We start from the raw sequence: 57,671 nt of genomic DNA, 5'->3' as shown, positions 1-57,671 counted from the left end.
GCAGCGCTTAAAATATTGGTTTCAACAGGCTGACGCACAAACGCGAAGTAACTTCTTACAATGGGCGGAGAAACAACCCCCATCGTGACATTTATGTTCGTATACGCATTTTTTTTGTCTTTCTCTTGCAGCGTCAAGTGCTTCCAGTACTCTGTAACAAGGTTAACTTGGGAGCTGTACTATGGAATTAACGACTCGCACATTGCCAGCGCAGAAACATATTGCGTTGGTCGCACACGATCACTGCAAAAAGATGTTGATGAGCTGGGTTGAACGCCACCAGCCATTACTGGAAAAACACGTTCTGTATGCAACAGGAACAACAGGAAACTTAATTCAACGCGCGACAGGAATGGACGTCAACGCCATGCTGAGCGGCCCGATGGGGGGGGACCAGCAGGTGGGTGCGCTGATTTCAGAAGGGAAAATTGATGTGCTGATTTTCTTCTGGGATCCGCTCAACGCCGTTCCCCACGATCCTGATGTCAAAGCCCTGCTACGCCTGGCCACGGTCTGGAACATTCCAGTCGCCACCAACGTGTCAACGGCTGATTTTATTATCCAGTCGCCAAACTTCAACGACGCAACAGATATCTTGATCCCGGATTACGCCCGTTATCTGGCAGAACGCCTCAAATAAACGCTAAGCAGGCGGTAATTGCCGCCTGCTTTTCAGGGTTTCCTGGTCACCGGAACGTCTAATTGCTTAAGCTCATCAACAAAGCATGATGGCGCGTCTTTGCTAAACAGTAGCCATACCCGATGCCGCGCACGCGTTAGCGCCACATACAGCAACCGTCTCTCTTCCGCATCAGGAAAATCTTCAACAGCCGGGAGTAACGCCTCTTCCATAATCGACTCGCGAGCCGGAGCCGGGAAACCGTCATTCCCTTCATGAAGCCCCATAACAATGACATAATCCGCCTGCTGCCCTTTGCTGGCATGAATAGTCATAAAATCCAGCTGCAGCTTGGGCCAGCGGGTGGCCGCTTTGTCCAGGCTGGCAGGTTTGAGATGATGGTATCGCGCCAGCACCAGAATTCTCTCTTCGGCTTTTACAAAACCCGACAGCTTATCCAGCAACAGATCTAACTGGCTTTCGTCGAGCAACGTGACGGCTTTTTTATCACCGGTCGTCAGACTGTTCAGCGGTTTTGTGAGCTGGTGTGGGTTTTGCTGGATAAACTGGTTTGCGACTTCGCCGATACGGCTATTAAAACGGTAAGTCATATCCAGATTACAGCGATCGCCCTCACCAAAATTTTGCTGAAATGCGGTTGTCAGAGAAAGCTGTGCTCCGCTGAACCGGTAAATGGCCTGCCAGTCATCACCCACGGCAAACAGCGTAGTCTGCGAGTTTTGCTTACGCAAGGCGGCTAACAGGGCGGCGCGCTGAGGAGAAATATCCTGAAATTCATCGACCAGAATATGTTTCCACGGACTGATAAACCGCCCCTTCTCCAGAATGACAATAGCCTGATGGATCAACCCGGAGAAATCGACGGCATTCTCATCCTTCAGGGCACTCTTCCAGGCCTTGAGCAGCGGCGCCATTAGCTTTATGCGTTTACTGAACAGATCACGGATCTCCTCCGGAGCATTAGCAATCATCTCCGCCTGTGCTCCGCCATGCATTCGCATCAAACTAACCCAGCGATCCAACCGGGAGGCCAGACGGCGCTGTAATTTTTCGTCATCCCAGAAATTACCTTCGGGTACAGACCACTGCATTTCTTCTTCTAACCATTGTCGCCAGCCTTTAGCCTGAGCCTTTTTCTCACTGCACTGCTGACGCCAGGTTGTTATAAAGAGTTTGTTGCGCGCGATAGCATCATTTTCAAGCTTGCTTACCGTTGGGACTTTTTTGCTGCCTTGCGAAATAATGTGCAACGCGAGTGAATGGAACGTCCGTGCGGTGACCTCATCCGTATGCAGACGCTCACGGATGCGGTCATCCATCTCCTGGGCGGCTTTGCGTCCAAACGCCAGCAACAGGATCTGTTCTGGTGCGGCTTCTCCTCGTGCAAGCAACCAACCAGCCCGGGCAACCAACACAGATGTTTTACCGCTTCCAGCACCTGCAAGTACCAACAATGATTGCTCACCGTTCACCACCGCGCGCGCCTGAGCAGGGTTCAACGGCGAAGATTCAATATGCTGGAAAAACTCGGCATACTCTTCCAGCATTGCATCGGTGTACGCCTGATTGTGCTGTAAGCGACAGGCTTCAATGTCTTTCAACCATGCCTGGCATTGACGTAACGCCTCCCGGCAATTTTCAAATTTCTCCAGCCGATTAACCGGGAGCGGTAACGCGGCAAAGGCACGGCGAATCTGCTGCTGCAGCCCTGACGTTTGTTCGCGCGTCAGCCATTTACTTTCACTAGTACGCGCCTCTATCGCATCCAACTGCTGCTGTAAAACCCCCGCAGCAACGTCACTCATTTCCTGGCTCCACTGTTGCCAGAGCGCATTCAAATGATGATGGAAGCGCTGGGTTTCCGCCCACTCTGTACCGTGAAGACGAACCACCTTCTCATCCGGGAGTACAAACTCCAGCTCGCCCCATACCAGGCCGCGTTTGCAATGAATAGCCAGTAACTGATTGAAGGGAATAAGATACTCGTGACGATCGCCGGAAACTTTAATCCCGGCATTGAGAATAACGGCCCGATCGTAAGGGTGTTGTGCCAGACGTTTTCCAAGAGAAGTTGCTTTCAGTTCCATAAGACTCAAGCGGATCCACACGAAGAGGTTTGCTTATCAGTGTAACCGCCAGAGAAAACGTGCTCCAGCCCAAAAAAACGTTACAATTGCCGAATTCACAGAAAACCAGAGTTAACCGAGGGTTTATGCGTACTGTTCTGAATATTTTAAATTTTGTGCTTGGGGGGTTCGCCACCACCCTGGCCTGGTTGCTGGCAACGCTGGTCAGTGTCGTGCTTATTTTTACTTTACCCTTGACCCGTTCATGCTGGGAGATAACCCGACTTTCGCTGTTTCCCTATGGTAACGAAGCGATTCATGTCGATGAACTGAATCCGGCCGGTAAAAGCGTCCTGTTAAATACCGGCGGCACCGTGCTCAATATTTTCTGGCTGATTTTCTTCGGCTGGTGGTTGTGCCTGATGCACATTATCTCTGGTATTGCTCAGTGCATTACGATTATTGGTATTCCGGTTGGCATTGCAAACTTTAAAATCGCTGCCATTGCGCTCTGGCCGGTGGGTCGCCGGGTGGTTTCAGTAGAAGTTGCCCGTGCAGCGCGTGAAGCCAATGCACGTCGTCGTTTTGAATAATCAGGACCGATGGCCTTTATGTTAAGTCCTCTGCTCAAACGCTATACCTGGAACAGCACATGGCTGTACTACGTGCGGATTTTTATCGCGCTATGCGGCACAACGGCGCTACCCTGGTGGCTGGATGACGTCAAGCTGACTATCCCACTCACGCTGGGTATGGTCGCTGCCGCACTTACCGATCTGGACGATCGTCTCGCGGGCCGATTGCGCAATTTAATCATCACACTGGTGTGCTTTTTTATTGCCTCAGCCTCCGTTGAACTGCTCTTCCCATGGCCCTGGCTGTTTGCTATTGGTTTAACGCTTTCCACCAGCGGCTTTATTCTGCTGGGGGGATTAGGCCAGCGCTATGCAACTATTGCTTTTGGCGCATTGCTGATTGCCATTTACACGATGCTGGGCACCTCGCTTTACGACCAGTGGTATCAACAACCCATCCTGCTGCTCGCTGGCGCTATCTGGTATAACCTGCTGACGCTCACCGGACATCTTCTGTTCCCCATCCGCCCCTTACAGGACAATCTGGCACGCAGCTACGAACAGTTAGCGCACTACCTGGAACTGAAATCGCGTCTTTTTGACCCCGACATAGAAGATGAAAGCCAGGCACCGTTGTATGATTTAGCTCTCGCGAATGGCCAACTGATGGCAACGCTGAATCAGACTAAAGTGTCGCTGCTGACCCGCCTGCGCGGTGACCGTGGACAACGGGGAACACGTCGCACGCTACATTACTATTTTGTGGCGCAGGATATTCATGAACGCGCAAGCTCTTCACATATTCAGTATCAAACGCTACGCGATCATTTCCGTCACAGCGATGTGATGTTCCGTTTCCAGCGGTTGATGTCGATGCAAGGGCAAGCCTGTTCACAATTATCTCGCTGTATTTTATTGCGCACACCTTACCAGCACGATCCGCACTTTGAGCGCGCCTTCACCCATATAGATGCCGCACTTGAGCGCATGCGTGCCAGTGGTGAACCTGCCGACCTGCTCAATACGCTGGGTTTTTTACTGTCAAACCTACGGGCAATCGACGCGCAGCTTGCTACCATAGAGTCTGAACAGGCTCAGGTACTCTCGCGCAATGAGTCTGAAAATCAGCTTGCCGATGACAGTCCCCATGGATTCAGTGATATCTGGTTACGTCTGAGCCGTAATTTCACCCCTGAGTCTGCTCTGTTTCGCCATGCCGTTCGCATGTCGTTAGTGCTCTGTGTTGGTTACGCCATTATCCAGATAACCGGCATGAATCACGGATACTGGATCTTGCTGACCAGCCTGTTTGTCTGTCAGCCAAACTACAACGCCACCCGACATCGCCTGGCGCTCAGGATTATCGGCACGTTGGTTGGGATTGCCATTGGTTTACCGATCCTGTGGTTTGTGCCCTCTCTCGAAGGGCAACTGATACTCCTGGTGATCACTGGTGTACTGTTTTTTGCCTTTCGCAACGTCCAGTATGCACACGCCACCATGTTTATCACGCTGCTGGTGTTACTGTGCTTTAACCTGCTCGGCGAAGGCTTTGAGGTTGCACTGCCGCGTGTCATCGATACGCTAATTGGCTGTGCTATCGCCTGGGCTGCTGTCAGTTTCATCTGGCCAGACTGGCGTTTTCGTAACCTACCACGGGTAATTGAACGGGCGACTGACGCTAACTGCCGCTACCTTGATGCTATTCTCGAGCAATATCATCAGGGTCGTGATAATCGTCTGCCCTACCGTATCGCTCGCCGTGATGCGCATAATCGTGATGCTGAACTCGCCTCCGTGGTATCAAACATGTCGAGCGAGCCGGATGTCACGGCCCAAACCCGCGAAACGGCGTTCCGTTTACTGTGTCTCAACCATACGTTTACCAGCTATATTTCTGCGCTGGGCGCACATCGCGAACAGCTGACCAATCCAGACGTTTTGGCATTGCTGGATGACGCTGTTTGCTATGTTGATGATGCCCTTCACCATCAACCCGCTGACGAGCAGCGTGTATATCAGGCGTTAGAAGGGCTGAAGCAGCGAATTCAGCACCTGGAACCACGCCCGGACAGTAAAGAGCCGCTGGTCGTTCAGCAAGTTGGGCTATTGATCGCCCTGCTCCCAGAGATCCGGCGATTACAGCAGCAAATTGACGTGCTGCCGTCTAATACCCCGGCTCCGGCGTAAGAGAACTTACCCACTCAACCAGCTCCTGGCGACGCGTCGCCGGGAGCGCGGCTTCATGTATCCCCCCTACCGCGCCTTCAAGGGCATAGAGTACTTTTACCGTCAGAGCCGGGTTATTTTGCCGAAGTTTCAGCCAGCACATTTGTGCTCCCAACGATCGCATGGTCCCCTCATCTTTAATTCCAGCTTCATTCAACAGAGTCTCCAGATGAAACGTCATATTCGGCAATTCCCGCAGACGATGCTGGGCAAAGCGACTCTGTTTTTCCTTAACCGCTGCATCCAACGAATATCGCGATAGCGACACCAACTGCTGCTGGTTTTGCCACAGGGCATCGTTCACCTGGTAATAATTAAGTACAAGAGGACGTCCGCGCTTAATAAATGTCAGCCAGACAGGAGAATTTTGTACACAATACTGGGCGCTCTGCTCACAGGCGCGAAGATACAGCTCACCATTAGCGACCATGGCAAAGACCGTATCGCCAACCGTCAGACTGTAGCCACCAAACAGTGAGCGATAGTGAATTGTCCCCAGAGAAGCCAGATATTCCTGCGATTTATAGATCCTTGCATAAGAAAGCTCTTTCATAAAAATCCTTTTTAAATCATAACGTAAGCAAATGATTTTCAGTAGCGGATCCGTTAATGACGAAAATAGGCAACTTATGCGTATGGGGCAAGATGAATTTTATTTTTCCCGTGACGACGACTAAAAATTGCGAACCTGTTTCCGAAAATAAGGTTGATCTTTGTTGATTGCAGGGTTACTGTATATCCATACAGTAACTCACAGGGCTGGATTGATTATGTACACTTCAGGCTATGCAAATCGTTCATCGTCGTTCTCTTCCACATCAAGCAACATTGCGCGCGTTTCATCAGAGAACGCAACCGCTGGGCTTATCAGTGAAGTTGTCTATCGCGAGGACCAGCCCATGATGACACAACTGCTGCTGCTTCCCCTGCTGCAACAGTTAGGGCAACAATCACGCTGGCAGCTGTGGCTGACGCCTCAGCAAAAATTAAGTCGGGAGTGGGTGCAGTCAGCTGGACTTCCATTGACGAAAGTCATGCAAATTAGTCAGCTATCCCCCTGCAATACGCTGGAATCGATGATTCGTGCGCTACGCACGGGTAATTACAGTGTTGTCATTGGCTGGCTGGCGGAAGAATTAACGGAAGATGAACATGCCGAACTGGTCAAAGCGGCTGATGAAGGTAATGCGATGGGTTTTATCATGCGTCCGGTTCGCGCCCAGACACTTGCGGGCAGACAGCATTCCGGGCTAAAAATTCACTCGAATTTGTATCATTGAGTAAAATTAGGATTTATCCTGGAATTTTTTTTCATCTCTCAATTTGTCTTTGAGCTGTAATGTGTTTTTCGTCTGAACGCTTGTCTGAAGCGGTTTTCAGGATATCCTCAGTACATTTATTCAGCTATAAATGTTAAATATTGTGTATACAAGCCTTTTTTTTTCATATGCCTGACGGACTTCACACTTGTAAGTTTTCAACTACGTTGTAGACTTTACATCGCCAGGGGTGCTCGGCGTAAGCCGCAGATATCGGTAGAGTAACTATTGAACTGGTCCCCGGGTGAAGGATTTAACCGTGTTATCTCTCTTCGGAGATATTCATGGCGAATTTTGGATGATAACGAGGCGCAAAAAATGAAAAAGACAGCTATCGCAATTGCAGTGGCACTGGCTGGTTTCGCTACCGTGGCGCAGGCCGCTCCGAAAGATAACACCTGGTATACTGGTGCTAAACTGGGCTGGTCTCAGTTCCATGATATTGGCAACAACCGTATCGACAACAACGGTCCGACCCACGAAAGCCAACTGGGTGCCGGTGCGTTCGGTGGTTATCAGGTTAACCCGTACGTTGGTTTCGAAATGGGTTACGACTGGTTAGGCCGTATGCCATACAAAGGCAGCGAGCAGAATGGCGCTTTCAAAGCTCAGGGCGTTCAACTGACCGCTAAACTGGGTTACCCAATCACTGACGATCTGGACGTTTATACCCGTCTGGGTGGTATGGTTTGGCGTGCAGACGCTAAAAACAACGATGGCTTCAAAGACCACGACACTGGTGTATCCCCAGTATTCGCTGGTGGCGTAGAGTATGCAATTACTCCTGAAATCGCTACCCGTCTGGAATACCAGTGGACCAACAACATCGGTGACGCGAACACCGTTGGCGGTCGTCCGGATAACGGCCTGTTGAGCGTTGGTGTTTCTTACCGTTTCGGTCAGCAGGAAGAAGCAGCTCCAGTAGTTGTTGCTCCGGCTCCGGCTCCAGAAGTACAGACCAAGCACTTCACTCTGAAGTCTGACGTTCTGTTCAACTTCAACAAAGCAACTCTGAAACCAGAAGGCCAGCAGGCTCTGGACCAGATGTACAGCCAGCTGAGCAACCTGGATCCGAAAGACGGTTCCGTAGTGGTTCTGGGCTTCACTGACCGCATCGGTTCTGACGCTTACAACCAGGGTCTGTCCGAGAAACGTGCTCAGTCCGTTGTTGATTACCTGATCTCTAAAGGTATTCCTTCTGACAAAATCTCTGCACGTGGTATGGGTGAATCCAACCCAGTTACTGGCAACACCTGTGACAACGTGAAAGCTCGCGCTGCACTGATCGACTGCCTGGCTCCGGATCGTCGTGTTGAGATCGAAGTTAAAGGCATCAAAGACGTTGTAACTCAGCCTCAGGCTTAAGTTATCGTCTTATAAAAAACCCCGCATAGCGGGGTTTTTTTTCATCTGTTTTCATCCAAAGTAAGCCACGCATTCAACCAGCCGACCGCTACTCTTTCCCCAGCAACGCCTGTAAATCCTGTTTCAATGTCGACATTTTGTTCGCGTACTTCTCTTTATGCTCTGCGTCTTCAATCAGCTGCACAATAGTTTCAGAAAGCGTTTTTCCGCGCCGCTGCGCAAGACCTGCCAGACGCTGCCAGACCATAAATTCCAGATCGATGGATTTCTTCCGGGTATGCTGATGCTCAGCATTAAAGTGCCGCTTGCGCCTGGCACGTATGGTTTGTTTCATACGATTAAGCAGCGCAGGATTCATGTGTTCTTCAATCCAGCTATTGACCCGAACCGGTTCATTTTCGAGGGTTAGCAATAAATCAACGGCTTCTTTGGCAGCGCTGGCCTCGACGTAACGGGTGATTAATTCCCCCTCACGATGCTTCTTCACCAGATACTTCCATTTCCAGCCGCTTTCAAGGTTTTCAAGTTGTTGATATTTCATTGCGATCTCAATGTTACCGTGTAACTCTTATCAGAATATCAGCTTTTTCGGCATCTGAAGAAAAGAATATCCAGCCTGTGAACTGTCGCGCGTCATCACAACCGTTTCGCGGTGCTTTCCAGGTGTTTAGTGGTGAGGGTTACGGTATAATCTCGTTTTTTACAACAGACTAAAAAACATCAACTTTGACCATTACGAAACTTGCATGGCGTGATCTGGTTCCTGATACCGACAGTTATCAGGAAGTATTTGCACAGCCGCACGTCACTGACGACACCGACACCTTACTTAGTGATACTCAGCCACGTTTACAATTCGCGCTAGAGCAGCTTCTTCAGCACTGGACAACATCCTCGTTCATGTTGGTAAAAGCACCGGAAGAGCTTGAGTATCTCAACCTTATTGCAAAGGCTGCACGTCCCTTGCACACGGATGCAGGAAGCCTGACTGGCGGTCATTACGACATCTCCGGTCACACTATTCGTTATCGTACAGCTGAGAAAACGGAAGACAATTTTGCGACGTTAACGCAGGTGGTCAGCGCTGACTGGGCCGAAGCCGAACAACTGTTCGGCTGTCTACGTCAGTTCAATGGTGAAATCACGCTACAGCCAGGTCTGGTACATCAGGCCAATGGAGGTGTGCTGGTTATCTCATTGCGCACGCTGTTGGCCCAACCGCTGTTATGGATGCGCCTGAAAGCCATTGTCAGCCACGAGCGTTTTGATTGGGTGGCTTTTGATGAGTCTCGCCCGCTGCCTGTCTCCGTTCCGCCTATGCCGCTTAAACTGAAAGTGATTTTGGTGGGTGAGCGTGAATCGCTGGCGGATTTCCAGGACATGGAACCAGAATTGGCTGAGCAGGCCATTTACAGCGAGTTTGAAGATAATCTGCAGATTGTGGATGCCGAAACCATGACGCAGTGGTGTCAATGGGTCACGCATACTGCCATGCGCAATAATTTGCCTTACCCCGCTCCCGATGCCTGGCAGGTTCTGATCCGTGAAGCCGTTCGCTATACCGGTGAACAGGATACATTGCCGCTTAACCCGCTGTGGATCACCCGACAGTTCAAAGAGGTGGCACCGTTATGCGAGGGCGAAACCTGCAACGCTGAGCAGTTCAGCCTGATGCTGGCTCAGCGCGAATGGCGTGAGGGATTCCTGGCTGAACGCATGCAGGATGAAATTCTGCAAGAGCAAATCCTTATCGAGACAGAAGGCGAGCGTATTGGCCAGATCAACGCCTTGTCGGTGATTGAGTTTCCAGGCCACCCACGCGCATTTGGCGAGCCTTCTCGTATCAGTTGCGTCGTGCATATTGGCGACGGCGAGTTTACGGATATTGAGCGCAAAGCCGAGCTTGGCGGAAATATTCATGCCAAGGGTATGATGATTATGCAGGCGTTCCTGATGTCGGAACTCCAGCTGGAGCAACAGATCCCCTTCTCTGCCTCGCTGACCTTTGAGCAATCTTACAGTGAGGTGGACGGTGACAGCGCGTCCATGGCAGAACTGTGCGCATTGATTAGCGCCCTCGCCGACGTACCTGTTAATCAAAGTATCGCTATTACCGGTTCTGTCGATCAGTTTGGTCGGGCGCAACCTGTCGGTGGTCTGAATGAGAAAATTGAAGGTTTCTTCGCCATCTGCCAGCAGCGCGAGCTGACAGGCACACAGGGCGTTATCATTCCTTCGGCTAACGTCAGACACCTCAGCCTGCAGCCTGCGCTGCTACAGGCCATAGAAGAAGAAAAATTCACTATCTGGGCGGTGGACGACGTGACTGATGCGCTGCCACTGTTGTTAAATCTGGTGTGGGATGGCGAAGGCCAGACAACGCTGATGCAAACCATTCAGGAGCGTATTGCCACGGCAACGCAACAGGAAGGTCGTCACCGTTTTCCATGGCCGCTACGTTGGCTGAACTGGATTATTCCGAACTGATCGGACTTGTTCAGCGTACACGTGTTAGCTATCCTGCGTGCTTCAATAAAATAAGGCTTACAGAGAACATGGTAGATAAACGCGAATCCTATACGAAAGAAGACCTTCTTGCCTCTGGTCGCGGTGAGCTGTTTGGCGCTAAAGGGCCACAACTGCCAGCACCAAGCATGCTGATGATGGACCGTGTCATCAAGATGACCGAAACCGGTGGCAACTTTGACAAAGGTTATGTTGAAGCTGAACTGGATATCAACCCGGACCTGTGGTTCTTCGGTTGTCACTTTATCGGCGATCCGGTGATGCCGGGCTGCCTGGGTCTCGACGCCATGTGGCAACTGGTTGGATTCTATCTCGGCTGGCTGGGCGGCGAAGGTAAAGGCCGTGCGCTGGGCGTAGGCGAAGTTAAATTCACCGGCCAGGTTCTGCCGACCGCGAAGAAAGTCACTTACCGTATTCACTTCAAACGCATCGTTAACCGTCGCCTGATCATGGGCCTGGCAGATGGTGAAGTGCTGGTTGATGGTCGTCTGATCTACACTGCAAACGATCTGAAAGTGGGTCTGTTCCAGGACACTTCCGCGTTCTAATCCAGAACTGCGAAGCAGCCAGACATTAACGTTTCCCCGTTTTATCTGGTGTGCAAAAAGGCGAAACCTCCGCTCTGCGGAGGTTTCTTTTATCTAAAGAGACAGAATCAGGCCATTAAAACCCTATCCCCCATGGCTTCTCGCCAGCCTCCCAGCCAGTATGACCTCTGATTCAGCGTCTGATAGGGACACATTTCTTTTGAGCGTCCGGCAATGCCGGCCTGATATCCACGTTGATGTGCCCGTTCCAGGCGATCTCGTTTTTGTCTCTTCATGCCTCGTTTCCCTCATTTTTGGGTCTGGTGGAAAAGAAAACAGTGATTACTAAGTGTGCAATCACACTAAACGAATACCCCTAAACATCAGGCTCGTCAATGCGCAAAATTCACGCCAGTGTCATATTTGTGAGCTAGCCTCTAAATCATTTGTACAAAAATAGTCAGTCAGAACAGCTATCTTCACGGCTAAAAAAATAAAAAAAACCGCCCCGGGCAATGAACCAGGGGCGGCATAATTTACAATTATTTAAGCTTAAGGGATGCGTTTCAGCTCTTGAGCAATAGCCGTCGCTTCCTGACTCCAGGTATTGGCTAGAACCTTCACCATCTCATCGTAGCCGTCTTTCGTCTGTACAGCTTCGACGTGGAACGGGCGTTTGATCAGTTGTCCCTGATGATTCAGCAACCATTCACCGCTCACAATAACCTTACCATCGTACCGACCGTGGAAGCCAGTTACGGTCACGTTCAGCGTATCCTGAGTGCTTCCCAGCGGTTGTGAAGCGACAACCCAGCCAGGCAACTGCATACTGAGGTTCGCAACCAGTGTATTGCGCAATTGCTGATCTAATGGGCTGGCCCAGAGATTATTATTGGCTATCACATATTGCACATCGCTGGTCTGGTAAACCACCCCATTACCGGCCAGATAATCAGGTACCGCAATCTGTTCAACCCACAGCAGACGGTTTCCCTGATTGGCGGAGCTCTGCACACCGCCTTGTGCGATAGGGAGCTGGTAATAGCTTTTATTTTCTCCGCTGGAGCTACATGACGTCAGCCAGACCGCCATCATCACCACTAGCCATTTTTTCATTGTTTCGCCCTCTTCGGCTCTGGATCTTTTTTGTCCTTCGCTTCAAATACCAGCGCATTACTCTTATCGTTCAACGTTTTCAGTACCGGTTGCAGTTCACGCAGTACCTGATCAAGACGCTGCATATCCGCCACCATCTTGTTGTAGGCCGCGGAACCAGGCTGGAAGCCCTGCATACTACGATTCAGTTCACGTAGCGTGTTCTGCATATCCGCCGGCAGATCCTGCATCGACTGGCTGGACGTGATCTTGTTCATGTTATCCAGCGTGGTTTGCAGATGTTTCATTGTGCGCTGGCTTTCCGACAGCGTATTGGTTGCCTGCTCAATCATCGGGTTCAGCGGCAGATTGTTAATCTTATCCAACGCTTCCATCAGACGCTGTTGGATCTGCGCCAGACCACCGCTCACGGTCGGAATAATTTGATAACCATTGAATTCGCGTACACCGGTAATCGGCGGCTCTTTCGGGTAGAAGTCGAGATCGACATACAGCGCGCCGGTCACCAGGTTCCCGGTTTTGAGCGATCCTCGTAATCCGCGTTTAAGCAGTTGCTCCAAATGAGCGCCAACATCGGTATCTTCTCCCAGCTGTGCCTTCAGACGTTCTGGTTCAATACGCACCAGCACCGGAATACGGTAATCATTGTTAAATACCTGACGCATATTCGGTGAGAAGAAAGGTACTTTACTCACCGTACCCAAGCGGATGCCACGGAATTCCAGCGGTGCACCAGGCTGTAGGCCACGAATCGAATCTTTAAAGAACATCAGGTAATCAATATGATCGGTATACAGGGAATCCTGAATACTTTTTTGATCGTCATAGAGGTTAAATGAGGCCTGCTGCTCAACCGGTTGACCTTGTTCCAGTCCTTCGGGCACATCAAAACTTACACCACCGCCAAACAGCGTGGAGAGCGATCCCATTTCTACGCGCATACCTGCTGAGGTAAGATCTACGGCGATCCCGCTGTCTTTCCAGAAACGTACATTGCTGGTCACCAGACGATCGTTAGGCGCATTGATGAAAAGCTGATAGCTGATCGTACGCTTTTGCGCATCAAACGTGCTGGTTTCAACCGAGCCCACACGATAGCCGCGGAAAAGCACCGGATCGCCTGGGCTCAACTGACCGGCTTTTTTACTGTCCAGAATCACACGGATCCCTTTTGCATCTGGCGGAGCCAGCGGCGGTGAATCCAGCAGTTGGTAATTTTCCAGCTTACTGCCTTTATTGCCGGGCTGCAGTTCAATATAAGCCCCGGACAATAACGTGCCGAGCCCACTGATACCTTCACGTCCAACCTGCGGCTTCACCACCCAAAAGACAGAATCTTTATGCAGCAGCTTTTCCATTCCGGAGTTAAGACGCGCTTTAATCTCCACATGGGTCAAATCATCAGTCAGGGTTGCGCTCTCGACGATACCGACATCCACGCTGCGGCTCTTAATCGTCGTTTTGCCCCCTTCAATACCTTCGGCATTGGTGGTAATCAGCGTGACCTGTGGCCCCTGATGACTGTAGTGATAAAACAGTACCCACGCGCCAATGAGTGCAGTGACGATAGGGAATATCCACACGGGCGACCAGTTTTTTACCTTTTGCACTTTGGCTTCCCCACTTTTAGATTCCATGCTGTCAGGACTCCTCATGGCCTGGTTCTGGTTCACGGTCCCACGACAGACGCGGATCAAATGTCATCGCAGAAAACATTGTCATAATGACGACTAAAGCAAACATCAAAGCACCCATTGCAGGATAAATGTTCATTAACCCTCCCATGCGTACCAGCGCAGAGAGTACCGCAATCACAAAGACGTCGATCATTGACCAGCGACCGACAAATTCCACAACTTCATAAATCAGGTGCATACGTTCGCTGTCGCGTTTGCCGTGCCCTTTGGCATCCCAACATAGCCAGGCAATGGCGATCATTTTCAACGTCGGCACCATAATACTGGCGATAAAAATAACCGCAGCCACCGGATAAGAGCCTTCGCTCCAGATTAAAACCACCCCCTCAAGTATCGTTGATGGCAGCTTTGACCCGAGCAGATCGGTAATCATAATCGGCAAAATATTGGCAGGAAGATAAAGCATGATCGACGTGAACAGTAATGCCAACGTCCATTGCAGACTGTTTTTACGCCGCACATAGCCTTTCGTCTGGCAGCGCGGACACACCCGTTCATCAGCGGGAAGAATCGCGGTGCAGCAAGAGCAGGAACGCAGTCCCTGTCGAATGCCGGGCACGCCTGGTTTTAACTCCTGCTTAATCACTGGCATTGGCGCAATATCATCCCACAGCCAGCGACGGTCAACGCACTGGAATGCGCGCAGTTGCAAAACGCAAAAGAAGCACCACGGAATAAAGCTGCTGCCCACGCCAATATCGCCGTAAGCCATAAGCTTAACAAAGCTGACCAGCACGCCAGCGAGGAAGATTTCCGCCATCCCCCAGCTTTTTAACTGGAACAGGACGCGTGCAAGACCCGCCTTAAGTCTGGCGGGCATCTGCACCCGATTCACCAGCAGCAAGATAGTCAGCAGGCAAAACGCGGGGACCAACTGCACGAATAATAAAAAGAAGGTGCCGAGACTGGCGTAGTCTTCAGAAAAGAGAACGCTGGGGATCTCCAGCAACGTCACTTCGCTGCTCACCCCTGCGACGTTCATATTCACAAAGGGGAAGAGGTTTGACAGAAGCAGCATGAATAATGCTGCTAATACATAGGCGGTAGGACGCTGCCGCGGCGCGTCCCACTCAACCGTTAACGTAGTGCCACATCGTGGACATGCCGCTTTTTGACCATGCTCAAGGCGAGGTAACGCCACCAGCATGTCACACTGCGAGCACAAAATATGCTTCGCGGCATGGTGATGTTCGCACATATGTGCTCCTTTAAATTATGCGCCGTTCTTCAAAGACTCAAGATACTCCCAGCGCTCAAAGGCTTGCTCAAGTTCTTGTTCCGCTTCGTTCAGATTAGCTAATACCTGCTGTGTTTGCTCATGTGGCTGACTGAAAAAAGCGGCGTCAGCAACCTGCGCTTGTAGCCTTTCCAGTTTAGCTTCCAGTTCTTCAAGCTGAGCGGGGAGCTGCTCCAGTTCGCGCTGCAGTTTATAGCTTAGTTTGCTCGTGCCACGTTTGACAATTTCTGCTTTAGGAGCAACAGCTTCCTCTGTTTTTTTCGCGACCGGTTGTTTAAACGCCACATACTGAGATTGCTGGCTGCGCGCGTCATGATAACCACCGACATAACGACCAATTTTACCGCCGCCTTCGAAGATCCAGCATTCAGTTACAGTATTATCCACAAACTGACGGTCGTGGCTTACCAGCAGTACAGTCCCCTGATAGCTATCAATTAGTTCTTCAAGCAGTTCCAGCGTTTCGACGTCAAGATCGTTCGTTGGTTCATCGAGAATCAAAAGATTGCTGGGTTTCAGAAAAAGACGCGCCAACAGCAGGCGATTTCGTTCCCCACCAGAGAGCGCTCGCACTGGCGTCATCGCGCGTTTCGGATGGAACAGGAAGTCCTGCAGATAACCCAGCACATGGCGAGGTTTACCGTTAACCATCACCTCTTGCTTACCTTCAGCCAGGTTGTCCATCACGGTTTTATCTGGATCCAGTTCGGCGCGGTGCTGATCGAAATAGGCCACTTCCAGCTTGGTGCCGACGTGAATGCGTCCACTGTCAGCCTGAAGCTGGCCTAACATCAGCTTCAGCAGCGTTGTTTTGCCGCAGCCGTTCGGTCCGATTAGCGCAATTTTGTCGCTACGTTGTACCTGTGCGGAGAAATCTTTTACCAGCTGCTTTCCATCAACCTGGTAATCCACGTTCTCCATTTCGAAAACAATCTTGCCTGAACGGCTCGCCTCTTCGACCTGCATCTTCGCCGTGCCCATCACTTCGCGGCGTTCGCCACGCTCGCGACGCATGGCTTTCAGTGCGCGCACGCGGCCTTCATTACGGGTACGACGCGCTTTGATCCCCTGACGGATCCAGACCTCTTCCTGCGCCAGCTTGCGGTCAAACTCTGCATTTTGTAACTCTTCTACGCGCAGCGCTTCTTCTTTTTCCAGCAGATACTGATCGTAATTCCCCGGATAAGTCACCAGCTTGCCACGATCGAGGTCGACGATACGCGTCGCCATATTGCGTATAAATGAACGGTCGTGGGAAATGAAGATGATTGTCCCATTGAAAGATTTCAGGAACCCTTCCAGCCAGTCGATAGTTTCAATATCCAGGTGGTTCGTTGGCTCATCCAGCAGCAATACACGCGGATTGCTCACTAACGCGCGGCCCAGCGCCGCTTTACGCAGCCAACCGCCAGAAAGCGAAGAAAGTGCGGCGTTTGGATCCAGCCCCAACTGCTCCAGCACTTCATTAATACGGCTTTCGAGCTGCCACAGATTGTGATGATCGAGCATTTCCTGAACCCGCGCCATCTCATTCAGATTTCTGTCGCTCGGATCAGTCATCACCAGACGCGAAATATCGTGATAACGCTTCAGATACTCGGCCTGCTCTTCGATACCCTCGGCAACGAAATCATACACGCTGCCTTCAACATTACGCGGCGGATCCTGTTGCAGACGCGCCACAACCAGATCCTGCTCATAAATGATACGCCCGTCGTCAAGCCCCTGCTCACGGTTCAGGATCTTCATCAGCGTCGATTTACCTGCGCCGTTACGGCCAACCAGACAGACGCGTTCGTTATCTTCGATATGCAGTTCTGCATTATCAAGAAGCGGCGCATCGCTGAACGACAGCCATGCACCATGCATACTGATCAATGACATTTATTTATCCTTTCAGGCTGCGGTAATCAGCCAGCAATTGTGGATCTGACGGTTACGGGCAAAATCCTGGGAAAGCGTTTTTTGGGTAATTTCTTGTGCTTTCAATCCCAGTTCAGCCAAACCGTCGAGATCCATACGGAACCCACGTTTGTTGTTGGAGAACATGATCGTGCCGTCTTTACGCAGCAGACGTTTCAGATCTTTCATCAGCGCCAGATGATCGCGCTGCACATCAAACGAATCTTCCATACGTTTTGAGTTAGAGAACGTCGGCGGATCGATGAAAATCAGATCAAACTGTTCATTCGCATCGCGCAGCCAGCCCAGGCAATCAGCCTGAATTAAACGGTGAGCGCGACCGCTCAATCCGTTCAGGCGCAGGTTACGTTCCGCCCATTCCAGATAGGTACGCGACATATCGACCGTCGTGGTGCTACGCGCACCGCCCAATCCTGCATGTACGCTGGCGCTACCGGTGTAGGAAAACAGGTTGAGGAAGTCCTTACCTTTACTCATCTGCCCCAACATACGGCGCGCAATACGGTGATCGAGGAATAAACCCGTATCAAGGTAGTCAGTCAGGTTAACCCACAGGCGCGCGTTGTACTCGCTTACCTCAATGAATTCACCCTTCTCATTCATCTTCTGATACTGATTCTTGCCTTTCTGACGCTCACGGGTTTTCAGCACCAGTTTGTTTGGCGCGATTTCCAGTACTGACAGCGTGGCGGCAATGATGTCGAACAGGCGTTGACGTGCTTTTTGCGCATCAACCGTCTTCGGCGGTGCGTATTCCTGAACCACGACCCAATCACCGTAACGATCTACTGCAACGTTGTATTCCGGCAGGTCAGCGTCATACAGGCGATAGCATTCAATGCCTTCCTGACGCGCCCATTTTTCCAGCTTCTTAATATTCTTGCGCAGGCGGTTGGCATAATCTTCCGCTACCGTGGCAGGCTTGCTGTCCGCAGTGGTCTCTGCAACGTGATAATTCTTCTGCACACAATCCAGTGGACCGTTTTTCGCTTTGAACTGCTTGTCGGCACGTAATTGCAGGCTGCTGAGCAGATCCGGCGAGGCGCTGAACAGCGACAAATTCCAGCCGCCAAACTGGTTTTTCATCGTACGGCCCAGCAGGCTGTGCAGGGCAATCAGCGCCGGTTCGCTATCCAGACGTTCGCCGTAAGGCGGGTTACTGATAACTGTCCCATACGGTCCTTTCGGCAGCGGATTGCTCAGTTTGGCGACATCTTTCACGTCAAACGTCATCAGATCGGCGATACCGGCGCGGCGAGCATTACTACGCGCTTTTTCAATCACGCGCGCATCGCTATCGGATCCATAAAAATGCGAGGTATAGTCAGCCAGTCCCTTACGCGCACGCACCTGCGCTTCGGCTTTAACTTCTTGCCAGACAGCTTCGTCGTGTTGCGCCCAACCGCTGAAGCCCCAGTATCCACGGTGCAGACCCGGCGCGCGATCGGTCGCCCACATTGCCGCTTCAATCAGCAGCGTGCCGGAACCACACATCGGATCGAGTAACGGGGTTCCCGGCTGCCAGCCAGAACGCATAACAATTGCCGCGGCCAGCGTCTCTTTAATCGGTGCCTGACCCGCGCGATCGCGATAGCCACGCTGATGCAAACCGTCACCGCTCAGATCGAGCGCAATGCTGGCAGTATCTTTGTTCAACCAGACGTTGATGCGCAGATCCGGAGATTCACGATCCACATTCGGACGCGGCATATTTTTGCGGGTAAAGGCATCGACAATCGCATCCTTGACCTTCAGCGCGCCGTACTGGCTGTTACGAATGGTCTCGTTCAGTCCGCTAAAATGGACGGCAAACGTAGCACCAGGGTTAAATATCTCTGTCCAGTCGATTGCCTGAACGCCGAGGTACAGATCAAGATCGCTGTAGACCTTGCACTCTCCCATCGGCAGGATAATGCGCGAGGCCAGGCGGCTCCACATCAGGCTCTGGTAAACAAGCCGTGTGTCGCCCTTAAAATGGACCCCACCCTGAACGACCTGACACTCCAGCGCGCCGAGGTTTTCCAGTTCAGTTTTTAACAGCTCTTCCAGCCCGCGGGCCGTACTGGCAAACAGAGAATTCATAATGTCACTTTTACTCCGAGAAAATTGCTGCGCATTATAGCTAATATGGGCTGTATGTCATAAAGTTGAAGGCTTATTTTCATTCGAGGGGCTGTACAGTGGTCACGTTAACCCGACTTTTTATTCATCCGGTTAAATCAATGCGCGGCATTGGGCTTACGCATGCCCTGGCAGATATTAGCGGTCTCGCCTTTGATCGCATATTTATGATCACTGAACCTGACGGAACGTTCATAACTGCCCGCCAGTTCCCACAAATGGTCCGTTTTACGCCTTCCCCATTCCACGATGGGCTGCATCTTACAGCGCCAGATGGCAGCAGCGCCCTCGTGCGATTTGCCGACTTCGCTCTCCAGGATGCACCAACAGAAGTATGGGGAAATCATTTTACCGCGCGTATTGCACCAGCGGCTATCAACCAGTGGCTTAGCGGCTTTTTCTCCCGTGGCGTGCAGTTACGCTGGGTCGGCCCGCAGCTGACGCGCCGTGTAAAACGCCATGTTGATGTTCCTTTATCCTTCGCTGATGGTTATCCCTATCTGCTGGCCAACGAAGCATCCCTGCGCGATCTGCAACAGCGCTGTCCGGCAAGCGTCAAAATGGAACAGTTTCGCCCCAATATAGTGGTTTCGGGAGCTGGTGCCTGGGAAGAAGATACCTGGAAAGTGATTCGTATTGGCGACGTCATTTTTGATGTAGCAAAACCCTGTAGCCGCTGTATTTTCACGACAGTTAGCCCGGAAAAAGGCCAGAAACATCCATCCGGTGAACCGCTTGCCACATTGCAAACCTTCCGTACTGCGATAGATAACGGCGATGTCGATTTCGGTCAGAATCTTATCGCGCGTAACAGTGGCGTTATTCGCGTCGGCGATGAGGTAGAAATTTTGGCAACCGGCCCCGCCAGAGCGTACGGCGCGGCTGAATCAGACGAAACTACACCCGAACAACAACCTGATGCCACGGTGCTTATTGACTGGCAGGGACAGACCTTTCGCGGAAATAATCAACAGGTATTGCTTGAGCAGTTGGAAAACCAGGGTATCCGGGTTCCCTATTCATGCCGGGCAGGCATTTGCGGATGCTGTCGAATTCGACTGGTAGAAGGCGAAGTTAGCCCGTTGAAGAAATCAGCGATGGGGGACGACGGAACGATTCTGTGCTGTAGCTGTGTTCCCAAAACGGCAATCAGGCTGGAGAGCTAAACCGCCTGCTCAAGGCTGAAACTGTCAACAACGGCCTGCGGTTTCAGTCTGTCATTCATTATTTTAATCGCATCGCCAAGCTGCATCGTACGCCCGGCGATAACCACGCCAGGTTGCGCAAGCAGGCAAAGCGCGGCGTTTTCACCCGGCTCAACCACTAGCAGGTTTACCTGTTCATCGGTATCGCTTAAATCAACACAGGCTGCGTCACCCACGACCGGCGACCAGTTAATACCGTGTGCGACAAAGTGCCAGCTTTTTGGCATTTGCGGTTTGAGATAACGAATCGCCACCAGCGCATTAAGCACCAGTTCCGCTTTTTGTTCTTTGGCTAAATCCAGGTAGCGACATTTTTCTTCAAAGGAAAAATAAAGCGCGGCGTCATCAACACAAAAACCTGACGGAGAAAATGCATCAGGAGTGAGCATTTTACGAGCAAAACGCGAACGGAATAACATGCCATTGGCTAAATCGAGCATCATACGATCGTGCTCTTCATCATAATACCAGCACCAGTTATCGTCGGGTTTAATTCGCATCAGTTTCTCTCCTTTCCTTAATCATCACCGTTACGACAGTATCCTTTTGCCGCTTCGTTTATTGCCCTAATAATAAAAGCTCAGAATGTTTAAATAAGCAACAGTAAAGGAATATAAAACAACCAGGGCTAGAAATAAAGCCCTGGTTTGTGATTAAGGTAGCATTCAGATATTGCTGACGATTTCTTTTATCAACGGCGGACCTTTAAAAATAAAGCCCGAATAAATCTGTACGAGGGTTGCACCAGCAGCTATTTTCTCACGTGCAGCAATCACCGAGTCGATACCACCAACACCAATAATCGGCAGCTGACCTTTTAATTCCTGAGACAACTGGCGAATAATTTCTGTACTTTTTAATTGCAACGGTCGACCGCTCAGACCACCCATTTGATCGCAATTTTTCATTCCCTGAACAAGAGAACGATCGAGGGTGGTGTTAGTCGCAATTACGCCATCAATATTATGACGAACTAAACTATCGGCGACCTGGATCAGTTCTTCCACAGAAAGATCCGGCGCGATCTTTACTGCCACCGGAACATATTTATGGTGGATCGCTTGCAGATCGTTTTGCTTATTTTTAATTGCCGTCAGGAGATCGTCCAGCGCCTCGCCGTATTGTAGAGTACGTAATCCCGGCGTATTCGGCGAAGAGATATTAATCGCGATATAACCAGCATAAGCATAGACTTTTTCCATACAAATCAGATAGTCATCTTTGCCGTTCTCTACTGGGGTATCTTTGTTCTTACCAATATTAATACCCAGAATACCGTCGAAATGCGATTTTTTAACGTTCTCAACCAGGTTATCAACCCCGTGGTTATTAAACCCCATGCGGTTGATCAAACCTTCTGCATCGACCAGACGGAACAGACGCGGTTTATCGTTACCCGGCTGAGGGCGTGGCGTCACGGTACCAATCTCAATGGAACCAAATCCCATCGCGCCGAGCGCATCAATGCACTCCCCGTCTTTATCCAGTCCGGCAGCAAGCCCGAGCGGATTTTTAAACGTCAACCCCATACAGGTAACCGGTTTTGCCGGTACTTTCTGGCGTACAAGCGCTTCAAGCGGTGTGCCGGTAATGCGACGTAATTGCTGGAATGTCAATTCATGAGCGCGCTCTGGATCGAGCTGAAAAAGGGCTTTACGAACGAAGGGGTAGTACATGAACTCTCCTGGATTCCCGGTGTGCAAACCGGGGGCGTATTATGTGCGATCGCGAGCAAAAAGGGAATTGACCTGCGGCAATAAATAGCAATCGTTTTCCTCGCCTCTGCCTTTTTATTCAATTTCCAACTTTTCTATGCCGTATAAATCATTTCGATAAACAAAATCTCTCTGCCAGACTGCTCAAATTGTTATCAATGTTAACCAAAAGAAAACAATTAGTTATAAGGGGAGAATGAAATTATGCGCGTCATCACTCTGGCGGGGAGCCCTCGCTTTCCCTCTCGATCCAGTGCGTTACTGGAATATGCCCGAGAAAAACTTCACGGTCAGAATGTCGAAATCTTTCACTGGAACCTGCACAATTTTGCCCCGGAAGACCTGATCTATGCTCGTTTCGACAGTCCGGCGCTGAACACATTTATCGAACAATTGCAGGATGCAGACGGGCTGATTGTCGCAACACCAGTCTATAAAGCCGCTTACTCTGGCGCCCTGAAAACCCTGCTCGACCTACTCCCCGAGCGGGCGCTGGAAGGGAAAGTGGTTTTGCCGTTGGCGACCGGCGGCAGCGTGGCGCATTTACTTGCCGTCGATTACGCGCTGAAACCGGTACTGAGCGCATTAAAGGCCCAGGAGATCCTGCACGGTGTGTTTGCCGATGATTCACAGGTGATTGATTATCAGCATAAACCTCAGTTTACGCCCAACCTTCAGCAGCGTCTGGACAGTGCGCTCGATACCTTCTGGCTGGCGTTGCATCGTCGCGATGTCCAACTTCCTCAACTGAACACCCTGCGAGGTGCCGCTCATGCTTGATTTTCTCAGGCGTCACACGTCATGGCTGGCACTGACCGGGTTGTTGTCGCTGTCAACGCTGGGGCATGCCGCAGAATCGGCCCCCGATGCTCTGCGTATTGGTTACCAGAAAGGAAGCGTCAGTATGGTGCTGGCTAAAAGCCATCAGCTACTGGAGAAACGCTACCCTCAGACCAAAATCTCGTGGGTTGAATTCCCGGCTGGGCCGCAAATGCTGGAAGCACTCAATATCGGCAGTATCGATCTCGGCAGTACCGGTGACATTCCGCCGATTTTCGCCCAGGCAGCCGGGGCCGATCTGGTTTACGTGGGCGTCGAGCCGCCCAAACCGAAAGCCGAAGTGATTCTGGTGCCAAAAAATAGTCCGATCCAGAGCGTCGCGCAGCTTAAAGGACATAAAGTCGCCTTCCAGAAAGGCTCCAGCGCCCACAATTTACTGCTCCGGGCGCTGCAACAGGCCGGACTGAAATTTACCGATATTCAACCGACGTATCTGACTCCCGCCGATGCGCGAGCGGCCTTTCAGCAAGGAAACGTGGATGCGTGGGCTATCTGGGATCCCTATTATTCCGCCGCGTTACTGCAAGGTGATGTACGCGTACTGAAGGACGGCTCAGACCTCAAGCAAACCGGTTCGTTTTATCTCGCCGCCCGTCCTTATGCCGAGAAAAATGGCGCTTTTGTACTTGGCGTACTGGATACCTTTAGCCAGGCCGATGCGTTAACGCTCAGTCAGCGCCAGCAAAGCATTACCCTGCTGGCCAAAACCATGGGGCTGCCCGAACCGGTGATTGCGTCTTATCTGGATCACCGTCCGCCAACCACCATTGTGCCAGTCAACGCCTCTGTTGCTGCCCTGCAACAACAAACCGCCGATCTGTTTTATGACAACCGTTTGGTACCGAAAAAAATCGATATTCGCCAGCGTATCTGGCAACCCACTCAGCAGGCAGGAGAAAAATTATGAGTCTGAATATGTTCTGGTTTTTACCCACCCATGGTGACGGTCATTATCTTGGAACGGAAGAAGGTTCGCGCCCGGTCGATCACAGTTATCTGCAACAAATCGCGCAAACGGCCGATCGTCTTGGATTTACCGGCGTCCTGATCCCAACCGGTCGCTCTTGCGAAGATGCCTGGCTGGTCGCCGCTTCGATGATCCCGGTCACTCAGAGATTAAAGTTTCTGGTCGCGCTGCGCCCAAGCGTCACCTCGCCAACGGTTGCCGCACGTCAGGCTGCGACGCTCGACAGACTCTCAAATGGCCGGGCGTTATTTAATCTGGTGACCGGCAGCGATCCGCAGGAGCTGGCAGGCGACGGCGTGTTCCTCGATCACACAGAACGATATGAAGCCTCTGCTGAATTTACTCAGGTCTGGCGGCGACTGCTGCAAGGTGAAACGGTGGATTTCAACGGCAAACATATTCATGTTCGCGGCGCGAAGCTGTTTTTCCCTCCCGTACAACAACCCCAGCCACCGCTTTATTTCGGCGGCTCGTCTGATGTCGCACAAGACCTTGCTGCCGAGCAGGTTGATCTTTATCTGACCTGGGGCGAGCCCCCTGAGCAGGTGAAAGCGAAGATTGAACAGGTGCGAGCCAAAGCGGCGGCGCTCGGGCGCAAGATCCGCTTTGGTATTCGTCTGCATGTGATCGTAAGGGAGACAACCCACGAGGCGTGGCAGGCAGCGGATCGTCTGATAGCCCACCTTGATGACGACACCATTGCCAAAGCCCAGGCCGCCTTCTCAAGAACGGATTCGGTTGGTCAGCAGCGAATGGCTGCACTGCACAATGGTAAACGCGACAAACTGGAAATTAGTCCGAACCTGTGGGCAGGCGTTGGACTGGTACGCGGTGGCGCGGGTACCGCGCTGGTCGGAGATGGTCCGACTGTCGCGGCGCGTATCAACGAGTATGCCGCGCTGGGAATCGACAGCTTTGTGTTGTCCGGATACCCACATCTGGAAGAGGCATACAAGGTTGGCGAGCTGCTGTTCCCGCATCTGGATGTTGCTATACCGGAAATTCCGCAGCCGCAATACCTGCAACAACAAGGTGAAGCGGTGGCAAACGAATTTATCCCGCGCAAAGTCGCGCAAAGTTAAGGAGCGGCTAATGGCAACGCCGAAAAACAGATGGTTATTACGCCTCGCGCCCTGGTTTTTACCGGTAGGTTTGGTGGCGCTCTGGCAGCTCGCATCTTCAATGGGCTGGCTGTCCACTCGCATTCTGCCCTCTCCGGAAGGTGTTATCGAAGCTTTCTGGACGCTTTCCGCCAGCGGCGAGCTTTGGCAGCATCTGGCCATCAGTTCCTGGCGCGCGCTGATCGGATTCTCCATCGGTGGATCGATTGGCCTGACACTGGGACTTATCAGCGGTCTTTCGCGTTGGGGAGAACGCCTGCTGGATACCTCGGTGCAGATGCTGCGTAACGTACCGCATCTGGCGCTGATCCCGCTGGTGATTTTGTGGTTCGGCATTGATGAATCCGCCAAGATCTTTCTCGTGGCGTTGGGCACGCTGTTCCCAATTTACATCAACACCTGGCATGGGATCCGTAGTATCGATCGTGGGCTGGTAGAAATGGCGCGCAGCTATGGATTATCCGGCTTTTCACTGTTTGTTCATGTGATCCTCCCCGGCGCCCTGCCCTCGATTATGGTCGGCGTGCGTTTCGCTCTCGGGCTGATGTGGCTGACGCTGATTGTGGCGGAAACCATTTCTGCCAATGCCGGTATTGGTTACCTGGCGATGAACGCCCGCGAATTTCTGCAAACCGATGTGGTCGTGGTGGCCATTATTCTCTACGCCCTGCTTGGCAAACTTGCCGACATCAGCGCCCAACTGCTGGAGCGAGTCTGGCTACGCTGGCATCCGGCTTACCATGTAAAGGAGGCTACCGTATGAATACCGCTCGCCTGAACCAGGGTACACCGCTGTTGCTGAGCGCCGTGACAAAACAATACGCCGCCAATACAGTGCTCAATCAATTAGATTTGCATATTCCGGCCGGACAGTTTGTTGCCGTGGTTGGCCGCAGCGGCGGCGGTAAAAGTACGTTGCTGCGTCTGCTGGCAGGGCTGGAATCGCCGACCTCAGGCGCATTACTTGCCGGAACCACCCCACTGGCGGAAATTCAGGATGATACGCGTATGATGTTCCAGGATGCGCGTCTGCTGCCATGGAAGACGGTTATCGATAATGTGGGCCTGGGGCTGAAAGGTCAGTGGCGCGATGCGGCCCGAGATGCGCTGGCCGCCGTTGGGCTGGAGAGTCGTGCTCACGAATGGCCGGCTGCGCTGTCCGGTGGACAAAAACAGCGTGTAGCCCTGGCACGGGCATTAATTCATCGCCCCGGTTTGCTGCTGCTGGATGAACCCCTCGGCGCTCTGGATGCCCTAACCCGCCTTGAAATGCAGGATCTGATCGTCTCTTTATGGCAAGAGCACGGCTTTACCGTACTGCTGGTCACTCATGACGTCAGTGAAGCGGTGGCAATGGCCGATCGCGTGTTGCTGATTGAGGACGGAAAAATCGGGTTGGATCTGACGGTGGATATTCAGCGCCCCCGCCGTTTGGGATCGGTACGGTTATCCGATCTGGAAGCGGAAGTGTTGAACCGGGTTATGAAACGCGGCGAGACGGAACAACCGATTCTTCGACATGGATAACCGCTCAGAAAACCAGGCCCGGTAGCGCTTACCGGGCCTTTTGCCGGATGGCGGCGTTACCGCCTTATCCGGCCTACTAAACTACAGGTCAACGTTTCAGGCTAACGCTTTGTCAATCTTCTCGAACAGATCGCCGGAGAGATTCTCCAGACCTTTCAGCTGTTCCAGCGCCGCACGCATTTTCGCCTGACGTTTTGCATCATAACGTTTTAAGCGAATCAGCGGCTCAATCAGACGTGACGCCACCTGCGGGTTACGACTATTAAGCTCAGTCAACATGTCGACCAGGAACTGATATCCACTACCATCTTCCGCATGGAATGCCGCCGGGTTGCTACCTGCAAAGGCACCGATCAGCGAACGGATTCGGTTCGGGTTACTCATACTGAAAGAGCGATGCTTCAGCAGGCCGCGTACCGTTTCCAGCACGTTTTTCGCCGGGCTGGTGGATTGCAGGATAAACCATTTGTCCATCACCAGACCGTCATGGTGCCACTTATCGTCATACTCCTGCATTAGCGCGTCGCGACAAGGTAGCTGCGCCGCCACTGCCGCGGATAGAGCCGCCAGCGCATCGGTCATATTGTTCGCTTCACGATACTGCTTGCTTACCAGCGTGTCAGCCAGATGGGTTTCGCCAAAGGCCAGGAAACGCAGGCAGGCATTGCGCAGCGTACGCTTGCCAATATCGGCATGCTCAACGCGGTACTCATCAAGATGATTAGCGTTATAGATGGCGAGGAATTCATCTGCCAGCTCGGCCGCCAGCGTGCGGGTTAACGCTTCGCGTACTTCGGTTATCGCCACCGGATCGATGATGTCGAACAGTTCGGCTATTTCATTTACTGAAGGCAGCGTCAGGATCTCTGCCGCCAGCGCCGGATCGATTTTCTCATCCAGTAAAATTGCGCGGAATGCATCAGCCACGTGTACCGGCAGCGACAGCGGTTGTCCCTGCTGATGACGGGCAACGTTAAGCTTAATATAGGTCGCCAGCAGGCTTTGCGCCGCGTCCCAACGAGAGAAATCGTTACGCGCATGACGCATCAGGAAGGTCAGTTGCTGATCGCTCCATTTGTATTCCAGTTTTACCGGCGCGGAGAATTCGCACAGCAGCGCCGGAACCGGCTGGAAGTAGACGTTATCGAAGACAAACGTCTGCTCTGCCTGGGTGACGTTGAGTACAGAATTCACCGGGTGCCCGCCTTTTTGTAACGGGATCACTTTCCCTTCGTTGTCATACAACTCGAGGGCGAAAGGTATATGCAGCGGCTGTTTTTCGGCCTGATCCGGCGTGGCCGGCGTGCGCTGGCTGATCGTCAGCGTGTACTGCTCAGTTGACGGATTGTAGTCATCACGCACGGTCAGAATCGGCGTACCGGACTGACTGTACCAGCGGCGGAAATGGGAGAGATCAACGTTAGAAGCATCTTCCATCGCCTGCACGAAATCATCACAGGTTGCAGCACTGCCGTCATGACGCTCAAAGTACAGTTGCATCCCTTTCTGGAAGTTAGCCTCACCGAGCAGGGTGTGGATCATACGAATGACTTCAGCGCCCTTTTCGTACACGGTCAGGGTATAGAAGTTGTTCATTTCAATGACCATATCCGGACGGATAGGATGCGCCATCGGGCTGGCATCTTCAGCAAACTGCAGACCACGCATGGTGCGCACATTGCTGATGCGGTTTACCGCGCGTGAGCCGAGATCGGAACTGAACTCTTGATCGCGGAACACGGTTAAGCCTTCTTTCAGGCTCAACTGGAACCAGTCACGGCAGGTCACACGGTTGCCGGTCCAGTTGTGAAAATACTCATGACCGATAACGCGCTCAATATCGAGGTAGTCTTTGTCGGTGGCGGTATCGGTACGTGCCAGCACATATTTGGAGTTAAAGATGTTCAGACCTTTATTCTCCATCGCGCCCATGTTGAAGAAATCCACAGCGACAATCATATAGATGTCGAGGTCATACTCGAGGCCAAAGCGCTCTTCATCCCATTTCATGGAGTTTTTCAGCGAGGTCATCGCCCACGGCGCGCGGTCAAGGTTGCCGCGATCGACGTACAGTTCCAGCGCCACTTCACGCCCGGAACGGGTGATAAAGGTATCGCGCAGAACGTCGAAATCACCGGCTACCAACGCAAACAGATAGCACGGTTTCGGGAACGGATCTTGCCACTGTACCCAGTGACGACCATTTTCCAGTTCGCCCTGCGCCACACGGTTGCCGTTAGAGAGCAGGAACGGATATTGGGTTTTATCGGCGATAATTTTGGTGGTAAAACGCGCCAGGACATCAGGCCTGTCCAGATACCAGGTAATATGGCGGAACCCTTCCGCTTCACACTGGGTGCACAGCGCTTCGCCAGACTTGTACAGCCCTTCCAGCGCGGTATTGGCCGCTGGGCTAATTTCATTCACGATACGCAGCGTAAAACGTTCCGGCAACTGACTAATGACCAGAGCGCCCTCTTCTTCTTTATACTCTGTCCACGGCTCGTCGTTCACGTGGATCGACACCAGGGTCAGATCTTCGCCATTCAGGCGCAGGGGCACATCGGACGCGCCATGACGGACAGCCTGGCTCACTGCGGTGACCACGGTTTTTTCAGCATCCAGGTCAAAGGTCAAGTCAATATCAGTAATCTGGTAATCCGGCGCACGATAGTCGTGACGGTATTTGGCTTGTGGCTGTTGTGTCATAAAAAAACCTTTAGCATCTTTAATAGAGTCTCGGCTTCAGTCTATTCCTGTTGCGTAAATCGCGCTACGCAGAATGTTCATCTTTTCAGGCACAAACACCCTTTTTGCTACATTTTCATAACACGTGGCACGAATTGCCCTCGACCAGAAAGAGAGCTTATGGTGTGATCGGGGTTCAATAAATCGCTAAACAGGGTATACTCCAGCGGTTTTCTTAGTTGTTTATTGTACTAAACGCTCCCGTGAGAGGATGCTACTGCGCACCTATGACACAATTCGCTTCTCCTGTTCTGCACTCGCTGCTGGATACAGACGCTTATAAGTTGCATATGCAGCAAGCCGTTTTTCACCACTACTATGATGTACAAGTAGCGGCTGAATTTCGTTGCCGTGGCGATGACCTGCTCGGTATTTATGCCGATTCTATTCGTGAGCAGGTGAATGCTATGCAGCACCTGCGACTGCAGGAGGATGAGTACCAGTGGCTCTCCGGCCTGCCTTTCTTTAAAGCTGATTACCTCACCTGGTTACGTGATTTCCGCTATAACCCGGAACAGGTTTGCGTCACCAATGATAACGGTAAGCTAAACATCCGCTTAACCGGACCGTGGCGAGAAGTGATCATGTGGGAAGTCCCGCTGTTAGCGGTGATTAGCGAACTGGTACATCGTTACCGTTCACCTGAATCAGGCGTCCCGCAGGCACTCGATGAGCTGGAAAGCAAACTAGTAGAATTCTCTGCTTTAACGAAAGATGTCGATATGTCCCGCTTCCATTTGATGGATTTCGGTACGCGTCGTCGTTTTTCGCGCGAAGTACAGCAGGCTATCGTTAAACGCCTGCAGCAAGAGCCCTGGTTTGTCGGCACCAGTAACTACGATCTGGCCCGCCGCCTGTCATTAACCCCAATGGGTACGCAGGCGCATGAGTGGTTCCAGGCTCATCAGCAAATCAGTCCAGAACTTGCCACCAGCCAGCGCGTAGCCCTGGCAGCCTGGTTAAATGAATACCCTGATCAACTCGGCATTGCATTGACCGATTGCATCACCATGGACGCATTTTTACGCGACTTTGGCGTTGAGTTCGCTACCCGCTACCAAGGGTTACGCCATGACTCAGGCGATCCGGTGGAATGGGGTGAAAAAGCCATCGCTCATTATGAAAAACTGGGTATTGATCCGCTGAGCAAAACGCTGGTCTTCTCAGATAATCTCGATCTGAAAAAAGCGATTGAACTCTACCGCCACTTCTCTTCCCGCGTACAGTTGAGTTTTGGTATTGGGACACGGCTAACATGCGACATTCCGCAGGTTAAGCCACTCAATATTGTGATCAAGCTGGTGGAATGTAACGGCAAACCGGTGGCGAAGTTATCTGACAGCCCGGGTAAAACCATCTGCCACGATAAAGCATTTGTTCGTGCATTGCGCAAAGCCTTCGATCTTCCGCATATCAAAAAAGCCAGTTAAGCCTTCCAGGGAGCCATTTTGGCTCCCTTTTTCGCGTTTATTTCCGAAATCTTTCACTCCAGCTACGAATTCTGCTTGTCTGATTGCAGATGCCAGGTAACATAGGTATCCCCCCATTACGGGTGGACATGTGTTTATATATCCGACTATTAACAGAGAGAATATTATGAGCGTTGTGCCTGTAGCCGACGTACTCCAGGGCCGCGTAGCCGTTGACAGCGAAGTCACCGTGCGCGGATGGGTGCGTACCCGCCGAGATTCAAAAGCTGGCATCTCCTTCCTCGCCGTTTATGACGGTTCCTGCTTTGATCCTGTACAGGCCGTCATCAATAATTCTCTGCCCAATTACAATCAGGACGTACTGCGCCTGACGACGGGTTGTTCAGTTATCGTAACGGGTAAAGTCGTTGCATCTCCTGGACAAGGACAGAGCTTTGAAATTCAGGCCACTGAGGTTGAAGTAACGGGCTGGGTTGAAGATCCTGACACTTACCCAATGGCAGCCAAGCGTCACAGCATTGAGTATCTGCGTGAAGTGGCGCACATGCGTCCGCGTACCAACATGATTGGTGCGGTAGCGCGTGTACGTCATACGCTGGCGCAAGCTCTGCATCGTTTCTTCCACGAGCAGGGTTTCTTTTGGGTATCGACTCCGTTGATCACCGCTTCCGATACGGAAGGTGCCGGTGAAATGTTCCGTGTTTCTACGCTGGATCTGGAAAACCTGCCGCGTAACGATCAGGGCAAAGTCGATTTCGACAAAGACTTCTTTGGTAAAGAAGCCTTCCTGACCGTTTCCGGTCAGCTGAACGGTGAAACCTACGCCTGCGCCCTGTCTAAAATTTATACTTTTGGCCCGACATTCCGTGCAGAAAACTCTAACACCAGTCGTCACCTGGCAGAGTTCTGGATGCTGGAACCAGAAGTGGCTTTTGCTGACCTGAATGATGTTGCAGGCCTGGCTGAAGCGATGCTGAAGTACGCGTTTAAAGCCGTACTGGCAGAGCGTGCGGATGATATGAAATTCTTCGCTGAACGTGTCGACAAGGACGCGATTTCACGCCTGGAACGTTTCATTGACGCTGACTTCGCGCAGGTGGATTACACCGACGCGGTAAGCATTCTGGAAAAATGCGGTAAACAGTTCGAAAACCCTGTTTACTGGGGTGTGGATCTGTCTTCTGAGCATGAACGTTACCTTGCTGAAGAGCACTTTAAAGCGCCGGTGGTAGTGAAAAACTACCCGAAAGATATCAAAGCGTTTTATATGCGCCTTAACGAAGACGGTAAAACCGTTGCTGCAATGGACGTACTGGCCCCGGGAATCGGTGAAATCATCGGTGGTTCTCAGCGTGAAGAGCGCCTGGACGTGCTGGATGCCCGTATGCTGGAAATGGGTCTGAACAAAGAGGATTACTGGTGGTATCGCGACCTGCGTCGCTACGGTACCGTTCCGCATTCCGGCTTCGGATTGGGCTTCGAACGTCTGATCGCTTACGTCACCGGCGTACAGAACGTCCGTGATGTTATTCCGTTCCCGCGTACTCCACGTAACGCCACCTTCTAAACGTGCGTTATTGTTTCAAAGGCCAGCATTGCTGGCCTTTTTTATACCCTTTTCGTGTTATCTGGATACCCATCTCACGTTAAACACAACCTTTCAATCCCCTCCACCTGTTACGTAATATTTCATCGCAATACATTTGCACAAAAAATAATCAGCAATTTTATTGTGGATTAGCATTTTCTGATTAAATAGTACATTTTTTAGCCTCTCGCACGGCACTCCAGACGTCTAAAAATCGTTACCTGTAAAATCCGAACTTTCCGGCATAACGGAGAAAAAATGACCTTATCAAAATTAAACATAAGAAAATCATATAAATAGAAATAAAAACGAGAATTTTAAGCGCAGGGGCATCCGAAGTTTGACGCTGTTCACAAAGTTGCACAAAAATAACAATTTGTTACACATTTTTTCTTTTTGAAACCAAATCTTTATATTTGTAGCACTTTGACGGTAGCGAAACGGTAGTTTGAATGGAAAGATGCCTGTCAGACACATAAAGACACCAAACTCTCATCAATAGTTCCGTAAATTTTGATTGACGGAATTTATTGGCGGCAGTGGCAGGTGTCATATAAAAACCGATGAGGGTAATAAATAATGATGAAGCGCAATATTCTGGCAGTGGTTATCCCTGCTCTGCTGGTAGCCGGGGCAGCTAACGCTGCAGAAGTTTATAACAAAGATGGCAACAAAGTAGACGTATACGGTAAAGCCGTTGGTCTGCACTATTTTTCCAAGCACAACGGTGAAAATGCCTACGCTGCTAACGGCGATCAGACATACGCCCGTCTTGGTTTCAAAGGGGAAACTCAGATTAACGACCAACTGACCGGTTACGGCCAGTGGGAATACCAGTTCAGCGGCAATAACTCCGAAGGTGGTAGTGACGCTCAGAACGGTAACAAAACTCGTCTGGCATTTGCCGGTCTGAAATTCGGCGACGCGGGCTCCTTCGACTACGGTCGTAACTACGGCGTCGTATACGATGCACTGGGTTACACCGATATGCTGCCAGAATTCGGTGGTGATACCGCTGCTTCTGACCAGTTCTTCTCCCAGCGTAACGGCGGTCTCGCAACCTACCGTAACGCCAACTTCTTCGGTCTGGTTGAAGGCCTGAACTTCGCCGTTCAGTACCTGGGCAAAAACGAGCGTGATGACGTTCGTCGCTCTAACGGCGATGGCGTTGGCGGTTCTATCAGCTACGAATTCGACGGCTTCGGTATCGTAGGTGCTTATGGTGCGGCTGACCGTACCGATGCCCAGCAGAACCCGGCTCTGCGCGGCCATGGCGACAAAGCTGAGCAGTGGGCGACTGGCGTTAAGTACGATGCGAACAACATCTACCTGGCGGCGAACTACAGCGAAACCCGTAACGCTACCCGTATCTCTAACGGTTATGCTAACAAAACTGAAGACGTACTGTTGGTTGCTCAGTACCAGTTCGACTTCGGCCTGCGTCCGTCCCTCGCCTATACCAAATCTAAAGGTAAGGACATTGAAGGTATCGGTGACGTAGATCTGGTGAACTACTTCGAAGTGGGTGCGACTTACTACTTCAACAAAAACATGTCCACCTATGTTGATTACATCATCAACCAGATCGATTCTGACAACAAACTGGGCGTAGGCTCTGACGACACCGTAGCAGTCGGTATCGTTTACCAGTTCTAATAGCAGACCTCTTTGTTAAATGCCTATAAAACAGGACTTCGGTCCTGTTTTTTTATATCTGCTAGCGAATTCTTGCGTCTTAAAAAAACACCTCAGCTTTTCGTCAGTAACGGTTGGCATTTTGTAAATCTACCGTTAACCTGATAGCGGACTTCCCTTCTGTAATCACTATGGAACCTCGTCATGTTTGAGAACATTACCGCCGCTCCTGCCGACCCCATTTTGGGTCTGGCTGATTTGTTTCGTGCCGATGACCGCCCTGGAAAAATAAACCTCGGGATCGGTGTATATAAAGATGAGACAGGCAAAACGCCGGTGCTGACCAGCGTTAAAAAAGCCGAGCAATATATACTGGAAAATGAAACCACCAAAAATTACCTTGGCATTGACGGTATTCCAGAGTTTGGTCGCTGCACTCAGGAATTACTGTTTGGTAAAGAAAGTTCGCTGATCAACGATAAGCGTGCACGTACCGCACAGACCCCTGGCGGCACTGGTGCACTGCGTGTGGCAGCTGATTTCCTGGCAAAAAATACGTCGGCTAAACGCGTATGGGTGAGCAATCCAAGCTGGCCGAACCATAAGAGCGTCTTTAACTCTGCAGGCCTGGAAGTTTGTGAATACAACTATTACGATGCAGCAAACCACTCGTTAGATTTTGATGCGCTGCTGGCAAGCCTCAGCGAAGCGCAGGCTGGCGACGTAGTGCTATTCCACGGCTGCTGCCATAACCCTACCGGCATCGATCCTACGCTGGAACAGTGGCAAACACTGGCTCAGATGTCTGTCGAAAAAGGTTGGTTACCGCTGTTTGACTTCGCATACCAGGGCTTTGCCCGTGGTCTGGAAGAAGATGCAGAAGGTCTGCGCGCATTTGCGGCTCTGCACAAAGAGCTGATCGTTGCCAGCTCCTACTCCAAGAACTTTGGACTGTACAATGAGCGTGTAGGCGCCTGTACGCTGGTTGCTGCCGATGCTGAAACCGTTGACCGTGCGTTCAGCCAAATGAAATCAGCCATTCGCGCTAACTATTCCAACCCACCAGCACACGGTGCATCCGTAGTGGCCACGATTCTGAGCAACGACGCGCTGCGTGCCATCTGGGAACAGGAACTGACTGATATGCGCCAGCGCATTCAGCGCATGCGTTTACTGTTTGTGAATACGTTGCAAGAGAAAGGTGCAAACCGCGACTTCAGCTTTATCATCAAACAGAACGGCATGTTCTCGTTTAGCGGCCTGACCAAAGAGCAGGTTCTGCGTCTGCGTGAAGAGTTTGGTGTCTACGCTGTCGCTTCCGGACGCGTAAACGTGGCAGGAATGACGCCAGACAACATGGCGCCGCTGTGCGAAGCGATTGTTGCAGTACTGTAATCTATCGCGCACAAAAAAGGCCGCAAATGCGGCCTTTTTATTTATTAAACGAATTACCAGACAGGCATTTCATCTTGCAGGAACGGGTTATGTAGCCGTTCGTTACCCAGCGTAGAAAGTGGGCCGTGCCCCGGAATAAACGTTACGTCATCGCCTAACGGCAATAGTTTACGTTTAATCGAATCGATCAGTTGGCTGTGATCACCGCGCGGGAAATCGCTGCGCCCTACGCCACCTTTGAAAATCACGTCACCAGAAATCAGTAACTTTGATTGCTCATCAAAGAAGACCACATGTCCCGGTGTATGACCCGGACAATGCAGAACCTGTAACGTCACGTTGCCAACGCTTATCCTGTCACCTTCATTCAACCAGCGATCGGGCGTCAGCGGCTCACAATCGCCCAGGCCAAACATGCGGCTCTGAGCAGGGAGTCCCTGTAACCAGAACTCATCTTCTTTTTCCGGGCCAATAACCGGTACACCATAATGCTGTGCCAGTTCAGCCGCCGCGCCTACGTGATCAAGATGACCATGGGTAAGCAGGATCTGCATAAGCGTCAGACCGCTGGCATCCACTTCCTGTTTGATTTTCTCGGCATCGCCGCCGGGATCGACCAGCGCGGCCAGACGAGTCTGCTCACACCAGATTAGCGAGCAGTTCTGGGCGAATGCAGTGACCGGAATAATACGATAGTTCATACAGCTCCTGTTTCATTAAGCTTATGGATCACCAGTGCCGTGCAGGGCCGGTGTCAATATGCACAAAGTTACTGCTGGGGTAGTATCCTACACCACCTGCGCGCATAGATAACGCAGCTTTGCGAATATTACTTAATGCGATGCCTTCAATATGGAAATCCATGGCCTGACCTTTAGTGTGGTAGCTTTTCTTGGCCACACCACGGCTACGTGCACGGAGTTCATTATTGGTATCGATAGAGCGATAGCCTGAAATCAGCTGTACGGGTTTACGCGTGCCCAGCAGGCCCTGCAGACGGAAGAGTTGATCAAACAGTCCCGGGTCAATGGATTTCACTTTATTGGCCCGAAAATCACGGAAAAAGTGGTTAAGTTTTGCTAATTCGTCCTGAATATAGCCCCTGCCATCAAAAAACTCTGCTTTTATTGACTCACCGGTATGCAGGTTATTCAGAGTCAATATACGCGGACGTGGGGTAGAGAGTGTTGCAAACGCAGGCGTAGGCAAGATGGCAGCGCCGAGGGCAATACCACCAAGCGCCAGCAGTTTGCGGCGATTAGCGTCAAATTTGTCCATGGTATTAAGGTCTACAAGGTCAATGTTATCGTATGTATGCTCTAGCGCACGTGGGAAACCTTATCTGGCTAAGTAGTCCACGTCAAGGCTCCCAACCCCAGGAAATACGGGGCTCACAGCCATTTTGCCCCGTTTCCAGCATAACATACGACAATCATTTTCCTCGAACTGCTTCATTTATCTGATTAATTGCTCGGCTTTTGACACAATTTGTGCGCTGGATCGCGCTGTCAGATCGTAATTGTAAATATCTGTACGATACTGCGTGCGCCCATCAGGGCCGACAAATGCGGTCAGATAGTAGAGGTTGACCGGGATATTCTGGCGAATATTCACGTACCGCGTATCCCCTTGCTTCAGGGCATCCGAGATGCGCGTATCATTCCAGCCCGCATCCTGTAGCAGCATATTTGCCAGCTCAGAGGCCTTATTCACCCGCACGCAGCCGGAGCTTAATGCCCGCGTATCCTTCTGGAACAGATTGTGGTTCGGCGTGTCGTGCAGATAAATAGCGTCCGAACTCGGCATGTTGAATTTATAGCGTCCGAGCGAGTTACGCGCTCCCGGAGCCTGCTGGAAGCGGAACGGCAGATTGGAGGCAGTGATGGTCGCCCAGTCTACCTGCCACGGATCTATCGTTTCTTTGCTGTTCCAGCCGCGCATCACGGTATAACCGTGACGCTCAAGATACCCCGGATCATTCCAGACCTTAGGCAGGATATCTTTTCGGGCCAGCGTTGGCGGCACGTTCCACGGTGGGTTAACGACCACGTTATTCAGCGCACTGCTCATCATCGGCGTTTTACGATCGGGACGCCCGACAATAACGCGCGAGGCCAGCACCTGATTGCCATTCTGATAATAAACCAGCGAATAGGCAGGAATGTTCACCATGATACCGGTAGACAGCTCACTCGGCAGCAGGCGCAAGCGCTGAATATTTAACGCCAGCACGCCCGCACGCTGAGCAGGCGTCACGTTCAGCCAGTCACGTGTGGCTGGGCCAATCGCGCCATCTGCGCCAAGTCCCTGCCACGTCTGAAAACGCTTTACCGCATCAACCAATTCACGATCGTAGGTGCCACGACCTTCTTTGCCAGACGTACTGACGGCAGGCTCCAGCATCCCGGTTCGGCGCAAAATTTCACGCAGCGCGGGGATGTCATTACTCCACTCCCCCGGACGCAGCGTTGCTGTACTGGTGAGCTGCGGCCAGGGACGTGTATCGCCCACCAGCTTGAGCAGTGATTCATTCATGGCTGCATACTGCGGATGTTGAGGCGCAAGGCTGGCCACAAATGAAGTCAGTTGACCGTTATCCAGTGCGACCTGCCACTGGTTGATGACGGAAATCGGCGGCGTCGTTAGCGCATAGGGCTTATCGCTGTAAAGCCAGCGATTACCTTTGACAGGGATGTTAGCGATAAAGTGCAGATACCCCATCATCGCATCAGAGAGCACGATGTCTCTCGCCTGACCGGTTACTGCCGGGTCAGTCAGAAGTGCAACCCAGGTAGTGAACTGCGGCTGAAAGCCGGCAATTGCAACCTCGGCTAACTGTTGCTGAAATGCCTTTACCGCATCACGATTTTCCCACATCGGCTTCATTTCGCGTGCGGCATACAGCAGTTCCAGCTGGCTCATGTAAACCGGCGTATAACCTGCTGGCAGTTGAGAGTGTATTTCGGCGCGGGCTTTATCGACAGACACGCCTTCTGGCAGCGGTTGAATACCCGCCATGATAGCCGTCGCAGAAGATTGAACCTGCGGCTGCGATAACGCTGTTGGCTGTTCACTGACGGTCGCAGAGCTATCGCCAGGGATCATTTCAGGCTCATCGGCCTGAGCATTGAACAGTGGAGCGAATGTTACGGCCAGGCACAAACTGATTGCCGACAGCCGACGACCACACATTTTATTAAGCAACATCCCTTGCCCCCTGTTTTCTTTATCATACTCTGAATAGCCAGGCCGTCTGTATTCCCCTTTATTCTGACGAGGGTCGGACCTGTAAAACGCCGATACAAACTGAAGTATGACGAGCAAGCCCGTGACGCGTTAGGCTTACCTTTAGTATATAAACATCAAAAACTTTTTGCCTAACCTAATGTAAAGAAGTCTAAAGAAATTACACCAGGCATGAAGTCTTTTCGGAAAAAAATAAGGCAGCCATGTAGCCGCCTTTTTACTTATTACTTAGCTTGCCTGCGAGGAGGCATCTTCAGTCCCCGGCAGTGGTTCCGGTAACTGAGGCGCAAATCCGCGCAGCCCCACCACGTGAACGTGTTCGGTGTTCTGGAAGACTTTACGCACCAGTTTATAGGTAGTGCCTTTCTCTGGGCTGATGTTTTCCGGCGCGGCGATAATCAGCTGCATTTGCAGACGCTCGCACAGTTCAAACAGGGTCGCGATAGAGCGCGCATCGAGTCGCGCAGCTTCATCAAGGAACAGCAGACGGCAAGGAGAAATATCTTTCCCGCGTAATCTACGCCCTTCGTCTTCCCAGCTTTGTACAACCATCACCAGAATAGACATCCCGGTCCCGATCGCTTCACCCGTTGACAGCGCGCCAGATTCAGCTCGCAGCCAGCCGTCAGAGCCACGGTTAACCTCAACTTCCATTTCCAGATAGTTACGATAATCCAGCAGCTCTTCACCAATGGTTTGCGGCGTACGTTGCCCCATATCAATTTGCGGATTCAGACGCTGATACAGCTTCGCCAGCGCTTCAGAGAAGGTCAGGCGATTACTGTTAAACAGATCCTGGTGCTGTTCATGCTGTTCGGAAAGTACGTCCAGCAAGGTAGCATGCGTCTCACGTACGTTGACGTTCAGACGAACGCTGTTTACCTGGCCAAACGACACGCTTTGCAGTCCCTGGTTTAGCATGCGAATACGGTTCTGTTCGCGCTGAATGGTCTTACGGATGATATTTGCCACGCTGCGAGAGCTGATCGCCAGCTTCTGTTCGCGGGAAGTCAATTCTTCCGTCAGACGGCTCAGCTCAATCTCCATCTGTTCGATGGCTTCAACCGGATCGTCGGTACGGATAATATCCTGGCGAATACGTTCACGCAGATGCTGGTAAACCGCGACAAAGAACTGAATTTTACGCTCTGGGCGTTTTGGATCTTCAGACATGCGCAGCACATCGCGCAGGTGTTCGTTATCCGCAACCGCCAGACGCAGCGCACCGAGCGCCTTATCCGACATCGAACGCAGTTCATCACCGGAAAGGTACGCCAGCTCACGACGGTGCAGGCGGCGTTCAACGCCGTTATCTTTCACCATCCGCATCACCGCACACCATCCAGCTTTTGCGGTAACCACCTGCTCGCGCATCTCAAAATAATCACGTTCCAGCTTGCGCAGCCTGCGGGTCAGGTTGTCCATCTCCGCTTCGCAGAAGGTCAGAGCTTTTTCCAGTTGGTTACGGCGTGCACGGTTATTGCTGAGCTGCGCATGTAGTTCATCACGACGAATACGCGCGCGCTCTTCGGCACCACTGTCCGCACGAACACCGATATCCTGCAGTTCACGTTGTAAATCGTTAAGCAGCTCTTTTTTGGTGTCATAGGAGCTTTTCAGCGACGCCATGACCTGGTTGTACTGGCTTAACTGTGCGGCGTGGCTGCGTAGCGCTTCACGGGCGCGAGTACGTTCCGCTTCCGCCTGTTCCAGGCGCTCACGCAGTTTTTCGTTCAGATCGCTGTTGCCGCTAAGCATTTCGGCAGAGTCGGAATAGCTGAAATGCGCCCGACGCTGCACCACTTCGGTCAGGGCAAAAGCCTGCTGACGCGCATCGCGCTGCATTTGCTGGGAATACGCGTAGTCTTCCTTCAGCTGTTCAAACTGCTCAGGGTCATTTTGCAGAACAGAAACGATAGGTTCCAGTTTGGCTAACTGATTGCCGTGCTGCTGCACAAAACGCGCGGCTTCCTGGGCTTCATCCAGACGCTCGCGAATTTCGTCCACGCGATCGGCCAGCGTGTCATCCGCCAGCAGATTCAAACGCGGCAGCAGGCGGTTAAGCGCTGATACTCCCTCTTTCGCCTGTTCAAACTGCATACGGCTTTGCTGGTTATCATTTTCATGATTGGTTAGCGCACGTTCCAGTTCAACGCGACGGCCATTCAGTTGGCGAATTTCCGCTTCAGGATCGTCTTCAAACGCCACCGACAGATGGCTGCCAATAAAGCGACTGAACGCCTGATGCAGACGCTGGGTTTTCTGGACGTCAAAGGAGAGCGTGGCGAAACGTTCAGACAGCCCTTCACGCTCGGCATGCAGGGTTTCGATACGGCTTTCGCGCGCTGCACGACCAAAAATCGGCACCGTCGGGAAGCGGGAATAACGCCACTGACGCTCGGCGGTTTTCACCACTACCGCTTTTTCCAGCTCATCGACGCTGAACACGCTGTCATCAAACGACTGCGGATCCCCTTCAATGAAATAGAGATCTTCCGGGCAATCCGTCAGCCCTTCAAGCTGTTCGGTAATCAGAGACAGATCCGGCACCACGATAGCATGACGCGAAGGTCCGTACAGCGCTGAGAAGTACGGCGCATCTTCAAGGCTAACGTCGTCATAGATTTCTGACAGCAGCACGCCGCCGAAGCGTTCCGCGAGCGCGTTCAGGCGCTGATCTTCCGCCCCACCGGGCTGACTTAAACGTTCAATCTCTTCATCAACCGCAGTTTTGCGCGCGCCGACTTCATCACGCTCAACAATGGCTTCACGCTCGCGCTCCAGCAGTTGTTGCAGATACTCGGTTACGTCCTGGCTTGAGGTAAACTCTTCGCCGCACTGCTCGCTAAGCTGGTTCAGGCTATTTTGCGCGGCCAGCCAGACAGGCGCGCGTTTCATCAGATGCTGGATACGAGACTGAAGTTGCTCCTGCTCCTGGCGCAACGTCATACGCTGTTCGCTGGCAGAAGAAACGCTGTCCGACAAGGCGGCGATACGCGCTTCCAGCTCCTGATGCAGGGCTTCCAGCTCATCGATATCGAACTGTTTGCCCTGACGTTTGCAGAATTCAGCCAGTAGACGCTCGGCGTCTTGTTGTTCGCGCAGACGCTGCTCCAGCTCGCTGAGTCGCATACGCAACGGCTGAACCTGTTCTGCCAGGTGGCGCTGTTCCACGCCTTCGCGCAGCAGTTCACGCGCCACGCTCCAGGCTTCACCGCGCGCCAGCGGGCCGTTGATAGCTGCCACCAACTGATAAGCCTGTTCGAACTGGCTATGCGCGGTTTGCGCCACGCTCATTTTTTGTTCAAGCGTCAGCAGTTTTTCAGTGGCTTCCTGCTCTTTGGCCTGGAAAGTCTCCAGCCATTCGGCGGCGCTGTCGGCTGTCAGGTCCGGTAAGTGGCAGAGCTCTTTCGCCCGGTTTAGGGCCTGGATCGCCTGGGTATACTGGATGGCTCGCGTTTGCTGGACGTCCAGCGCTTGCTGGTAATCAGCAAGCTGGCTTTTCAGCTCATCCACTTCCAGCTCAGCGGCTTCTGCGCGGGCTTCGTTTTCATCCTGGCGGTCAACGGCTTCCGCGACCACCTCGTTTTGTTCTTCAAGACGGACCTGCAATTCTTCGAGATCCGCCTCGTAGCGTTCAATTTTTTCCTGCTGACGCAGCGCGGTTTGCACCAGATTCAGGTGATCGCTCGCGGCCTGGTAATCAGCTTCCAGATCGCCTTCCGCACCGTTGTGCTCACCCAGTTCACGCGCCATATCCACGTGTTTGTACTGCTCTGCCGCCAGCTGCTTGCGAGAGGTATACAGTTCACGACGATATTCCAGTGCTTTATCCAGATGGATACGACGTTCATTGGCGTGGCGCATATAATCTGCGGCCACATAGTTGGTCGCCTCACTGATTAAATGCTTAAACAGGTCGCGGTCAGACTGGGTTACGCGAATCGCTTCCAGCGTCATACGGTTTTCACGCAGCGCGGCTTCCATATCCTGGAACGCTTTACGTACGCCGCTGTTTTCCGGCAGCAGGTAGTCACGCAGTGAACGGGTAATGGCGCTGGAGATCCCGCCGTACAGCGAGGCTTCAATCAGACGGTAGAATTTACTACGATCGGACGCAGAGCGCAGACGACGGGCAATGATGCCCAGATCGAACATCAATGAGTGATAATCGGTTATCGAGTTGAACTGCTTAAACTGCACGCCTTCCATCTCATCAAGCTTCTCTTTCAGCTCAGGTAGAGACAGTACGCGCGCCTGGCGTTCGTTCAGCGTTTCCGTCACCAGTTGGGTTGGCTGTACCGACATCGGCAGCCCCTGAATGGCAAACGGTTTGATATCCACTTTGCGATCGCGACCAGCAACCTGTTGCAGACGCACACCCACGACCACGCGCTGATGACGCGAGTTGAGGACGTCGAGCATTGAATAACAAACCCCTGCTTTCAGCTTACCGTGCAGGCCTTTATCACGTGAACCGCTGGTTGCACCGGCTTCGGTGGTGTTACGGAAATGCAGCAGGGTTAAGTCCGGAATGAGCGCTGTAACAAATGCCGCCATGGTGGTGGATTTACCCGCACCGTTACCACCGGACAGCGTGGTGACCAGCTCATCGAGATCAAACGTACGGGCAAAAAAACCATTCCAGTTAATCAGCGTAAGTGAGCGAAATTTACCGCGTTCAATCATTATTCTTCTTCTCCACTGTCCGGCTGATTCTCTTCGGGCTCATCGTTGAGCTGCAGACGGTTCTCGACCGCCATCGCTTCACCATCACGAATTAAGCGACGCTGTGCTTCACGCGGATCATCACCGCTACGCACATCCGCACCAAAGCGGAAGACAGATTCCGTAATACGGAATTTGCTGCTGTCGTGGCCCAGAAACCACACCATGCCTAAGCGGCGCAAGCGGTTGAGCGAAGAACGCACTTTTTCCTGTAGCTTCTGGCGGTCAACGTCAGAACCGGTTGAACGGTTGTTCACCAGCTTCAGTAACTTCGCTTCATCTGCCAGCGTTAGCAGCTCGTCGTACAGCTCTTGCTGGGTAAAAATCCCTTCGTTCGCCAGGCGTTCCGGGCTGAGATAGAGATAGCAAAGAATTTTACCCACCATCATGTCCAGTTCTGACAGGACCGAACGAGGAATGAGCGTCGTTGAACGCGGACGAAGGTAGAAGAACCCTTCCGGCGCACGGATCAATTCCACGTTATAGCGGCTGTAAAACTCTTCAAAATATTCCTGAAAATCCATCAGGAAGGCATGATTATCCAGTTCATCCAGACCGATATGGCGGCCCGAACGTAAGGCACTATCCAGTGCCGGAAATAACGGATTCGCCAGCGCCTGCGCCAGCTTTACCGGCATCACTTGTTCAATATTTGTCAATGACATGCGCCTGTACCTTGGCTCCGTAATCATTAATCGGCTGCCATTTGGCTGGCAGTCCGGTGAAGTCTGCTTGCGCTACGCCAAGGCGTACCGCCTGATCGATAACAATACGCGCGACGTCGAAATGACGCGCACGTGGGTATTGCGCCAGATACTCGCGCACTACCAAACCGAGATCCAGTGGTGTTTGTCTGGATTTGTAGATAGCCAGCTGTTCTTCGATGATCGCCGCCAGCTGCTCACGGATCTCGTTAAATTCTTCATATTCCAGGTCTTCCGGAAGTTCACCGGTGACCTCTTCGTCACGCAGCACCATCTCCTCGTCACGCATATCCAGCAGACGATCGGCGTTGGCATAGGTCAGCGCCCATGGGTCGTCAAAGTAGGTCTGCACGGACTGACGCAGACGCTGGGCGAAGACGCGGTTTTTATCCATATCGATCGCGGTACGGATAAATTTATGCACGTGACGATCGTAGCCGATCCACAAGTCAATGGACTGCTGGCCCCAGCTAATAATGCGGTCGAGCTTGCTTTGTAAATCAAACACCAGCCGATCGACAAAATGCAAATCGTCATGCGTCATCGTGGCGTCCTGGATGCGTAACAGGTTAGCCTGCAGCTTATCCCCTGCCGCTTCCAGCGTATCTTGCAGCTCACGCAGCGTACCAGATGTTTCAGACAGCAGCATTTCACAGCTGGAAATCGCCGCCCGCCAGTCTTTGTTTAGCAACTGTGCGATGTCGTCTTTTACCTGCTGCTGCTGTTCATCCATGATGCGCTGGGTCAGATCGATACTGTCGAAAATCTCCGCCACCGAGTATTTCAATGGCGCATAGACGTTGCGATGCCAGTGGAACTCATCACCACCTTCCGCTGCCGCATCCGCCGCGCGCTTCAGTTCGCCTGCCACAATTGACAGCTGCATAGAAAGACGCAGCGTAGAGAATTCGCGCTGACGAATATAGTAATCTGTGATGCCAATCCCGAGCGGCGTTAAACGGTAAATGGCGTTGCCTTCAGCCTGCTCGCTGGTAAAGCGGTTCAGCAGACGTTGACGCACCATATCGTTGATCGCGTTGTTGGCGCGGACGCCGATGGTTTCGCTGGTTTGCTCAAACGCATCACTCACATGGCGGAACGCATCCACCAGTTCACCTTCACTCATCTCACCGTCAAGTCGCTCACCGTTTAGTGTGGCAACAGCCAGCAGGAACGAAAGTCTGTCTACCGGCAGAGAGATGGAGAAGTCATTTTTTCTGGCCCAGGCAACCAGTTCGGGGACTGTCTGGGAAAATTCACTCATAGGTTATCCTTGCATCTGCGGCTCGGGCCGGACGTTTAATCGCGGTGACATGAATATAGCGCCCAAGGCTGATATACGGTTCCTGGCGGCAATAACGTGTTTCTATTTCTGTTAAAGCATCAAAACAGTCATGCTGTTTTTGTTTATCACGCAGATAATCATGAAACACCCTCACGCCCGTTTTACCGGTTATCTCCCAGCCAATCTCCTCCAGCCAGCCATAGACCTGCTGAGGGTCGCGCGGAAAATCGGGAGACAACGTGCGCCGTTTCTTTTTATACATTCCCTGCTGTACATAGCCGAAATTACCGACCAACACATTACGCATCAACAGACCGTTTGCATTGTAGAACATCAGCGATAAAGCACCGCCCGGGCGTAACATCGACCACAATGTTTTTAAGACGGCTTGCGGATCGGCCACCCATTCCAGCACAGCATGAAACAATATCAGATCAACCTGAGAATCCAAATGCTGTGGGATGTCCTGAGCGGCACAATGTATAAAATGCATGTTGTCGCTCACACCTTGCTCTTCTGCCGCCCGTTGCGCTCGCGCCACCATCTCAGCAGAAAGATCGCACAAGGTGACGTGATGGCCCCGCTGCGCCATCAGAATGGCTGTCTGTCCTTCTCCGCCACCCGCATCAAGCACACGCAACGTTTGGCCCGCGTAGTCGGCAAGAAGTTTGTCCAGATCCTGCCAGAGGATCGTCTGACGAAGCTGACCTTTGGTGGTGCCGTAAATGTTACGGGAAAACTTCTCTGCAATGTCATCAAAATTGCGATCCCGCATCGGGCTCTCCACATGCTGGCTTTAGGGTGACTAAGTAAAACCGCTATTTTGTCACACCCACGCCGAGAATGAACCTTCCTGGTGTAATATCCCTGCTGATCCCCTGCTGTATGGTTAAAAAAGGAACCAAAAAGGATGCTTTTTACGCTGAAGAAAGTGATTGGCGGTATGATGCTGCCACTTCCGCTAATGCTCATTATCATGGGCATAGGCCTGGCGCTGCTCTGGTTTAGCCGCTTTCAAAAAACAGGGAAAGTGTGCATTAGCCTGAGTTGGCTGGCACTGTTACTTCTAAGCTTGCAGCCCGTCGCCGACAGTCTGCTGAAACCGATTGAGGATAGCTATCCAACCTGGCAGGATACACAAAAAGTGGAATACATTGTGGTGCTGGGCGGAGGGTATACCTGGAATCCACAGTGGGCGCCGAGTTCAAACCTGATCAGCAACAGTCTTCCGCGTCTGAATGAAGGTATTCGCCTTTGGCGTGCTAACCCGGGATCGAAGCTTATCTTTACCGGCGCTGCGGCAAAGAGCAATAACGTCAGTACTGCAGAAGCGGGAGCCCGCGTAGCGTAGTCACTGGGTGTGCCGCCCGGTGATATCATCACGCTGGATAAACCTAAAGACACCGAAGAAGAAGCCGCAGCGGTTAAGCAGGCCATCGGCAGCGCGCCGTTCCTGCTGGTGACCTCCGCATCGCACTTACCACGAGCAATGATTTTCTTCCAACAGGCCGGACTACATCCGTTGCCCGCGCCAGCCAACCAGTTAGCAATTGATTCACCGCTTAATCCGTGGGAGCGCGCGATCCCCTCTCCCGTCTGGTTGATGCATAGCGATCGTGTTGGTTACGAAACGTTGGGGCGAATCTGGCAGTGGCTAAAGGGATCGGAACATTGACAGGAATGTTGCCTGATGGCGACACTAACGCGTCTTATCAGGCCTACGTGTTCAGCGCAGAATTGTAGGCCGGATAAGGCGTTCACATGTTCATCAGGCGAGCCACGGCAGCAGTGATTTCGTGGCAAGGTCAAAGTTGGAGCGGTTAAAACGTCCGGTGTTGACCAGTTGCGCCACCTCATCCCATAACACATACAGCCAGCGCCGCCAGATGAAGGACTCCGCCACGGGCGCGCGTTGCAGGTATTGCCAAAGCAGACTTTCCGCCAGCGCATTATCCATTAAACGGAACAATTCATACTCTCTGGGTGCCCACAGCATCAATCCCGGTCCGACCATCGCCAGAAGCTGATCGCTACGGGCGTCTTTGAGCATGCTACGTAAACTAAAATTACCGTGGATCAGCACGCAGTTATCATTGAATCCTTCAAATAAAGCGGGCAAACACTCACGGGTACGAAACAGGATCCGCTTATCCTGCATCGTCAGCCCGGTATTGTTGAACTGATTTAACGTGGTCCACAACACTTCAACACGCTGACGATACCAGGATGGCCAGATATTCTCTTGCGTGTTATCCACCATTCCCACGCAGCCACGGCTATCCTGCCGATGCCATGACAGCAGACCTTCTACGATCTGATCTTTTAAATGTTCCCAGCGTTCGGGCGTTCGGGCTGGCGCTTCCACCGGCACACCGCGTAAACGCTCAAGCAGTAGCACATCGGGACCGGGATGCTCTTCGTGGGTTAAGACCCCGTAAATGACGGGCATTCGCACCGTACCACTTCGCGCCAACATGGAGGTTTTCCATGCCAGCTGCTGCGCCATACCTGGCGTGGTGAAACTTCTCGCCATCAGCGGCATCGGATTTCCCTGGCTGTCGTACAGTGACCACAGGGCCGTATCCACTTTTTCATTCACGCATTCTATGCGACTGAGTTTTTCGCCCAGCAGGTGGCTGAGTTCGGCACGCAACTGTTCCATTTCAGATTGCCCTCATAAATGCTACTGCTTTCATAATGAGCGTCGTGCAGACAGATGTCACCCGGATGAGATCAATTGATGAAAAGAAAAGTGGAGGGAAAGCGCAACGATACGACACTCCTCCCAAAAATACGCCTCAATATGGGGGGAGTGCCGTGAGAAAAACTAATGCATTTCGGCGCGAACGCGCTCAAGATCTTCGGCAGTGTCTACGCCGGTACCCGGGACTTCTTTTGCGACGGCAACGTGAATTTTTTCGCCGTACCACAGCACTCGCAGCTGCTCCAGCATTTCGATATGCTCAAGCGGGCTAGGCTGCCAGTTAACATAGCGGCGAATAAAACCGGCGCGATAGCCGTAAATGCCCAGATGGCGCAGGAAGGTGTCCCCCACCGTTTCCAGACTTTTGGCGAAACGATCGCGATCCCATGGGATGGTCGCGCGTGAAAAATAGAGAGCATATCCTTCAGCGTCCAACACGACTTTTACCGCATTCGGATTAAATGCCTCTTCCGCACTGTGAATCGGAGCCGCAAGAGTCGCCATACCGACCTGACGTTGCGCCAGATTCTCAGCCACCTGGCGAATAATGACCGCAGGAATCATCGGCTCATCACCCTGTACGTTCACAATAACGGTATCATCGCTAAAACCACATTTCTCGACGACTTCCGCCAGGCGCTCCGTACCAGACTGGTGATCGGCGCGAGTCATGCACACTTCGCCACCCACCGCTTCTACCGCGCGAGCGACATCCTCGTGATCGGTGGCAACGATGATACGTTCAGCGCCAGATTCACGCGCACGCTCCAGTACATGCACGATCATCGGTTTACCGTTGATATCCAGCAACGGCTTACCCGGCAGACGTGTGGACGCATAACGCGCAGGAATAATGACCACAAAACTCATGATTTACTCTCATCAGCAGTCAGAACGCGGGCCTCGGTTTCCAGTAACACGGGAATGCCATCACGCAGTGGGAAAGCAAGGTTATCCAGTTTACAAATCAGTTCCTGTTTTTCCTGGTTAAACCAGAGTTTGCCATTGCATACCGGGCAGGCAATGATTTCAAGCAGACGATGATCCATAGTTCCTCCAGATGGACCGGATTGTGAATCCGTAAATATTAACATAATCGCTTAAAGGGCTGGGTCTATTTCCCAACCATGGCGTGCATCAGCAAATAAACCTTCAGGATAACGTCCCAGCGTCACGCGTGTTGCCTGTTGCCAGCGGGCAAAATCGTCAATCGCCTGAAACAATCCTTTTTGCAACGTCACTCCAGGCTTAACCCCATCCTGTAACCACAGCGAAATAACGTCCAGCACACCTGTTTTGCGGTGCATTTTGGCATCCATCCGCCCAACCAACTGTCCACGATGCAGCAACGGCAAGACAAAATAACCATACTGACGTTTCGGTGCTGGCGTGTAACACTCCAGCCGATAGCTAAAATCGAATAGCTGCTCTGCCCGTTTACGATCCCAGACCACCGGATCAAAAGGTGATAATACTGCACTGTGAGTCGCCGTTAATTTGCCCGCCAGCGCCTGTTCAAGCAGCGGCTGAAGGTGGCTATGCAGCCACAAAGTTCCCAGCCCTTCAACGTCGACAGGAATAATCTGCTGCTGTTCCGCCCGTTCGTTGCACCAGTTTTTTAGCGCCGGGCGCTTCAGGCGGTAGTAGTCTGCCAGCCATTGTTCGCGGAAAATCCCCAGACTGCGGGCGCTGTTATCCAGCATGACACTTTCCGCATCTTCCTGCGAAAGTGGGTCGCGTTCATCGTCCCAGTGCGGCATGACGCGATGGGTTAAATCATACACTCGCTGGAAATTACGCCGTTCCACGACCATCACTTTCCCGGCGGTAAACAACCCTTCAAGATGACGCTTCTGCGGTTTCCATTCCCACCAGCCGCTGGTCCCTTTGCGTGGATGCTCAAAATCAGCTGAGCGTACCGGCCCGTTATGCTGGATGTGCTGGAGCAGTTGCTCAATATCATGCGCATGTTCTTTCATCCACGCCGCTTTATATTTCCAGCCCATATTCTCCGGGGCCAGCATGCGGTGACGTATCAGCATAAAATCGCTGCGCGGCAAAAAACAGGCCTCGTGCGCCCAGTATTCCATCAGTTCGCCCTGCTGTAACGAGTCGTCCAGCCATTGGGGGGAATAATCGCCTAAACGACTAAACAGCACCAGGTAAGGACTGCGCGCCACAATATTGATGGTGTCGATTTGCAGTAACGACATGCGCGAAATGGTCGCGAGAATATCTGCCGGGGTTGCCCGGCGGCGTGTTTTTTTCAGCAGGCCTTGAGCAGCAAGGTGAAGATGACGGGCATCCGTCAGAGAAAGGCGCGGCAACGACATTTATGGCCTCATAAATGATTCGCTGCCGCAGCGTGAATCAGTTAGCGAGTCAGCGAGATTAAGCTATTCAGCAATACATCAGGCCGATCGCCTGACAAATGTGCATCAACAGGTAAATACCACCAGTTTTCATCAGCAAATGCCCGGCACTTAACCGCATCTTTTTCCGTCATGACCAGCGTTTGCCCGGCGTCTACAAACGCACTGACGTCACTGTAGGTCAGAGACTGATGGTCTGCCAGCGCAATGCTTTTTTGCACGCTGGCACCACATGCTTTCAGCGTGGCAAAAAAACGCGGTGGATGACCAATGCCCGCCATGGCGACAATATTGGACAATTGCGCCACATCACGGCGTTCACCTGTACGTAAATTAACGGCCAGCCCCGGTTCAAGTCGCATAGGGATTTCCCCTGGTTGCGCAACGCCACCGTTAACAATAGTCGCATCCACCGATTTAAGGCGACCTGCGCGTTCCCGCATTGGACCAGCGGGAAGCCACCAGCCGTTGCCAAACCGACGTTCGCCGTCAATGACTACGATTTCAACATCTCGCGCCAGACGATAGTGCTGTAGTCCATCGTCCGTCACAATAATCTGCACGTCGTGTTGGGCCAAAATGGCTTTTACCGCATCCGATCTTACCGGGGATACCGCTACCGGCACGCCAGTACGTTGGGCGATCAGCACAGGTTCATCGCCCGCTTCTGCGGTAGTAGTATCAGCGGTTAGCAACAGCGGGTAAGCAGTCGCTTTCCCGCCATAACCACGCGACACCACACCCACGCGAATCCCGCGTTGTCGCAGTTGTTCAACCAACCAAATCACCACCGGCGTTTTACCGTTTCCGCCCGCGGTAAGGTTTCCGACCACCACAACCGGGACTGGCGCGCGCCATGCGCGTTTAAGCCCCAACTTGTAGCATAAGCGGATCGCGCCACTCACCAGGCCATACAGCCAGGAGAGTGGAAGTAACAATCGCCACAGCGGCGATTCACCAGACCAGATACGTGCGATCATTGACCAAATTGCATTTTATGTAATTGCGCATACACCCCGCGCTGCTCAATCAACTCGCTATGGGTTCCGCGTTCGACAATCAGACCATCCTCCACCACGATGATTTCGTCGGCTTGTTCAATGGTTGAAAGACGGTGAGCAATGACCAGAGAAGTACGGTTTTTCTGTAGCTCATCCAGCGCAGACTGAATCGCGCGTTCAGATTCAGTATCAAGAGCCGATGTTGCTTCATCAAGGATCAGAATTGGGCTGTCACGCAACAAGGCACGGGCGATAGCGATACGCTGACGTTGTCCGCCGGAAAGCAGGACGCCGTTTTCACCAATCACCGTATCCAGGCCATTGTCCATCTTGTTGATGAAATCCATAGCGTAGGCCATCTGTGCCGCTTTTTCGATCTGCTCACGGCTGTACATATCGGTACGCGCGTAGGCGATATTGTTGGCAACCGTATCGTTAAACAAGTGCACATTCTGCGAAACCAACGCAACCTGATCGCGCAGTGATGCCAGGGTATATTCGCGCAGATCGTGTCCGTCCATCAGAATCTGCCCTTCATCAACATCGTAGAAGCGCGTAATCAGGCTGGCGAGAGTGGATTTCCCTGAGCCCGAACGGCCAACCAGAGCAACGGTTTTACCCGCTGGAATATTCAGGTTGATGTTACGCAGAGCCGGTACTTCACGTCCCGGATAAGTGAAAGTCACGTTGCGGAACTCGAGATCGCCGGTAGCACGATCGATCACACGTTTACCTTCATCTTTCTCCTGTTCGCTATCCAGAATCGTAAATAAGGTCTGGCATGCCGCCATACCGCGCTGGAACTGCGCGTTGACGTTGGTCAGAGATTTCAACGGACGCATTAATGCGATCATTGAGGAGAAGACAACCGTAATTGTACCTGCTGTCAGGTTTTCCATTACGCTTGGGAAGCTGGCCGCATACAACACGAAGGCCAGTGCCAAAGACGCAATCAGCTGGATGATAGGGTCGGAGATAGAAGAAGCAGAAACCATCTTCATGCCCTGCAAACGCATCTTGTTGCTGACATTATCAAAGCGCTTGGTTTCAACTTCCTGACCACCAAAAATCAGAACTTCTTTATGGCCTTTCAGCATCTGCTCCGCACTGGTCGTAACCTGCCCCATGGTGTTTTGCATGTTTTTACTGATGCTACGAAAGCGCTTGGAAACCACACGGATTGCCACTGACACAATTGGCGCCAGTACAATCAGGATCAGTGACAGCTGCCAGCTGTAATAGAACATCATGATAAACAGGCCAATAATTGAGGCCCCTTCACGCACCACGGTGATCAGCGCGCCGGAAGACGATGACGCAACCTGTTCTGAATCATAGGTAATACGCGATAACAATGTTCCTGTAGACTGTTTATCAAAAAAGGAGACGGGCATGCCCATCATATGGCCAAACAGGCGGCGGCGCATGGTCATGACCACTTTGCCTGACACCCATGAGATACAGTAGCTGGAGACATAGCTGGTTAAGCCACGAACTATCATCAGCCCAATGACCACCAGCGGCATCCACAGCAGCACCGAGCGATCAGTTTTACCAAAACCATCATCCAGTAATGGTTTAAGGAGCGATAACATGAAGGTATCGCTGGCCGCGTTAAGGACTAACGCTATACCCGCCACGATCAGACCCGATTTAAAAGGCGCTATGGTTGGCCATAGTCGGCGAAACGTCTGCCACGTAGAGAGATCTTTATCGTTATGCATTCAAAAAACCAGCATTTGTTAGAATAGCCGCATATTCTACCCGTTATCCTCCGACACGCCAAACCACTGATGATACCAACGAGGTAAAATCTGATCCCGCATGCTGCGTATGCGCCAGTTTTTTTGATAAAAATCCAGCGTAATCTGTCCCTGATGGGGGGTATCCAGCCATTGATAATTTTGTTGCCGATAACGTTGCTTCACTTTCCAGGACGGCAGACGCCAGGCGTTGTAACGGGATGCAGAGGCGAGTGCGACCTGCCCGTCAACCCGCTGAATGAGTGCCAGTGATGATGAAGTATTGCTGCCATGATGTGGAACCTGCATCACCGTCGACTGTAGGTACTGCCAATAGTGACTTAGCATTTTTTGTTCAGCAGGAGATTCGATATCACCGGTCAGCAGAATACTCTGATATCCGTCATCGACCTTAACCACGCAGGAGTGGTTATTCCCCTGGTCTGTATTTCCACGCACAGGCCAGTGCGCACTGAAGGTTAACCCTTGCCATTGCCAATGCTCTCCGCGAAAACACGGGAGATGACCTTTCCAGCTCAGCGGACTTCTTACCCATAGCGACGGCCAGGCTTGTTGTAAGGAGTGCAACCCGCCGCGGTGATCCATGTGCTCATGGCTTAAAATAATTCCTTCTGGCTCCAGATTATGCCAACGCAACCAGGGAATAATCAGCTGTTGTGCGCTATCGCCTTCAGGCCATGCCAGACCGGTATCGTAAAGCAGCGCTTTCCCATTTCGCGCGATCACCATCGCCAGCCCCTGCCCGACATCCAGCATATGCACTTGCCACACATCAGTACGCGGTGCACGCCAAAGCGGCCCACTCAGCAAAAGGAGCACAGAGAAACAGAGCACCGGTAGCGTACGCAAGATATTTAGTCGCCATGCGATAATCATCATTCCGGGTAAAAATGCCAGCCATTGCCAGCGCGCATCAATATTGATCCACCCTTGAGGCAGACTTCTGAGCCCCCAAAATAGCAGCGCCAGAGAACGATCCGCTAGATACCACAGGCTTGATTCAACCATCACCGTCCCGGCTAAATGCATGATCATGCCTGCTAATATCAAGGGTACGGAAACAAACGTGACCAAAGGGACGGCAAACAAATTAGCCAGAAACGAGGTCAGACTAAAACCGTGAAACATTGCGATTTGCACGGGAAAAAGCAGAAGCGTAATACCCAATTGCAGATGAGCCAGCGCCAGAAATTGACGTCCAGCACGCGACAGCGGCCAGTCCGGGAGCGGTACCCATTGGTACCAGAACAGCAGTGCCGCAACGGCGGATGCAGACAACCATAGGCTTTGCGAAAGAACAGCAACAGGATCCACCACCACGATGGCTGCCAGACAGCAGATCCAGACCGACCATCCACTCCACTGCCTGCCGCTAAGTCTCAGCGCCCCCCAGACTAGCAGCGCAACAACCGTTCGTAATGCCGGGGGTTGCAGCCCCGTCAGCCAGGCATAAAATGTGGCGCAGACAATCCCACCCACTAATGGCATCTGCCAGCAAATCCACCTTGTTGGCATAAAAAATTGTCCAGCACGTATCAATCCTGCGGTCAGTAATGCAGCAAACGCAATATGCAGCCCGGAGATAGCCATCAAATGAGCCGTGCCGGAATCACGCATAATCGTTTTCACCTCTTGTGACACAGACAAGCGCTCCCCCATTCCCAGACCCAGTATGACCTGCTGCCAGGGAAAGTCGGTGAGTGCCGTTTTCAGCGAGGCGAGATACCGCGAACGCAAACCGCATTGTGGTGTGATTACCGAAGCCTGCAAGAATCGTCCCGTCAGCGGTTGATGCTGCGCCAATGCGTAACGCTGGCTATCAAATCCGCCTTCGTTTAATTGACCGTGTACAGCGCGGACTTTCAACGTCATCGCCCATGTCTGACCCGCACAAACATCACCGGGTAAATACTGCCCGTACAAGACGATTCCTTGCGCAGGAAAGATTCGTTTCCCCTGAAGGTGAGTGATCTGGCCGTAGTGCGTTGTCATATTGTCAGTTCCGGTTATCCGCACAATGGCTTGCTGGGTTTTCGCAGGCAGCGTATTACCGGCCCACATAGCCTCTTTCGCGGCCAGGATTCCCCAAAGAAAAAACAGCAGGGTTAGTCCGGCGGAACGCATATATTTGTAGGGGAGAAAACAGAGCAGACATGCCAGACAAAATACAATGCCGATACACAACATGCCTGGCAGCATAGGTAATAGCATGAGTGGGAGAATGCCGAGTAATGCGCAGGTACTCACCGTTGTTATTTTCATCAATCACCTCCCTGTTACAGGGAGTGTGCAGTACTCTTCGACGGTTGTCTGGCATCAATTTATCGTTATACGACCTGAGTTCCGCAGACATTTAGTGATGGTTGTAACGTACAAATTAACTGGGATGAGGATTCCAGGATAGGTGGACAGAAATGAAAAAAGCACCCATTTGGGTGCTTTTCTCGGCGTTAAGTCTCGCTAAAAACTTAACCGTAAATATTGGCGCGATCGCGCAGTTCTTTACCTGGTTTAAAGTGCGGAACGTATTTCCCTTCCAGATCCACTTTATCGCCGGTCTTCGGATTACGTCCGGTGCGTGGTGCGCGGTAATGCAAAGAGAAGCTGCCGAAACCGCGGATTTCAATACGCTCGCCCTGCGCAAGAGTCGAGGCCATATGTTCCAGCATCTCTTTAACTGCATCTTCAACCGCTTTCGCGGGAATATGAGGTTGCTGGGTTGCAAGTCTTTCAATCAATTCTGACTTGGTCATGATTCCTCCGGTTCCTTAAAGGCATAATTAGCTGCTGCATTGATTAAGGGCGGCCGTAGCCGCCCTTTGTCATTGATTACAGGACGAATCCTGTAATCTGTCAAGCTACTCGCCACCCTTTGTGCCGTTAACAGCACAAAGGATTTAGAGCACTCGATATTACTCGCCTTTAGCTGCTTTGAAAGCTTCAGCCATTGCGTTGTTAGAGAAGTTAGCATCTTCCTGTTTATTAACAGTTGCGATTGCATCTTTCTCATCAGCTTCGTCTTTAGCACGAACAGACAGGCTGATTGCACGGTTCTTACGATCAACGCCGGTGAATTTAGCTTCAACGTCGTCGCCTACGCTCAGAACCAGAGTTGCATCTTCAACGCGGTCACGTGAAGCTTCAGAAGCGCGCAGGTAACCTTCAACGCCGTCAGCCAGTTCTACGGTTGCGCCTTTAGCGTCAACTGCAGTGACTTTACCGTTTACGATCGCGCCTTTCTTGTTCAGTGCAACCCAGTTGTTGAACGGATCTTCTGCGAGCTGTTTAACGCCCAGAGAGATACGCTCACGCTCTGCGTCAACCTGCAGAACAACTGCTGCGATTTCGTCGCCTTTTTTGTATTCACGAACTGCTTCTTCGCCTGCAACGTTCCAGGAGATGTCAGACAGGTGAACCAGGCCGTCGATGCCGCCGTCCAGGCCGATGAAGATACCGAAGTCAGTGATAGACTTGATTTTACCTTCAACACGGTCACCCTTGTTGTGGGTTTCCGCGAACTGCTGCCATGGGTTGTTTTTGCACTGCTTCAGACCCAGGGAGATACGACGACGTTCTTCGTCGATATCCAGAACCATAACTTCCACTACATCGCCAACGTTAACAACTTTGGACGGGTGGATGTTTTTGTTGGTCCAATCCATTTCGGAAACGTGAACCAGGCCTTCAACGCCTTCTTCGATTTCAACGAAGCAGCCGTAGTCGGTCAGGTTGGTCACGCGACCAGTCAGTTTGGTACCTTCCGGATAACGCTTAGCGATAGCTACCCATGGATCTTCGCCCAGCTGTTTCAGGCCCAGAGATACACGAGTACGCTCGCGGTCGAACTTCAGCACTTTAACAGTGATTTCGTCGCCAACGTTTACGATTTCGCTCGGATGCTTAACGCGTTTCCATGCCATGTCGGTGATGTGCAGCAGGCCGTCAACGCCACCCAGATCAACGAATGCACCGTAGTCAGTGAGGTTCTTAACGATACCTTTAACTTCCATGCCTTCCTGCAGGTTTTCCAGCAGCTGATCGCGTTCTGCGCTGTTTTCGGATTCGATAACGGCACGACGGGAAACAACAACGTTGTTACGCTTCTGATCCAGCTTGATTACTTTGAATTCAAGCTCTTTGCCTTCCAGGTGCAGCGTGTCGCGGACCGGACGAACGTCTACCAGGGAACCCGGCAGGAACGCGCGAATACCATTCAGCTCAACAGTGAAGCCACCCTTGACTTTGCCATTGATAACACCAGTAACGGTTGCAGCTTCTTCGTAAGCTTTTTCCAGCGTGATCCAAGCTTCGTGACGTTTAGCTTTTTCACGGGACAGCAGGGTTTCACCGAAGCCG

Annotated in this window: 46 protein-coding genes and 1 pseudogene (2 of these 47 cut by a window edge); 19 read left to right on the top strand and 28 right to left on the bottom strand. The window is 52.0% G+C overall.

Going from position 1 to position 57,671, the window contains the following annotated elements; genetic code table 11:
• Positions 1-88 carry the 3' end of a curli synthesis inhibitor gene (csgI, locus tag OGX97_RS11375; RefSeq protein WP_016149882.1) on the top strand. It extends 575 nt beyond the left edge of the window, so the window shows 88 of its 663 coding nt (coding positions 576-663); its start codon lies off the left edge, out of view; its stop codon occupies positions 86-88.
• A gap of 93 nt (positions 89-181) precedes the next feature.
• A complete protein-coding gene (gene mgsA, locus OGX97_RS11370) occupies positions 182-640 on the top strand; it encodes a methylglyoxal synthase (RefSeq protein ID WP_003035897.1) in 459 nt (152 codons plus the stop codon).
• A 32-nt stretch (positions 641-672) separates the two neighbouring features.
• On the opposite strand, the gene helD is transcribed toward mgsA, so the two are convergent.
• The gene (helD, locus tag OGX97_RS11365; protein WP_218659399.1) at positions 673-2,727 is read right to left on the bottom strand and encodes a DNA helicase IV; all 2,055 of its coding nucleotides are present in this window, start codon (positions 2,725-2,727) and stop codon (positions 673-675) included.
• A gap of 125 nt (positions 2,728-2,852) precedes the next feature.
• Here helD and OGX97_RS11360 point away from each other — a divergent pair, with 125 nt between their 5' ends.
• Positions 2,853-3,299: a YccF domain-containing protein gene (locus OGX97_RS11360; RefSeq protein ID WP_003831998.1), complete on the top strand. Its 447-nt coding sequence runs from the start codon at positions 2,853-2,855 to the stop codon at positions 3,297-3,299.
• A gap of 18 nt (positions 3,300-3,317) precedes the next feature.
• Positions 3,318-5,471: a YccS family putative transporter gene (gene yccS, locus OGX97_RS11355; protein ID WP_279850510.1), complete on the top strand. Its 2,154-nt coding sequence runs from the start codon at positions 3,318-3,320 to the stop codon at positions 5,469-5,471.
• Here yccS and OGX97_RS11350 read toward each other — a convergent pair.
• On the bottom strand, positions 5,449-6,063 hold the full coding sequence (locus OGX97_RS11350) for a TfoX/Sxy family DNA transformation protein (RefSeq protein WP_003831996.1): 615 nt from the start codon (positions 6,061-6,063) through the stop codon (positions 5,449-5,451). The genes yccS and OGX97_RS11350 overlap by 23 nt on opposite strands.
• A gap of 217 nt (positions 6,064-6,280) precedes the next feature.
• Between OGX97_RS11350 and sulA the strand changes: the two genes are divergently transcribed.
• Entirely contained in the window at positions 6,281-6,790 is a 510-nt protein-coding gene (sulA, locus tag OGX97_RS11345; protein ID WP_008784287.1) for an SOS-induced cell division inhibitor SulA, read from the top strand.
• A gap of 357 nt (positions 6,791-7,147) precedes the next feature.
• Positions 7,148-8,194: a porin OmpA gene (ompA, locus tag OGX97_RS11340; protein ID WP_020996510.1), complete on the top strand. Its 1,047-nt coding sequence runs from the start codon at positions 7,148-7,150 to the stop codon at positions 8,192-8,194.
• Between the two features lie 88 nt (positions 8,195-8,282).
• Here the strand turns inward: ompA and matP are convergent, their stop codons facing one another.
• Positions 8,283-8,735: a macrodomain Ter protein MatP gene (matP, locus tag OGX97_RS11335; protein WP_032942905.1), complete on the bottom strand. Its 453-nt coding sequence runs from the start codon at positions 8,733-8,735 to the stop codon at positions 8,283-8,285.
• Between the two features lie 185 nt (positions 8,736-8,920).
• Here matP and OGX97_RS11330 point away from each other — a divergent pair, with 185 nt between their 5' ends.
• On the top strand, positions 8,921-10,681 hold the full coding sequence (locus OGX97_RS11330; RefSeq protein ID WP_032942904.1) for an AAA family ATPase: 1,761 nt from the start codon (positions 8,921-8,923) through the stop codon (positions 10,679-10,681).
• A gap of 68 nt (positions 10,682-10,749) precedes the next feature.
• Complete coding sequence (gene fabA / locus OGX97_RS11325) at positions 10,750-11,268, top strand: bifunctional 3-hydroxydecanoyl-ACP dehydratase/trans-2-decenoyl-ACP isomerase (protein WP_003035875.1); 519 nt, start codon at positions 10,750-10,752, stop codon at positions 11,266-11,268.
• Between the two features lie 107 nt (positions 11,269-11,375).
• On the opposite strand, the gene rmf is transcribed toward fabA, so the two are convergent.
• The 6 genes from rmf to rlmKL form a co-directional block, all read right to left on the bottom strand.
• Positions 11,376-11,543, bottom strand: coding sequence for a ribosome modulation factor (gene rmf, locus OGX97_RS11320; protein ID WP_003035871.1), 168 nt, complete (start codon positions 11,541-11,543; stop codon positions 11,376-11,378).
• Positions 11,544-11,799: 256 nt separating this feature from the next.
• Positions 11,800-12,363: a membrane integrity-associated transporter subunit PqiC gene (pqiC, locus tag OGX97_RS11315; protein ID WP_057067102.1), complete on the bottom strand. Its 564-nt coding sequence runs from the start codon at positions 12,361-12,363 to the stop codon at positions 11,800-11,802.
• Entirely contained in the window at positions 12,360-14,000 is a 1,641-nt protein-coding gene (gene pqiB, locus OGX97_RS11310) for an intermembrane transport protein PqiB (protein WP_020996511.1), read from the bottom strand. Before pqiB ends, pqiC begins: the two co-directional genes overlap by 4 nt.
• A 4-nt stretch (positions 14,001-14,004) precedes the next feature.
• Positions 14,005-15,258, bottom strand: a complete 1,254-nt coding sequence (pqiA, locus tag OGX97_RS11305) for a membrane integrity-associated transporter subunit PqiA (protein ID WP_032942902.1) — start codon at positions 15,256-15,258, stop codon at positions 14,005-14,007.
• 15 nt (positions 15,259-15,273) lie between these two features.
• Positions 15,274-17,181 (bottom strand): ABC transporter ATP-binding protein, encoded by a 1,908-nt coding sequence (locus tag OGX97_RS11300; protein WP_008784281.1) that lies wholly within the window; start codon positions 17,179-17,181, stop codon positions 15,274-15,276.
• A gap of 12 nt (positions 17,182-17,193) precedes the next feature.
• Positions 17,194-19,302 carry a bifunctional 23S rRNA (guanine(2069)-N(7))-methyltransferase RlmK/23S rRNA (guanine(2445)-N(2))-methyltransferase RlmL gene (gene rlmKL / locus OGX97_RS11295; RefSeq protein WP_003831977.1) on the bottom strand — a complete coding sequence of 703 codons (2,109 nt, stop codon included), beginning with the start codon at positions 19,300-19,302 and terminating at the stop codon, positions 17,194-17,196.
• Between the two features lie 98 nt (positions 19,303-19,400).
• Between rlmKL and OGX97_RS11290 the strand changes: the two genes are divergently transcribed.
• Positions 19,401-20,507 carry a YcbX family protein gene (locus tag OGX97_RS11290; protein WP_149607841.1) on the top strand — a complete coding sequence of 369 codons (1,107 nt, stop codon included), beginning with the start codon at positions 19,401-19,403 and terminating at the stop codon, positions 20,505-20,507.
• On the opposite strand, the gene zapC is transcribed toward OGX97_RS11290, so the two are convergent.
• The gene (gene zapC / locus OGX97_RS11285) at positions 20,504-21,046 is read right to left on the bottom strand and encodes a cell division protein ZapC (RefSeq protein WP_279850509.1); all 543 of its coding nucleotides are present in this window, start codon (positions 21,044-21,046) and stop codon (positions 20,504-20,506) included. The genes OGX97_RS11290 and zapC overlap by 4 nt on opposite strands.
• Before the next feature lie 165 nt (positions 21,047-21,211).
• Complete coding sequence (gene pyrD / locus OGX97_RS11280) at positions 21,212-22,222, bottom strand: quinone-dependent dihydroorotate dehydrogenase (RefSeq protein ID WP_003831973.1); 1,011 nt, start codon at positions 22,220-22,222, stop codon at positions 21,212-21,214.
• Positions 22,223-22,465: 243 nt separating this feature from the next.
• Here pyrD and ssuE point away from each other — a divergent pair, with 243 nt between their 5' ends.
• Genes ssuE through ssuB form a run of 5 tightly spaced genes read left to right on the top strand, consistent with a single transcriptional unit; the run spans position 22,466 to position 26,716 of the window.
• Positions 22,466-23,041, top strand: a complete 576-nt coding sequence (gene ssuE / locus OGX97_RS11275) for an NADPH-dependent FMN reductase (RefSeq protein ID WP_235124379.1) — start codon at positions 22,466-22,468, stop codon at positions 23,039-23,041.
• Positions 23,034-24,008: a sulfonate ABC transporter substrate-binding protein gene (locus OGX97_RS11270; RefSeq protein ID WP_048235698.1), complete on the top strand. Its 975-nt coding sequence runs from the start codon at positions 23,034-23,036 to the stop codon at positions 24,006-24,008. Before ssuE ends, OGX97_RS11270 begins: the two co-directional genes overlap by 8 nt.
• Positions 24,005-25,150, top strand: a complete 1,146-nt coding sequence (ssuD, locus tag OGX97_RS11265; RefSeq protein WP_008784276.1) for an FMNH2-dependent alkanesulfonate monooxygenase — start codon at positions 24,005-24,007, stop codon at positions 25,148-25,150. The genes OGX97_RS11270 and ssuD overlap by 4 nt, the downstream gene beginning before the upstream one ends.
• A 10-nt stretch (positions 25,151-25,160) precedes the next feature.
• Positions 25,161-25,952 (top strand): aliphatic sulfonate ABC transporter permease SsuC, encoded by a 792-nt coding sequence (gene ssuC, locus OGX97_RS11260; protein WP_235124381.1) that lies wholly within the window; start codon positions 25,161-25,163, stop codon positions 25,950-25,952.
• On the top strand, positions 25,949-26,716 hold the full coding sequence (gene ssuB, locus OGX97_RS11255; RefSeq protein ID WP_008784274.1) for an aliphatic sulfonates ABC transporter ATP-binding protein: 768 nt from the start codon (positions 25,949-25,951) through the stop codon (positions 26,714-26,716). The genes ssuC and ssuB overlap by 4 nt, the downstream gene beginning before the upstream one ends.
• A 96-nt stretch (positions 26,717-26,812) precedes the next feature.
• Here the strand turns inward: ssuB and pepN are convergent, their stop codons facing one another.
• A complete protein-coding gene (gene pepN / locus OGX97_RS11250) occupies positions 26,813-29,425 on the bottom strand; it encodes an aminopeptidase N (protein WP_071444989.1) in 2,613 nt (870 codons plus the stop codon).
• A 266-nt stretch (positions 29,426-29,691) separates the two neighbouring features.
• Here pepN and pncB point away from each other — a divergent pair, with 266 nt between their 5' ends.
• The 4 genes from pncB to aspC all read left to right on the top strand — a co-directional run bounded on the left by pncB (position 29,692) and on the right by aspC (position 35,512).
• Complete coding sequence (gene pncB, locus OGX97_RS11245) at positions 29,692-30,894, top strand: nicotinate phosphoribosyltransferase (RefSeq protein ID WP_003836860.1); 1,203 nt, start codon at positions 29,692-29,694, stop codon at positions 30,892-30,894.
• A gap of 166 nt (positions 30,895-31,060) precedes the next feature.
• Entirely contained in the window at positions 31,061-32,461 is a 1,401-nt protein-coding gene (gene asnS / locus OGX97_RS11240; RefSeq protein ID WP_020996514.1) for an asparagine--tRNA ligase, read from the top strand.
• A gap of 600 nt (positions 32,462-33,061) precedes the next feature.
• Positions 33,062-34,138, top strand: coding sequence for a porin OmpF (gene ompF / locus OGX97_RS11235; protein ID WP_008784270.1), 1,077 nt, complete (start codon positions 33,062-33,064; stop codon positions 34,136-34,138).
• Between the two features lie 183 nt (positions 34,139-34,321).
• Entirely contained in the window at positions 34,322-35,512 is a 1,191-nt protein-coding gene (gene aspC, locus OGX97_RS11230; RefSeq protein WP_003831950.1) for an aspartate transaminase, read from the top strand.
• Between the two features lie 53 nt (positions 35,513-35,565).
• Here the strand turns inward: aspC and OGX97_RS11225 are convergent, their stop codons facing one another.
• The 7 genes from OGX97_RS11225 to cmoM all read right to left on the bottom strand — a co-directional run bounded on the left by OGX97_RS11225 (position 35,566) and on the right by cmoM (position 46,250).
• Positions 35,566-36,213: an MBL fold metallo-hydrolase gene (locus tag OGX97_RS11225; RefSeq protein WP_003831949.1), complete on the bottom strand. Its 648-nt coding sequence runs from the start codon at positions 36,211-36,213 to the stop codon at positions 35,566-35,568.
• Positions 36,214-36,241: 28 nt separating this feature from the next.
• Entirely contained in the window at positions 36,242-36,790 is a 549-nt protein-coding gene (locus OGX97_RS11220) for a YcbK family protein (protein WP_003831948.1), read from the bottom strand.
• A 177-nt stretch (positions 36,791-36,967) separates the two neighbouring features.
• The gene (ldtD, locus tag OGX97_RS11215; RefSeq protein ID WP_235124392.1) at positions 36,968-38,719 is read right to left on the bottom strand and encodes a L,D-transpeptidase; all 1,752 of its coding nucleotides are present in this window, start codon (positions 38,717-38,719) and stop codon (positions 36,968-36,970) included.
• 267 nt (positions 38,720-38,986) lie between these two features.
• Positions 38,987-43,447: a chromosome partition protein MukB gene (mukB, locus tag OGX97_RS11210; RefSeq protein ID WP_252431066.1), complete on the bottom strand. Its 4,461-nt coding sequence runs from the start codon at positions 43,445-43,447 to the stop codon at positions 38,987-38,989.
• Positions 43,447-44,151, bottom strand: coding sequence for a chromosome partition protein MukE (gene mukE, locus OGX97_RS11205; protein ID WP_003035809.1), 705 nt, complete (start codon positions 44,149-44,151; stop codon positions 43,447-43,449). The genes mukB and mukE overlap by 1 nt, the downstream gene beginning before the upstream one ends.
• Positions 44,132-45,454 carry a chromosome partition protein MukF gene (gene mukF, locus OGX97_RS11200; protein WP_003831939.1) on the bottom strand — a complete coding sequence of 441 codons (1,323 nt, stop codon included), beginning with the start codon at positions 45,452-45,454 and terminating at the stop codon, positions 44,132-44,134. The genes mukE and mukF overlap by 20 nt, the downstream gene beginning before the upstream one ends.
• Positions 45,447-46,250 (bottom strand): tRNA uridine 5-oxyacetic acid(34) methyltransferase CmoM, encoded by an 804-nt coding sequence (gene cmoM / locus OGX97_RS11195; protein WP_003035803.1) that lies wholly within the window; start codon positions 46,248-46,250, stop codon positions 45,447-45,449. The genes mukF and cmoM overlap by 8 nt, the downstream gene beginning before the upstream one ends.
• A 135-nt stretch (positions 46,251-46,385) precedes the next feature.
• On the opposite strand from cmoM, the pseudogene elyC reads away from it, so the two are divergent.
• Positions 46,386-47,150 (top strand): annotated as a pseudogene (elyC, locus tag OGX97_RS11190) (envelope biogenesis factor ElyC).
• A gap of 93 nt (positions 47,151-47,243) precedes the next feature.
• Here the strand turns inward: elyC and OGX97_RS11185 are convergent.
• The 9 genes from OGX97_RS11185 to rpsA all read right to left on the bottom strand — a co-directional run.
• Complete coding sequence (locus tag OGX97_RS11185; protein ID WP_003831934.1) at positions 47,244-48,137, bottom strand: YcbJ family phosphotransferase; 894 nt, start codon at positions 48,135-48,137, stop codon at positions 47,244-47,246.
• Positions 48,138-48,302: 165 nt separating this feature from the next.
• Complete coding sequence (gene kdsB, locus OGX97_RS11180; RefSeq protein WP_003831932.1) at positions 48,303-49,049, bottom strand: 3-deoxy-manno-octulosonate cytidylyltransferase; 747 nt, start codon at positions 49,047-49,049, stop codon at positions 48,303-48,305.
• Positions 49,046-49,228, bottom strand: coding sequence for a protein YcaR (gene ycaR, locus OGX97_RS11175; RefSeq protein ID WP_003035793.1), 183 nt, complete (start codon positions 49,226-49,228; stop codon positions 49,046-49,048). The genes kdsB and ycaR overlap by 4 nt, the downstream gene beginning before the upstream one ends.
• Before the next feature lie 51 nt (positions 49,229-49,279).
• Entirely contained in the window at positions 49,280-50,512 is a 1,233-nt protein-coding gene (locus OGX97_RS11170; RefSeq protein WP_048235713.1) for a winged helix-turn-helix domain-containing protein, read from the bottom strand.
• A 41-nt stretch (positions 50,513-50,553) separates the two neighbouring features.
• Positions 50,554-51,531, bottom strand: coding sequence for a tetraacyldisaccharide 4'-kinase (lpxK, locus tag OGX97_RS11165; RefSeq protein WP_032942888.1), 978 nt, complete (start codon positions 51,529-51,531; stop codon positions 50,554-50,556).
• Positions 51,528-53,276, bottom strand: coding sequence for a lipid A ABC transporter ATP-binding protein/permease MsbA (msbA, locus tag OGX97_RS11160; RefSeq protein ID WP_003831926.1), 1,749 nt, complete (start codon positions 53,274-53,276; stop codon positions 51,528-51,530). Before msbA ends, lpxK begins: the two co-directional genes overlap by 4 nt.
• A 36-nt stretch (positions 53,277-53,312) precedes the next feature.
• On the bottom strand, positions 53,313-55,577 hold the full coding sequence (locus OGX97_RS11155) for a ComEC family protein (protein ID WP_279850505.1): 2,265 nt from the start codon (positions 55,575-55,577) through the stop codon (positions 53,313-53,315).
• Positions 55,578-55,783: 206 nt separating this feature from the next.
• Positions 55,784-56,068 carry an integration host factor subunit beta gene (gene ihfB / locus OGX97_RS11150; protein WP_003035780.1) on the bottom strand — a complete coding sequence of 95 codons (285 nt, stop codon included), beginning with the start codon at positions 56,066-56,068 and terminating at the stop codon, positions 55,784-55,786.
• A gap of 159 nt (positions 56,069-56,227) precedes the next feature.
• Positions 56,228-57,671, bottom strand: the 3' portion of a protein-coding gene (gene rpsA / locus OGX97_RS11145; protein WP_003035776.1) for a 30S ribosomal protein S1. Its footprint extends 230 nt past the window's final position; the window shows 1,444 of its 1,674 coding nt (coding positions 231-1,674); its start codon lies beyond the right edge, outside the window; it ends in the stop codon at positions 56,228-56,230.

This window comes from Citrobacter sp. Cpo061, assembly GCF_030332845.1.
In the GTDB taxonomy this organism is placed as follows: Bacteria; Pseudomonadota; Gammaproteobacteria; order Enterobacterales; family Enterobacteriaceae; genus Citrobacter; species Citrobacter portucalensis.
This window is presented reverse-complemented; position numbering and strand designations above follow the sequence as displayed.

What these genes read in the sequence shown, in the direction of transcription:
- mgsA (WP_003035897.1), top strand. Translation starts at nt 182, where the DNA reads ATGGAATTAACGACTCGCACATTGCCAGCGCAGAAACATATTGCGTTG.
- helD (WP_218659399.1), bottom strand. Translation starts at nt 2,727, where the DNA reads ATGGAACTGAAAGCAACTTCTCTTGGAAAACGTCTGGCACAACACCCT.
- OGX97_RS11360 (WP_003831998.1), top strand. Translation starts at nt 2,853, where the DNA reads ATGCGTACTGTTCTGAATATTTTAAATTTTGTGCTTGGGGGGTTCGCC.
- yccS (WP_279850510.1), top strand. Translation starts at nt 3,318, where the DNA reads ATGTTAAGTCCTCTGCTCAAACGCTATACCTGGAACAGCACATGGCTG.
- OGX97_RS11350 (WP_003831996.1), bottom strand. Translation starts at nt 6,063, where the DNA reads ATGAAAGAGCTTTCTTATGCAAGGATCTATAAATCGCAGGAATATCTG.
- sulA (WP_008784287.1), top strand. Translation starts at nt 6,281, where the DNA reads ATGTACACTTCAGGCTATGCAAATCGTTCATCGTCGTTCTCTTCCACA.
- ompA (WP_020996510.1), top strand. Translation starts at nt 7,148, where the DNA reads ATGAAAAAGACAGCTATCGCAATTGCAGTGGCACTGGCTGGTTTCGCT.
- matP (WP_032942905.1), bottom strand. Translation starts at nt 8,735, where the DNA reads ATGAAATATCAACAACTTGAAAACCTTGAAAGCGGCTGGAAATGGAAG.
- fabA (WP_003035875.1), top strand. Translation starts at nt 10,750, where the DNA reads ATGGTAGATAAACGCGAATCCTATACGAAAGAAGACCTTCTTGCCTCT.
- rmf (WP_003035871.1), bottom strand. Translation starts at nt 11,543, where the DNA reads ATGAAGAGACAAAAACGAGATCGCCTGGAACGGGCACATCAACGTGGA.
- pqiC (WP_057067102.1), bottom strand. Translation starts at nt 12,363, where the DNA reads ATGAAAAAATGGCTAGTGGTGATGATGGCGGTCTGGCTGACGTCATGT.
- pqiB (WP_020996511.1), bottom strand. Translation starts at nt 14,000, where the DNA reads ATGGAATCTAAAAGTGGGGAAGCCAAAGTGCAAAAGGTAAAAAACTGG.
- pqiA (WP_032942902.1), bottom strand. Translation starts at nt 15,258, where the DNA reads ATGTGCGAACATCACCATGCCGCGAAGCATATTTTGTGCTCGCAGTGT.
- OGX97_RS11300 (WP_008784281.1), bottom strand. Translation starts at nt 17,181, where the DNA reads ATGTCATTGATCAGTATGCATGGTGCATGGCTGTCGTTCAGCGATGCG.
- rlmKL (WP_003831977.1), bottom strand. Translation starts at nt 19,302, where the DNA reads ATGAATTCTCTGTTTGCCAGTACGGCCCGCGGGCTGGAAGAGCTGTTA.
- zapC (WP_279850509.1), bottom strand. Translation starts at nt 21,046, where the DNA reads ATGCGAATTAAACCCGACGATAACTGGTGCTGGTATTATGATGAAGAG.
- pyrD (WP_003831973.1), bottom strand. Translation starts at nt 22,222, where the DNA reads ATGTACTACCCCTTCGTTCGTAAAGCCCTTTTTCAGCTCGATCCAGAG.
- ssuE (WP_235124379.1), top strand. Translation starts at nt 22,466, where the DNA reads ATGCGCGTCATCACTCTGGCGGGGAGCCCTCGCTTTCCCTCTCGATCC.
- OGX97_RS11270 (WP_048235698.1), top strand. Translation starts at nt 23,034, where the DNA reads ATGCTTGATTTTCTCAGGCGTCACACGTCATGGCTGGCACTGACCGGG.
- ssuD (WP_008784276.1), top strand. Translation starts at nt 24,005, where the DNA reads ATGAGTCTGAATATGTTCTGGTTTTTACCCACCCATGGTGACGGTCAT.
- ssuC (WP_235124381.1), top strand. Translation starts at nt 25,161, where the DNA reads ATGGCAACGCCGAAAAACAGATGGTTATTACGCCTCGCGCCCTGGTTT.
- ssuB (WP_008784274.1), top strand. Translation starts at nt 25,949, where the DNA reads ATGAATACCGCTCGCCTGAACCAGGGTACACCGCTGTTGCTGAGCGCC.
- pepN (WP_071444989.1), bottom strand. Translation starts at nt 29,425, where the DNA reads ATGACACAACAGCCACAAGCCAAATACCGTCACGACTATCGTGCGCCG.
- pncB (WP_003836860.1), top strand. Translation starts at nt 29,692, where the DNA reads ATGACACAATTCGCTTCTCCTGTTCTGCACTCGCTGCTGGATACAGAC.
- asnS (WP_020996514.1), top strand. Translation starts at nt 31,061, where the DNA reads ATGAGCGTTGTGCCTGTAGCCGACGTACTCCAGGGCCGCGTAGCCGTT.
- ompF (WP_008784270.1), top strand. Translation starts at nt 33,062, where the DNA reads ATGATGAAGCGCAATATTCTGGCAGTGGTTATCCCTGCTCTGCTGGTA.
- aspC (WP_003831950.1), top strand. Translation starts at nt 34,322, where the DNA reads ATGTTTGAGAACATTACCGCCGCTCCTGCCGACCCCATTTTGGGTCTG.
- OGX97_RS11225 (WP_003831949.1), bottom strand. Translation starts at nt 36,213, where the DNA reads ATGAACTATCGTATTATTCCGGTCACTGCATTCGCCCAGAACTGCTCG.
- OGX97_RS11220 (WP_003831948.1), bottom strand. Translation starts at nt 36,790, where the DNA reads ATGGACAAATTTGACGCTAATCGCCGCAAACTGCTGGCGCTTGGTGGT.
- ldtD (WP_235124392.1), bottom strand. Translation starts at nt 38,719, where the DNA reads ATGTTGCTTAATAAAATGTGTGGTCGTCGGCTGTCGGCAATCAGTTTG.
- mukB (WP_252431066.1), bottom strand. Translation starts at nt 43,447, where the DNA reads ATGATTGAACGCGGTAAATTTCGCTCACTTACGCTGATTAACTGGAAT.
- mukE (WP_003035809.1), bottom strand. Translation starts at nt 44,151, where the DNA reads ATGTCATTGACAAATATTGAACAAGTGATGCCGGTAAAGCTGGCGCAG.
- mukF (WP_003831939.1), bottom strand. Translation starts at nt 45,454, where the DNA reads ATGAGTGAATTTTCCCAGACAGTCCCCGAACTGGTTGCCTGGGCCAGA.
- cmoM (WP_003035803.1), bottom strand. Translation starts at nt 46,250, where the DNA reads ATGCGGGATCGCAATTTTGATGACATTGCAGAGAAGTTTTCCCGTAAC.
- OGX97_RS11185 (WP_003831934.1), bottom strand. Translation starts at nt 48,137, where the DNA reads ATGGAACAGTTGCGTGCCGAACTCAGCCACCTGCTGGGCGAAAAACTC.
- kdsB (WP_003831932.1), bottom strand. Translation starts at nt 49,049, where the DNA reads ATGAGTTTTGTGGTCATTATTCCTGCGCGTTATGCGTCCACACGTCTG.
- ycaR (WP_003035793.1), bottom strand. Translation starts at nt 49,228, where the DNA reads ATGGATCATCGTCTGCTTGAAATCATTGCCTGCCCGGTATGCAATGGC.
- OGX97_RS11170 (WP_048235713.1), bottom strand. Translation starts at nt 50,512, where the DNA reads ATGTCGTTGCCGCGCCTTTCTCTGACGGATGCCCGTCATCTTCACCTT.
- lpxK (WP_032942888.1), bottom strand. Translation starts at nt 51,531, where the DNA reads ATGATCGCACGTATCTGGTCTGGTGAATCGCCGCTGTGGCGATTGTTA.
- msbA (WP_003831926.1), bottom strand. Translation starts at nt 53,276, where the DNA reads ATGCATAACGATAAAGATCTCTCTACGTGGCAGACGTTTCGCCGACTA.
- OGX97_RS11155 (WP_279850505.1), bottom strand. Translation starts at nt 55,577, where the DNA reads ATGAAAATAACAACGGTGAGTACCTGCGCATTACTCGGCATTCTCCCA.
- ihfB (WP_003035780.1), bottom strand. Translation starts at nt 56,068, where the DNA reads ATGACCAAGTCAGAATTGATTGAAAGACTTGCAACCCAGCAACCTCAT.